59 protein-coding genes (1 of these 59 running past the window's edge) are annotated in these 54,817 nt (G+C 70.1%); 25 read left to right on the forward strand and 34 right to left on the reverse strand.

The features are described from left to right. A protein-coding gene (gene mqnE / locus ACFYQ5_RS25910) for an aminofutalosine synthase MqnE (protein WP_104786756.1) crosses the window boundary here: on the reverse strand, positions 1–187 show its start. The gene continues 977 nt to the left of window position 1, outside the view; 187 of the gene's 1,164 nt are visible here — the first part of the coding sequence; it begins with the start codon at positions 185–187; its stop codon lies beyond the left edge, outside the window. Between the two features lie 92 nt (positions 188–279). Further along, positions 280–735: an Lrp/AsnC family transcriptional regulator gene (locus ACFYQ5_RS25915; RefSeq protein ID WP_389200851.1), complete on the reverse strand. Its 456-nt coding sequence runs from the start codon at positions 733–735 to the stop codon at positions 280–282. A gap of 121 nt (positions 736–856) precedes the next feature. On the opposite strand from ACFYQ5_RS25915, the gene ACFYQ5_RS25920 reads away from it, so the two are divergent. Next, positions 857–1,006 (forward strand): hypothetical protein, encoded by a 150-nt coding sequence (locus ACFYQ5_RS25920; RefSeq protein WP_157841704.1) that lies wholly within the window; start codon positions 857–859, stop codon positions 1,004–1,006. A 10-nt stretch (positions 1,007–1,016) separates the two neighbouring features. Here ACFYQ5_RS25920 and ACFYQ5_RS25925 read toward each other — a convergent pair whose 3' ends face one another. Further along, complete coding sequence (locus ACFYQ5_RS25925) at positions 1,017–1,727, reverse strand: UbiX family flavin prenyltransferase (RefSeq protein WP_389200852.1); 711 nt, start codon at positions 1,725–1,727, stop codon at positions 1,017–1,019. A gap of 113 nt (positions 1,728–1,840) precedes the next feature. On the opposite strand from ACFYQ5_RS25925, the gene ACFYQ5_RS25930 reads away from it, so the two are divergent. Then, complete coding sequence (locus tag ACFYQ5_RS25930; RefSeq protein WP_389200854.1) at positions 1,841–2,446, forward strand: rhomboid family intramembrane serine protease; 606 nt, start codon at positions 1,841–1,843, stop codon at positions 2,444–2,446. Here ACFYQ5_RS25930 and mqnP read toward each other — a convergent pair. Next, positions 2,436–3,341 carry a menaquinone biosynthesis prenyltransferase MqnP gene (gene mqnP, locus ACFYQ5_RS25935; protein ID WP_389200855.1) on the reverse strand — a complete coding sequence of 302 codons (906 nt, stop codon included), beginning with the start codon at positions 3,339–3,341 and terminating at the stop codon, positions 2,436–2,438. The two genes, ACFYQ5_RS25930 and mqnP, sit on opposite strands and share 11 nt — an antisense overlap. Next, positions 3,338–4,795: a menaquinone biosynthesis decarboxylase gene (locus tag ACFYQ5_RS25940; protein WP_389200857.1), complete on the reverse strand. Its 1,458-nt coding sequence runs from the start codon at positions 4,793–4,795 to the stop codon at positions 3,338–3,340. Before ACFYQ5_RS25940 ends, mqnP begins: the two co-directional genes overlap by 4 nt. An 89-nt stretch (positions 4,796–4,884) precedes the next feature. Between ACFYQ5_RS25940 and ACFYQ5_RS25945 the strand changes: the two genes are divergently transcribed. Then, positions 4,885–5,301, forward strand: a complete 417-nt coding sequence (locus tag ACFYQ5_RS25945; protein WP_389200859.1) for a PLD nuclease N-terminal domain-containing protein — start codon at positions 4,885–4,887, stop codon at positions 5,299–5,301. A 23-nt stretch (positions 5,302–5,324) separates the two neighbouring features. Here ACFYQ5_RS25945 and ACFYQ5_RS25950 read toward each other — a convergent pair whose 3' ends face one another. Continuing rightward, positions 5,325–5,765, reverse strand: coding sequence for a MarR family winged helix-turn-helix transcriptional regulator (locus tag ACFYQ5_RS25950; RefSeq protein WP_389200861.1), 441 nt, complete (start codon positions 5,763–5,765; stop codon positions 5,325–5,327). A gap of 175 nt (positions 5,766–5,940) precedes the next feature. Between ACFYQ5_RS25950 and ACFYQ5_RS25955 the strand changes: the two genes are divergently transcribed. Both ACFYQ5_RS25955 and ACFYQ5_RS25960 read left to right on the forward strand, forming a co-directional pair. Then, a complete protein-coding gene (locus ACFYQ5_RS25955) occupies positions 5,941–6,636 on the forward strand; it encodes a type 1 glutamine amidotransferase domain-containing protein (RefSeq protein ID WP_389200862.1) in 696 nt (231 codons plus the stop codon). Continuing rightward, positions 6,633–7,958 (forward strand): aldehyde dehydrogenase family protein, encoded by a 1,326-nt coding sequence (locus ACFYQ5_RS25960; RefSeq protein WP_389200863.1) that lies wholly within the window; start codon positions 6,633–6,635, stop codon positions 7,956–7,958. Before ACFYQ5_RS25955 ends, ACFYQ5_RS25960 begins: the two co-directional genes overlap by 4 nt. Before the next feature lie 63 nt (positions 7,959–8,021). Here the strand turns inward: ACFYQ5_RS25960 and ccsB are convergent, their stop codons facing one another. The 7 genes from ccsB to hemL form a co-directional block, all read right to left on the reverse strand. After that, the gene (gene ccsB, locus ACFYQ5_RS25965) at positions 8,022–9,104 is read right to left on the reverse strand and encodes a c-type cytochrome biogenesis protein CcsB (RefSeq protein WP_389200865.1); all 1,083 of its coding nucleotides are present in this window, start codon (positions 9,102–9,104) and stop codon (positions 8,022–8,024) included. Then, a complete protein-coding gene (locus ACFYQ5_RS25970) occupies positions 9,101–10,795 on the reverse strand; it encodes a cytochrome c biogenesis protein ResB (RefSeq protein WP_389200866.1) in 1,695 nt (564 codons plus the stop codon). The genes ccsB and ACFYQ5_RS25970 overlap by 4 nt, the downstream gene beginning before the upstream one ends. A 5-nt stretch (positions 10,796–10,800) precedes the next feature. Then, entirely contained in the window at positions 10,801–11,565 is a 765-nt protein-coding gene (locus ACFYQ5_RS25975) for a cytochrome c biogenesis CcdA family protein (RefSeq protein WP_389200868.1), read from the reverse strand. 4 nt (positions 11,566–11,569) lie between these two features. Then, on the reverse strand, positions 11,570–12,172 hold the full coding sequence (locus ACFYQ5_RS25980; RefSeq protein ID WP_389200870.1) for a TlpA family protein disulfide reductase: 603 nt from the start codon (positions 12,170–12,172) through the stop codon (positions 11,570–11,572). Positions 12,173–12,239: 67 nt separating this feature from the next. Beyond that, positions 12,240–13,496, reverse strand: coding sequence for a hypothetical protein (locus ACFYQ5_RS25985; protein WP_389200871.1), 1,257 nt, complete (start codon positions 13,494–13,496; stop codon positions 12,240–12,242). 220 nt (positions 13,497–13,716) lie between these two features. Continuing rightward, the gene (locus ACFYQ5_RS25990; RefSeq protein ID WP_389200873.1) at positions 13,717–14,415 is read right to left on the reverse strand and encodes a histidine phosphatase family protein; all 699 of its coding nucleotides are present in this window, start codon (positions 14,413–14,415) and stop codon (positions 13,717–13,719) included. Then, positions 14,412–15,719, reverse strand: a complete 1,308-nt coding sequence (gene hemL / locus ACFYQ5_RS25995) for a glutamate-1-semialdehyde 2,1-aminomutase (RefSeq protein ID WP_389200875.1) — start codon at positions 15,717–15,719, stop codon at positions 14,412–14,414. The genes ACFYQ5_RS25990 and hemL overlap by 4 nt, the downstream gene beginning before the upstream one ends. 293 nt (positions 15,720–16,012) lie before the next feature. Here hemL and ACFYQ5_RS26000 point away from each other — a divergent pair, with 293 nt between their 5' ends. Both ACFYQ5_RS26000 and ACFYQ5_RS26005 read left to right on the forward strand, forming a co-directional pair. Continuing rightward, entirely contained in the window at positions 16,013–16,609 is a 597-nt protein-coding gene (locus ACFYQ5_RS26000; protein WP_389200877.1) for a hypothetical protein, read from the forward strand. A gap of 206 nt (positions 16,610–16,815) precedes the next feature. Next, positions 16,816–17,562: a Mut7-C RNAse domain-containing protein gene (locus tag ACFYQ5_RS26005; protein ID WP_389200878.1), complete on the forward strand. Its 747-nt coding sequence runs from the start codon at positions 16,816–16,818 to the stop codon at positions 17,560–17,562. Positions 17,563–17,675: 113 nt separating this feature from the next. Here ACFYQ5_RS26005 and ACFYQ5_RS26010 read toward each other — a convergent pair whose 3' ends face one another. After that, positions 17,676–18,176 carry a hypothetical protein gene (locus ACFYQ5_RS26010; RefSeq protein WP_389200880.1) on the reverse strand — a complete coding sequence of 167 codons (501 nt, stop codon included), beginning with the start codon at positions 18,174–18,176 and terminating at the stop codon, positions 17,676–17,678. Positions 18,177–18,292: 116 nt separating this feature from the next. Between ACFYQ5_RS26010 and ACFYQ5_RS26015 the strand changes: the two genes are divergently transcribed. Then, positions 18,293–18,628 carry a YnfA family protein gene (locus tag ACFYQ5_RS26015; protein WP_099177679.1) on the forward strand — a complete coding sequence of 112 codons (336 nt, stop codon included), beginning with the start codon at positions 18,293–18,295 and terminating at the stop codon, positions 18,626–18,628. Between the two features lie 62 nt (positions 18,629–18,690). Next, positions 18,691–19,449, forward strand: coding sequence for an SDR family NAD(P)-dependent oxidoreductase (locus ACFYQ5_RS26020; protein ID WP_389200881.1), 759 nt, complete (start codon positions 18,691–18,693; stop codon positions 19,447–19,449). Between the two features lie 48 nt (positions 19,450–19,497). Here ACFYQ5_RS26020 and ACFYQ5_RS26025 read toward each other — a convergent pair whose 3' ends face one another. Continuing rightward, the gene (locus tag ACFYQ5_RS26025; RefSeq protein WP_389200882.1) at positions 19,498–20,691 is read right to left on the reverse strand and encodes an RtcB family protein; all 1,194 of its coding nucleotides are present in this window, start codon (positions 20,689–20,691) and stop codon (positions 19,498–19,500) included. A gap of 171 nt (positions 20,692–20,862) precedes the next feature. On the opposite strand from ACFYQ5_RS26025, the gene ACFYQ5_RS26030 reads away from it, so the two are divergent. From ACFYQ5_RS26030 to ACFYQ5_RS26040, 3 genes are all read left to right on the forward strand, one after another. Next, positions 20,863–21,693: a DUF3558 domain-containing protein gene (locus tag ACFYQ5_RS26030; RefSeq protein ID WP_389200884.1), complete on the forward strand. Its 831-nt coding sequence runs from the start codon at positions 20,863–20,865 to the stop codon at positions 21,691–21,693. Between the two features lie 221 nt (positions 21,694–21,914). Further along, on the forward strand, positions 21,915–22,745 hold the full coding sequence (locus tag ACFYQ5_RS26035; RefSeq protein WP_389200885.1) for a DUF3558 domain-containing protein: 831 nt from the start codon (positions 21,915–21,917) through the stop codon (positions 22,743–22,745). A gap of 180 nt (positions 22,746–22,925) precedes the next feature. Then, complete coding sequence (locus tag ACFYQ5_RS26040; protein ID WP_389200886.1) at positions 22,926–24,272, forward strand: DUF2637 domain-containing protein; 1,347 nt, start codon at positions 22,926–22,928, stop codon at positions 24,270–24,272. 65 nt (positions 24,273–24,337) lie between these two features. Here ACFYQ5_RS26040 and lysS read toward each other — a convergent pair whose 3' ends face one another. Further along, positions 24,338–26,089: a lysine--tRNA ligase gene (gene lysS / locus ACFYQ5_RS26045; protein WP_389200887.1), complete on the reverse strand. Its 1,752-nt coding sequence runs from the start codon at positions 26,087–26,089 to the stop codon at positions 24,338–24,340. 145 nt (positions 26,090–26,234) lie between these two features. On the opposite strand from lysS, the gene argS reads away from it, so the two are divergent. Both argS and ACFYQ5_RS26055 read left to right on the forward strand, forming a co-directional pair. Further along, positions 26,235–28,004 carry an arginine--tRNA ligase gene (argS, locus tag ACFYQ5_RS26050; protein ID WP_389200889.1) on the forward strand — a complete coding sequence of 590 codons (1,770 nt, stop codon included), beginning with the start codon at positions 26,235–26,237 and terminating at the stop codon, positions 28,002–28,004. Positions 28,005–28,195: 191 nt separating this feature from the next. Next, a complete protein-coding gene (locus ACFYQ5_RS26055) occupies positions 28,196–29,422 on the forward strand; it encodes a cytochrome P450 (RefSeq protein WP_389200891.1) in 1,227 nt (408 codons plus the stop codon). 54 nt (positions 29,423–29,476) lie between these two features. On the opposite strand, the gene ACFYQ5_RS26060 is transcribed toward ACFYQ5_RS26055, so the two are convergent. The 6 genes from ACFYQ5_RS26060 to ACFYQ5_RS26085 all read right to left on the reverse strand — a co-directional run bounded on the left by ACFYQ5_RS26060 (position 29,477) and on the right by ACFYQ5_RS26085 (position 35,956). Continuing rightward, the gene (locus ACFYQ5_RS26060; protein ID WP_389200893.1) at positions 29,477–30,745 is read right to left on the reverse strand and encodes a cytochrome P450; all 1,269 of its coding nucleotides are present in this window, start codon (positions 30,743–30,745) and stop codon (positions 29,477–29,479) included. Then, on the reverse strand, positions 30,742–31,359 hold the full coding sequence (locus ACFYQ5_RS26065) for an ATP/GTP-binding protein (RefSeq protein ID WP_389200894.1): 618 nt from the start codon (positions 31,357–31,359) through the stop codon (positions 30,742–30,744). The genes ACFYQ5_RS26060 and ACFYQ5_RS26065 overlap by 4 nt, the downstream gene beginning before the upstream one ends. Further along, entirely contained in the window at positions 31,340–31,696 is a 357-nt protein-coding gene (locus tag ACFYQ5_RS26070) for a DUF742 domain-containing protein (RefSeq protein WP_389200896.1), read from the reverse strand. The genes ACFYQ5_RS26065 and ACFYQ5_RS26070 overlap by 20 nt, the downstream gene beginning before the upstream one ends. Next, complete coding sequence (locus tag ACFYQ5_RS26075) at positions 31,693–32,112, reverse strand: roadblock/LC7 domain-containing protein (RefSeq protein ID WP_389200963.1); 420 nt, start codon at positions 32,110–32,112, stop codon at positions 31,693–31,695. The genes ACFYQ5_RS26070 and ACFYQ5_RS26075 overlap by 4 nt, the downstream gene beginning before the upstream one ends. A 121-nt stretch (positions 32,113–32,233) precedes the next feature. Further along, a complete protein-coding gene (locus tag ACFYQ5_RS26080) occupies positions 32,234–34,036 on the reverse strand; it encodes an ATP-binding protein (RefSeq protein WP_389200898.1) in 1,803 nt (600 codons plus the stop codon). A 459-nt stretch (positions 34,037–34,495) separates the two neighbouring features. After that, positions 34,496–35,956, reverse strand: coding sequence for a helix-turn-helix domain-containing protein (locus ACFYQ5_RS26085; RefSeq protein ID WP_389200900.1), 1,461 nt, complete (start codon positions 35,954–35,956; stop codon positions 34,496–34,498). A 393-nt stretch (positions 35,957–36,349) separates the two neighbouring features. On the opposite strand from ACFYQ5_RS26085, the gene ACFYQ5_RS26090 reads away from it, so the two are divergent. Further along, on the forward strand, positions 36,350–37,054 hold the full coding sequence (locus tag ACFYQ5_RS26090) for a DUF4232 domain-containing protein (protein WP_389200902.1): 705 nt from the start codon (positions 36,350–36,352) through the stop codon (positions 37,052–37,054). Between the two features lie 108 nt (positions 37,055–37,162). Here ACFYQ5_RS26090 and ACFYQ5_RS26095 read toward each other — a convergent pair whose 3' ends face one another. Beyond that, complete coding sequence (locus ACFYQ5_RS26095) at positions 37,163–37,600, reverse strand: glutaredoxin domain-containing protein (RefSeq protein ID WP_389200964.1); 438 nt, start codon at positions 37,598–37,600, stop codon at positions 37,163–37,165. Between the two features lie 105 nt (positions 37,601–37,705). Between ACFYQ5_RS26095 and ACFYQ5_RS26100 the strand changes: the two genes are divergently transcribed. The 4 genes from ACFYQ5_RS26100 (at position 37,706) to ACFYQ5_RS26115 (ending at position 40,094) form a co-directional block, all read left to right on the forward strand. Then, positions 37,706–38,068 carry a multiprotein-bridging factor 1 family protein gene (locus tag ACFYQ5_RS26100; RefSeq protein WP_389200904.1) on the forward strand — a complete coding sequence of 121 codons (363 nt, stop codon included), beginning with the start codon at positions 37,706–37,708 and terminating at the stop codon, positions 38,066–38,068. A gap of 454 nt (positions 38,069–38,522) precedes the next feature. Beyond that, a complete protein-coding gene (locus ACFYQ5_RS26105) occupies positions 38,523–38,873 on the forward strand; it encodes a hypothetical protein (RefSeq protein ID WP_389200905.1) in 351 nt (116 codons plus the stop codon). 57 nt (positions 38,874–38,930) lie between these two features. Next, positions 38,931–39,338: an SRPBCC family protein gene (locus ACFYQ5_RS26110; protein ID WP_389200907.1), complete on the forward strand. Its 408-nt coding sequence runs from the start codon at positions 38,931–38,933 to the stop codon at positions 39,336–39,338. A gap of 144 nt (positions 39,339–39,482) precedes the next feature. Next, a complete protein-coding gene (locus ACFYQ5_RS26115; protein ID WP_389200909.1) occupies positions 39,483–40,094 on the forward strand; it encodes a dihydrofolate reductase family protein in 612 nt (203 codons plus the stop codon). Between the two features lie 48 nt (positions 40,095–40,142). On the opposite strand, the gene ACFYQ5_RS26120 is transcribed toward ACFYQ5_RS26115, so the two are convergent. Beyond that, the gene (locus ACFYQ5_RS26120) at positions 40,143–40,277 is read right to left on the reverse strand and encodes a hypothetical protein (RefSeq protein WP_389200911.1); all 135 of its coding nucleotides are present in this window, start codon (positions 40,275–40,277) and stop codon (positions 40,143–40,145) included. 445 nt (positions 40,278–40,722) lie between these two features. Here ACFYQ5_RS26120 and ACFYQ5_RS26125 point away from each other — a divergent pair, with 445 nt between their 5' ends. The 3 genes from ACFYQ5_RS26125 to ACFYQ5_RS26135 are packed head-to-tail and all read left to right on the forward strand — an operon-like array spanning position 40,723 to position 43,357. Then, positions 40,723–41,556, forward strand: coding sequence for a CPBP family intramembrane glutamic endopeptidase (locus ACFYQ5_RS26125; RefSeq protein ID WP_389200913.1), 834 nt, complete (start codon positions 40,723–40,725; stop codon positions 41,554–41,556). Then, positions 41,553–42,701, forward strand: coding sequence for a histidine kinase (locus ACFYQ5_RS26130; RefSeq protein WP_389200914.1), 1,149 nt, complete (start codon positions 41,553–41,555; stop codon positions 42,699–42,701). Before ACFYQ5_RS26125 ends, ACFYQ5_RS26130 begins: the two co-directional genes overlap by 4 nt. Next, positions 42,698–43,357 (forward strand): response regulator, encoded by a 660-nt coding sequence (locus tag ACFYQ5_RS26135; protein WP_389200916.1) that lies wholly within the window; start codon positions 42,698–42,700, stop codon positions 43,355–43,357. The genes ACFYQ5_RS26130 and ACFYQ5_RS26135 overlap by 4 nt, the downstream gene beginning before the upstream one ends. Positions 43,358–43,361: 4 nt before the next feature. Here ACFYQ5_RS26135 and ACFYQ5_RS26140 read toward each other — a convergent pair whose 3' ends face one another. Then, positions 43,362–43,763: an ATP-binding protein gene (locus ACFYQ5_RS26140; RefSeq protein WP_389200918.1), complete on the reverse strand. Its 402-nt coding sequence runs from the start codon at positions 43,761–43,763 to the stop codon at positions 43,362–43,364. Positions 43,764–43,915: 152 nt separating this feature from the next. Here ACFYQ5_RS26140 and ACFYQ5_RS26145 point away from each other — a divergent pair, with 152 nt between their 5' ends. Then, positions 43,916–44,698 carry a Scr1 family TA system antitoxin-like transcriptional regulator gene (locus tag ACFYQ5_RS26145; RefSeq protein WP_389200920.1) on the forward strand — a complete coding sequence of 261 codons (783 nt, stop codon included), beginning with the start codon at positions 43,916–43,918 and terminating at the stop codon, positions 44,696–44,698. Next, positions 44,698–44,940 carry a DUF397 domain-containing protein gene (locus ACFYQ5_RS26150; protein WP_389200921.1) on the forward strand — a complete coding sequence of 81 codons (243 nt, stop codon included), beginning with the start codon at positions 44,698–44,700 and terminating at the stop codon, positions 44,938–44,940. The genes ACFYQ5_RS26145 and ACFYQ5_RS26150 overlap by 1 nt, the downstream gene beginning before the upstream one ends. A gap of 16 nt (positions 44,941–44,956) precedes the next feature. On the opposite strand, the gene ACFYQ5_RS26155 is transcribed toward ACFYQ5_RS26150, so the two are convergent. The 9 genes from ACFYQ5_RS26155 to ACFYQ5_RS26195 form a co-directional block, all read right to left on the reverse strand. Further along, positions 44,957–45,913, reverse strand: a complete 957-nt coding sequence (locus ACFYQ5_RS26155; RefSeq protein ID WP_389200923.1) for a MarR family transcriptional regulator — start codon at positions 45,911–45,913, stop codon at positions 44,957–44,959. Positions 45,914–46,272: 359 nt separating this feature from the next. After that, positions 46,273–46,407, reverse strand: a complete 135-nt coding sequence (locus ACFYQ5_RS26160; RefSeq protein WP_389200924.1) for a type I restriction enzyme endonuclease domain-containing protein — start codon at positions 46,405–46,407, stop codon at positions 46,273–46,275. Then, on the reverse strand, positions 46,404–46,526 hold the full coding sequence (locus tag ACFYQ5_RS26165) for a restriction endonuclease subunit S (protein WP_389200926.1): 123 nt from the start codon (positions 46,524–46,526) through the stop codon (positions 46,404–46,406). Before ACFYQ5_RS26165 ends, ACFYQ5_RS26160 begins: the two co-directional genes overlap by 4 nt. Positions 46,527–47,007: 481 nt before the next feature. Next, a complete protein-coding gene (gene hemB, locus ACFYQ5_RS26170) occupies positions 47,008–48,003 on the reverse strand; it encodes a porphobilinogen synthase (RefSeq protein WP_389200928.1) in 996 nt (331 codons plus the stop codon). Positions 48,004–48,136: 133 nt separating this feature from the next. Then, entirely contained in the window at positions 48,137–49,804 is a 1,668-nt protein-coding gene (locus ACFYQ5_RS26175) for a uroporphyrinogen-III synthase (protein ID WP_389200929.1), read from the reverse strand. Beyond that, positions 49,801–50,787: a hydroxymethylbilane synthase gene (hemC, locus tag ACFYQ5_RS26180; protein ID WP_389200931.1), complete on the reverse strand. Its 987-nt coding sequence runs from the start codon at positions 50,785–50,787 to the stop codon at positions 49,801–49,803. Before hemC ends, ACFYQ5_RS26175 begins: the two co-directional genes overlap by 4 nt. After that, on the reverse strand, positions 50,784–52,277 hold the full coding sequence (locus ACFYQ5_RS26185; RefSeq protein WP_389200933.1) for a glutamyl-tRNA reductase: 1,494 nt from the start codon (positions 52,275–52,277) through the stop codon (positions 50,784–50,786). Before ACFYQ5_RS26185 ends, hemC begins: the two co-directional genes overlap by 4 nt. Beyond that, the gene (locus ACFYQ5_RS26190; protein ID WP_389200936.1) at positions 52,274–53,065 is read right to left on the reverse strand and encodes a redox-sensing transcriptional repressor Rex; all 792 of its coding nucleotides are present in this window, start codon (positions 53,063–53,065) and stop codon (positions 52,274–52,276) included. Before ACFYQ5_RS26190 ends, ACFYQ5_RS26185 begins: the two co-directional genes overlap by 4 nt. 285 nt (positions 53,066–53,350) lie before the next feature. Continuing rightward, positions 53,351–53,626: a glutaredoxin family protein gene (locus ACFYQ5_RS26195; RefSeq protein ID WP_389200938.1), complete on the reverse strand. Its 276-nt coding sequence runs from the start codon at positions 53,624–53,626 to the stop codon at positions 53,351–53,353. A gap of 135 nt (positions 53,627–53,761) precedes the next feature. On the opposite strand from ACFYQ5_RS26195, the gene ACFYQ5_RS26200 reads away from it, so the two are divergent. Then, positions 53,762–54,703 carry an HAD family hydrolase gene (locus ACFYQ5_RS26200; RefSeq protein WP_389200939.1) on the forward strand — a complete coding sequence of 314 codons (942 nt, stop codon included), beginning with the start codon at positions 53,762–53,764 and terminating at the stop codon, positions 54,701–54,703. Positions 54,704–54,817 lie beyond the last annotated feature (114 nt).

A 54,817-nucleotide genomic window follows, 5' to 3' on the forward strand; every position in this document is an offset into this window, starting at 1 on the left:
TCATGTTGAGGTGGCGGTTGACGTTGAAGTGGACGACGTCGCCGTTCTTCCGCGTACGCACCTCGTGGGCCAGCCCGCCGAGCCATGCCAGGTCGTCGGACTCGTAGAGCGCGATCCCGTCCTCGCGGGTCAGCCGCTCGCCGGCCCGGACCTTCTCCTCCAGCTCGCGCTTGAGTCCCGCGTCCACTACGGCGCCTCCCATATCTCCATGTGACAGATCCGGCAGCCCACGGTACTCCCCCACCCTTCGGGCGGCGGGACCCCCGTCGCCTCTCCGCGTCACGCCTCCTCGGGGAGCTCCCCGACCCGGTTCTCCCACTTGGTGGAGAGCACGACCGTCGTGCGGGTGCGGGAGACCCCCCTGGTGCCGCTGAGCCGGCGGATGGTCTTCTCCAGTCCGTCCACGTCACCGACCCGCACCTTGAGCATGAACGAGTCGGCGCCCGCGATGAACCAGCAGTCCTCGATCTCGGCGAGGTCCTTCAGCCGGTGCGCGACGTCCTCGTGGTCGGCGGCGTCCGAGAGGGAGATGCCGATCAGAGCGGTGACGCCGAGGCCCAGCGAGGCGGCGTCGACGGTCGCGCGGTAACCGGTGATGACCCCGGCGGTTTCCAGCCGGTTGATGCGGTCGGTGACGCTGGGCCCGGAGAGCCCGACGAGCCGCCCCAGCTCGGCGTACGAGGCCCTGCCGTTCTCTCTGAGGGCCTGGATGAGCTGCCTGTCCACCGCGTCCATGTGACTGAAACCTTCCATTGTTCAGCAGTACCACGAGTTTACGTGTAGAATCTAAGGCGCAACAGGGTCAAGCCCTGTGAATCTTTCCCATCATCCAAGAAACGCTTTCGAATCTTCAGGAGTGACCTTCACCGTGTACTCGATCGAGATGGCCTACGCCCGGATGCGTGAGCTGCAGGACCTGGCCAACCGCTCGCGTGCCCACCAGCCCGCCGCCGCCCACCGGGTCGACCGCACCCGCACCCCGCGCGTGAACAGGAAGAAGCGCTGACCCCACCGGTTCAGCCCCGGGAGGCGCCACCGAGCTCCCCTTCCCACCGGCGGTACAGCTGGTGCGGCACTCCCGCCGCGTCGAGCACCCGCCCGGCGACGAAGTCCACCAGATCCTGGATGTGCGTCGCCCCCGCGTAGAACGCCGGAGAGGCGGGCAGCACCACGGCGCCCGCCTCGTCGAGCGCGACCATCTGCTTCAGCGTCTGGCCGCTGAGCGGAGTCTCGCGCACGGCCACGACCAGCTTCCGCCGCTCCTTGAGCGTCACGCTCGCGGCCCGCTGCAGCAGATCCTTCGAGAGCCCGAGCGCCACCCCGGCCACACAGGCCGTCGACGCCGGGACGATGAGCATCCCCTTCGCCGGGTACGACCCCGAGGACGGCCCGGCCGCCAGATCGCCTGCCGCCCAGTGGCGCACGTCACCGGTGCCCGCCGAGAAGGTGTCCGTACCGACGGCGTTCATCCGGAAGGTGTCCGTCCGGAAGGTGTCCGGCTGCCCGTCCGCACCCCGCGCCAGCCAGCTGCGCAGGTCCTCCTGCCAGTGGGCGTCACGGAAGGCGATGCCCGTCTCGTCCAGGAGCGTCAGCCTCGACGCACGGCTGACCACCAGATCGACGCTCTCCCCGGCGGCCAGAAGTCCGCGCAGCACCGAGGCCGCGAAGGGTGTGCCCGATGCGCCCGATACCCCGACAATCCAAGGCCTGCGCTGCTGTTGACTCACTGAAGTCCCGGCTCTCACACCTCCGAGCCTATCCGGCGCCCTGCTCAAGGAACTGAGCCAGGGGCTCCGGGCGTTGCACCGGACGAGGGAACAGCCATGGACAGGAGGTGACCATGCCGAGCACACGCGCGAGCGCCACCGCACGGGCCGTCACGGCCGGCGCGGTCATGCTCACGTGGATCGCCCTGTTGTGGCTGCTGGAAGTCGTCGACACGGCGACGGGCCACGCCCTCGACGCCTACGGCGTCAGTCCGCGCGAGCCCGCCGAGCTGGCGGACATCGTGCCGTCCGCGTTCCTGCACAGCGGCTGGGAGCACCTGGCGTCCAACAGCGTCCCGCTGCTGGTCCTCGGCTTCATCGCCGCCCTCGGCGGGATACGCAGGTTCGCAGCCGTGGTCCTCGTGGTGATCGTGACGGCCGGCCTCGGCGTCTGGCTCACCGCGCCGCCGCACACGGTGACACTCGGCGCGTCCGGTGTGGTCTTCGGCCTCTTCGGCTATCTGCTGGTCCGCGGCTTCGTGGACCGGCGTCCGCTGGACATCGTCGTGGGCGTGATCATCGCCGCGGTCTACGGCTCCCTGCTCTGGGGAGTGCTGCCGACGGACTCCGGCATCAGCTGGCAGGGCCACCTCTTCGGGCTGACAGGCGGGGTCGCGGCGGCGTTCTTCTTCCGCCGCCCCCGCCGCGGCCAGGGACCGAACGGCTACATCACGGTGTGAGGCCTCGCACCAGGAGGTCGAGCAGCGCACAGGCGAAGAGCGCGATCCCGATGAAGCCGTTGACGGAGAAGAAGGCCCGGTTCAGCCGGGACAGGTCGTGCGGCCGCACGACCCGGTGCTCGTACACGAAGGCCACGGCGACTATCACCATGCCGATCCAGTAGAAGATCTCCGCGTCCGTCACCAGCCCGAACCACACCAGCATCGCGGTGGTCACCCCGTGGCATACCCGCGCGCCCCACAGCGCGGCCGGGATCCCGAAGCGCGCGGGGAAGGAGAGCACCCCGTGGGCCCGGTCGGCCCGCACGTCCTGGCAGGCGAAGATCAGGTCGAAGCCGCCGATCCAGATCCCGACGGCCAGCCCCAGGATCACCGCGTCCCACGACCAGCTCCCGGTCACCGCCAGCCAGGCGCCGATCGGCCCGATGGCCTGCGCGAGGCCCAGGATCGCGTGCGGGAAGTTCGTGAACCGCTTGCCGTAGGGGTAGACGACCATCGGCACGACGGCGACCGGCGCCAGCACCAGACAGAGGGGGTTCAGCAGGGCCGCGGCACCCAGGAAGACCACGAGGGCCACGATCGCGCCGGTCCACGCGGACTTCACCGTGACGGCGCCGGTCACGAGCTCCCGGCCCTCCGTCCGCGGGTTACGGGCGTCGATCTCCCGGTCGATGATCCGGTTGGCGGCCATCGCGAACGTACGCAGCCCCACCATCGCGACGGTCACGAGCAGCAGCGTGGTCCAGTGGAAGGTGCCGTCCAGCTGGAACATCGCGGTCAGCGCGGCGATGTAGGCGAAGGGCAGCGCGAAGACCGAGTGCTCGATCATCACCAGCCGCAGGAACGCGCGGGGCTTGCTCCGGGGCTGTGGCACAGCGGCGGCGGAGGCGCTCACAGGCCGTACTCCTTCCAGCGGCGGTCGACCTTCGCCGCCGTCTCCGGGTCGGACTCGACCATCTCCGGCCAGCCCCCGTCCCGGGTGTATCCCTCCTCGGGCAGCTTCCGCGTCGCGTCGATCCCGGCCTTGCCGCCCCAGAACTGCTGGTAGGAGGCGTGGTCCAGGTGGTCGACCGGGCCTTCGGTGAGCAGCAGGTCACGGGCGTAGTCGGTGTTGCCGAGCGCCCGCCAGGCCACCTCATGGAGGTCGTGGACGTCGCAGTCGGCGTCCACGACGACGATCAGCTTGGTCAGCGACATCATGTGCGCCCCCCAGATGGCACTCATCACCTTCTGGGCGTGCTTGGGGTACTTCTTGTCGATCGACACGATCGCGCAGTTGTGGAAACCGCCCGCCTCCGGCAGGTGGTAGTCCACGATGTCCGGAATGATGATCTTGAGCAGCGGCAGGAAGAAGCGCTCGGTCGCCCGCCCCAGCGGGCCGTCCTCGGTGGGCGGCCGGCCCACCACGATCGACTGCAGCAGCGGACGCTTCCGCATCGTCACGCAGTCGATCTTCAGCGCGGGGAACGGTTCCTGCGGGGTGTAGAAGCCGGTGTGGTCGCCGAACGGCCCCTCGGGCAGCATCTCGCCCGGCTCCAGCCAGCCCTCGATGACGACCTCCGCCTGCGCGGGGACCTGGAGCGGGACCGTCTTGCAGTCGACCATCTCGATCCGCTTGCCCTGCACGAAGCCGGCGAAGAGGTACTCGTCGATGTCCCCGGGCAGCGGTGCCGTGGAGGCGTACGTGACCGCGGGCGGCGCCCCGAAGGCGATGGCGACGGGCAGCTTCTCCCCGCGCCGGGCGGCGACCTGGTAGTGGTTGCGGCTGTCCTTGTGGATCTGCCAGTGCATGCCGATGGTGCGCTTGTCGTGGCGTTGCAGCCGGTAGAGCCCGAGGTTGCGGATCCCCGTCTCCGGGTCCTTGGTGTGCGTGAGGCCCAGGTTGAAGAAGGAGCCGCCGTCCTGGGGCCAGGTGAAGAGCGCGGGAAGCTGGTCCAGGTCCACGTCGTCGCCGGTCAGGACGACTTCCTGGACGGGGGCGCTGTCGCCCTTCACCTTCTTCGGCGGCAGATGGGTCACCGCCCCGAGCTTCCCGAACGCCTCACGGATCCCGACGAAGCCCTGCGGCAGTTCCGGCTTGAGGAGGCCGCCGATCTTGTCGCTGATCTCGGCGTAGGACTTCAGCCCGAGTGCCTTGAGCAGCCGCCGGTCGGTCCCGAAGACATTCATGGCCAGGGGCATGGACGCCCCCTTGACGTTCTCGAAGAGCAGCGCGGGGCCGCCCGCCTTGTTCACCCGGTCGACGATCTCGCCGACCTCCAGACAGGGGTCGACCTCAGCCTTGATGCGCTTGAGGTCGCCCTCGCGCTCCAGGGCCCGGAGCAGGGAGCGAAGATCGTCGTAAGCCATACGGTCAAGTATCGGACACCCGCTACCCTGGGCCCGTCACCGGGGGCGGTCCGTGCGCCTCCTCACCTCACCTCGGGGGATCTTGCACGATGCTCAGGGCCCTGATCTTTCTCCTGCCGCTGGCACTGACGATCTTCGCGTTCATCGACTGTCTGAACACCCCGGAGGACGAGGTCAAGCACCTGCCGAAGGTGGCCTGGGTGTTCATCATCCTGCTGTTCTGGATCGTCGGCCCGATCGTCTGGCTGGCCGCGGGCAGGACGCGCACCGCGCCCGCCGGGGGCCGCAGGCACCGCACCGCCTGGGTGGCGCCCGACGACAATCCTGACTTCCTGAAGTCACTGAAGGACGAGAACAAGAACGACGAGAACAAGAAGGACGAGAACAAGAAGGACGAGTCCGTCCTCAAGGACTGGGAGGCGGACCTCCGCCGCCGCGAGGAGGAGATCAAGCGCCGGGAGAGCGGCGCCGGGCCCGAGGACACGACTCCGCCCTCCACGTCATGAGACGGCGGGCCGCCTCACGGTGGTCATGAGGACAGCAACCGCCCCAGCCGGTCGAGCAGGGGCAGCAGGGTCCTGCGCTCCTCGGGGGTGAGGGCCTCCAGCGCACCGTGCACCACGCGCATCTCGGCGCGGATGCGATGCGCCAGCTCGGTGCCTTCCGCTGTGCGGGAGGCCACCTTGGAGCGGCGGTCGCCGGGCGCCGGGGTGCGCGTCACCAGCCCGCGGGCCTCCATGCGGCCGATGAGACCGGTGGCGTTGGACGCGTCACACACCAGGTGAGTGGCCAGCGCGCTCATGGGCATGGGCTCGTTGAGGGCGACCAGCGCCCGGGCCTGCGAGGTACTGAGACCGTGCCGGCCAGCGACGGCGGTGAGGTCGTCGTGGTGGCCACGGACGACGACTGCGAGGGGTTCCAGCAGTTCGTCCGGAGTAGGGACGGCGCGGGGTGCCGGTTCCGTCGTCATGGTCGGTCATCCTTCGATCCGTGAGCGGCGTCCGGAGGCCCGGACGCCGCCCGCCACACACCCGCACTTATTTGACATGCTCAACTTTAACCCGTTACATGAAGGTATTGCTTGAGCATATCAAGCTTCATGTTTCACGCGCCTCACGTCTCGCGTCTCGTAGGGAGCACCCTCCATGCCCTCCGTACTCTTCGTCCTCACCGGTGCCGACCACTGGACCCTCAACGACGGCACCGCCCACCCCACCGGCTTCTGGGCCGAGGAACTCGCCGCCCCGCACCGCGTCTTCACCCAGGCCCGTTTCGACATCACCGTCGCCACGCCCGGCGGGGTCACCCCCACCGTGGACAACGCCAGCCTCGCCGCCGAAGCCAACGGGGGCCAGGAGCAGGCCGACGCCGTGGCCTCGTACCTCGCCTCGATCGACGAGACGCTCCGCATCCCCGCCCGGCTCGAGGACGTCGTGCCCACGTCGTACGACATCGTCTTCTACCCCGGCGGCCACGGCCCCATGGAGGACCTCGCCGTCAGCGAGGTGTCCGGCCGGCTGCTCACCCAGGCCCTGGACTCCGGCACCCAGGTGGCCGTCCTGTGCCACGCTCCCGCCGCCCTGCTGCCCGCCCGCCGTGAGGACGGCAGCTGGCCGTTCGCCGGCTACCGCATGACCGGCTTCAGCAACGCCGAGGAGACCCAGGCCGGCTTCGCCGACAAGGCTCCCTGGCTGTTGGAGAACCGCCTCGTCGAGCTCGGCGCCGACTACACCGCCGCCGACCCGTGGGCGGTGCACACCGTGCACGACCGCACCCTGCACACCGGCCAGAACCCTGCCTCCTCCGAGCAGCTGGCCCGCGAGATCGTGGCGGCCCTGTGAGCGCCGCCGGGACCGTGCGGGAGGCTCCGGCCGAGGTCGTCGCCCGGCTCCGTGCCGCCTTCCGCACCGGCCGCACCAGGGACCTCGCCTGGCGCACCACCCAGCTGACGCAGTTGCGCGCCCTGCTCACCGAGCGCGGCGACGAACTCGCCGAGGCGCTCCGGGCCGACCTGGGCAAGAGCCGCAAGGAGGCCTACCGGACCGAGATCGACTTCACGGTCCGCGAGATCGACCACACCCTGGAACGCCTGGAGGCGTGGCTGCGGCCCGAACCCGCCCCCGTACCTGCGGTCCTCGCGGGGGCCACGGCCCACACCGTGCAGGACCCGCTCGGTGTCGTCCTCGTCATCGCCCCGTGGAACTACCCGGTGCAGCTGCTGCTCGCGCCCGTCGTGGGTGCGCTGGCCGCGGGCAACGCGGTCGTCGCCAAGCCCAGCGAACTGGCGCCCGCGACCTCCGCCGCCGTGGCCCGGCTGCTGCCGCGGTATCTGGACACGGACGCCGTGGCCGTGGTCGAAGGTGCGGTCCCGGAGACCACCGCCCTGCTCGCCGAGCGCTTCGACCACATCTTCTACACCGGCAACGGCACGGTCGGCCGCATCGTGATGGCCGCAGCGGCGAAGCACCTCACGCCGGTGACGCTCGAACTGGGGGGCAAGTCGCCCGCGTTCGTGGACCGCGACACGGACCTGAAGACGGTGGCGGCCCGGCTGGCCTCGGGGAAGTTCCTCAACGCCGGCCAGACGTGCGTCGCCCCCGACTACGTCCTGACCGACCCGGAGACCGCCCCGGCCCTCGCGGACGCGCTCGCGTCGGCCGTCGAGGGGCTGTTCGGGCAGGACCCGTCCACCAGCCCGGAGTACGGCAGGATCGTCAACCAGCGCCACTTCGACCGGCTGGTCGGCCTCCTGGACTCCGGCCGTACGGTGACGGGCGGCGCCCACGACCGGGACGAGAAGTACATCGCTCCGACCGTGCTGACCGATGTCGCCCCGGACTCCCCCGTCATGCGGGAGGAGATCTTCGGCCCCGTCCTGCCGATCCTCACCGTGGACGGACTCGACGAGGCCATCGGCTTCATCAACGACCGTGACAAGCCGCTGGCGCTGTACGCGTTCACCCACGACCCCTCCGTACGGGAGCGGCTGCTGTCCGAGACCTCGTCGGGCGGGGTGGGCATGGGACTGCCGCTGGCCCATCTGACCGTGTCGGACCTGCCGTTCGGCGGCGTCGGCGAGAGCGGCATGGGCAACTACCACGGCCGGTACTCCCTGGAGACGTTCAGCCACCGCAAGGCGGTCCTGGACACCCCGCTGGGCTGACGCCCGGACATGCCGCGAGGGCGCGACCGCACCGAAGCGGTCGCGCCCTCGCGGCTGTGCCGGTCAGACTCCGGCGTAGGAGTGCTTGCCGGTGACGAAGATGTTCACGCCGTAGTAGTTGAAGAGCCAGCAGCCGAAGGCGGCCAGCGCCAGGTAGGCCGCCTTGCGTCCCTTCCAGCCGGCCGTCGCGCGGGCGTGCAGGTAGGCGGCGTACGCGACCCAGGTGATGAAGGACCAGACCTCCTTGGGGTCCCAGCCCCAGTAGCGGCCCCAGGCGTCGCCCGCCCAGATCGCGCCCGCGATGATCGTGAACGTCCACAGCGGGAAGACGGCGGCGTTGATGCGGTACGAGAAGGTGTCCAGGGACTTGGCGGCGGGGAGCCGCTCCAGGACGGAGGTGGCGAACTTCCCGGGGGTGCCGCCGTTCGCGAGCTTGTTCTCGTAGCTGTCGCGGAACAGGTAGAGCAGGGTGCCGACGGCGCCGAGGTAGAAGACCGCACCGCAGAGGATCGCGGTGGAGACGTGGATCCACAGCCAGTAGGAGTGCAGCGCCGGCACCAGCTGGTCGCTGTCGGTGTAGAGCCAGGTGGTGGCGACCCCGAGGTCCAGCAGGACCGTGGTCACCAGGAGCAGACCGATCCAGCGGACGTTCTTCTTCAGGGCCAGCAGGACGAGGTACGCGCCGACGGCCACCGTGGAGAAGGTGATCGAGAACTCGTACATGTTGCCCCAGGGGGCCCGCTGCACCGACAGGGCTCGCGCGACGACTCCGGCCGCCTGGACGGCGAAGGCGACGACGGTCAGGGCGACCGCGATCCGCCCCCACAGGTCGCCCTTGAAGGTGCCGCCCGCGGCGCCGGGTCCGTCCGGGACGTCACGCGTCCCGGCGGCGGACCGGGTGATGACCTCGGGGCGCTCCAGCACGGCGGTACCGCCCTGCTGCGCGACCTGCACCTTCACCGTGGAGCTGCCGACGGTCGAGTCCGCCTTGAGCGCGGCGGCGGTGCGGCCGACCTTGCTGCGGCTGCCGAGCACCCACTCCGCGATGTGCGCGAAGAAGGCCAGCATGTAGACGGCCATCGACGAATAGATCAGCGTGTTGCTGGCATTCGCCAGGTTCTCGTTGGTTGCGGCGGCGAGATTCACTTCTCAGCCCCTTCGGCAGGCTCTTCGGAGGGTTGTTCGGACTCGGGTTCGGGGTGGGACGCGGTGGGCGCCACGGTGTGGAGCGCGACCGCGAGCTCGCCCAGCTCCTCGGGGAGCTTCGTGGACTCGCTGCGGCCCAGGCCGGCCATCTCCACGACGGTGACCCCGTCCGGCCCCTTCACGGCCCGCACCCACACGCGGCGGCGCTGGATGAAGAGCGAACCGGCGAGTCCGACGATGGCGGCGACGGCGCCGGTCAGGGCCCAGCCGCTGGCGGGCTGGCGCGTGATCTGGAAGCTGGCCCACTCCTCGACGCTCTCGAAGGTGATCGAACCCGCGCCGTCGGGGAGCTTCATGGTCTCGCCGGGGCGCAGCCGCTTCTTGAGCTGGTCCCCGTTGCTGTCCTTGAATTCCTTCATCTTGGACGTGTCGAGCTGGTACACGTTCTGCGGCAGCCCGGAGTCGACGCCCAGGCTGCCGTGGTAGCCGTTCAGCGCGAGGACCGGGTAGTCGAGGCCGGGGAACTGCGAGAACATCGTGCCCTGGCCGTCACCGGCGAACGTCGGTACGAAGAAGGCCTGGAAGCCCAGCTGGCTCTTCTTGCCGTTCTCGTCCTTGTAGCCGTCCATCACCTTGATCGCACCGGTCGAGGTGACGTTGTTGTCGATGGGCAGCAGGGGCACGGAGGACCGGTAGACCTCCTTGCCCCTGCCGTCCTTGACGGAGATGACCGGGGCGTAGCCGTGGGCGTTGAGGTAGACCTTCGTGCCGTCGACGACGAGCGGCTTGTTGACCTCGATGACCTTCTTCTTCACCGGCCCGTCCGCGCCCTCGGAGTACGTCACCCGGGCCTCGTAGGTCCGGGCGGTGCCGCGCTGGGAGCCGCTGCGCTCGTACGTGCCGACGAAGTCGTGCAGGTCGAAGCTGAAGGGGGCGAGGTCGTCGTTGTCGAAGAGCGAGCCGGACTTGAAGTCGTCGTACTGGGTGATCGTGTTGGCGAACCCGTCACCCTCGACGATCAGTTTGCCGCCCTCGGACTTGAATAGCTGCCCGCCGGCGAACGCGACCAGCATGACGATCAGCGCGATGTGGAACAGCAGGTTCCCGGTCTCGCGCAGATAGCCCTTCTCCGCGGCCACCGCGTCACCGGCCACGTGCGAGCGGAAGCGCCGCTTGCGCAGGATGCCGAGGGCGGCCTCGCGGACCTGCTCGGGTTCGGCGTCGGTGCGCCAGGTGGTGTAGGCGGGCAGCCGGGTCAGCTTCTTCGGGGCGCCGGGCGGGCGGCCACGCAGCTGTCCGACGAACTGGGCGGTGCGCGGGACGATGCAGCCGATCAGCGAGACGAACAGCAGGATGTAGATCGCGGAGAACCACACCGAGCTGTAGACGTCGAAGAGCTGAAGCTTCTCGTAGATCGGGGTGACGGTGGTGTGGGCTTCCTTGAAGGTCTGCACCTTCAGCTCGTCCACACTGTTCTGCGGGATCAGCGACCCGGGGATGGCGCCGAGCGACAGCAGGAAGAGCAGGATCAGGGCGACCCGCATCGAGGTGAGCTGCCGCCAGAACCAGCGGGCCCAGCCGATGACGCCCATCGCGGGCACGGAGGCGGCGGACTCCTCGCGCGGGGCGGTGGAGAGCTGCTCCCCGGCCTGGCCGAGGTCGCGCTCGTCCGTGGTGTTCGTGTTGCTCATCAGACTCAGATCCCCACAGTGAAACCGTCGGACCAGACTTGCATCTCCTGCAGGAGCGCGTCCCACGCGCCCGTCAGCAGGAGTACTCCGGTCACGATCATCATGCCGCCGCCGATCCGCATGACCCATGCGTAGTGGCGCTTGACCCAGCCGAACGCTCCGAGTGCCTTGCGGAAGGCGACCGCCGCCAGGACGAAGGGGACGCCGAGCCCGATGCAGTACGCCACGGACAGCACCGCTCCGCGGCCGGCGGTCCCCTGGTCGACGGCGAGCATGCTGACGGCGGAGAGCGTCGGACCGAGGCACGGTGTCCAGCCGATCCCGAAGAGCGCGCCGAGCAGCGGCGCACCGGCCAATCCGGTCACCGGCCGCTTGTGTATGCGGAATTCGCGCTGCGTCATCCAGGGCATCAGGCCCATGAAGAAGACGCCCATCAGGACCATCAGCACGCCGAGGACCTTGGACAGGATCCCGCTGTAGTCCTGGAGGGTCTGTCCGAAGTAGCCGAAGAGCGCCCCGCCGGAGACGAAGACGGCGGTGAAACCGAGCACGAAGAGGGAGGCGCCCGCCACGGTCCTGCCGCGCCTGCCCTGAGCGAGGTCGGTGCCGCTGACGCCGGTGACGTAGCTCAGGTATCCCGGTACGAGCGGCAGGACGCACGGCGAGAAGAACGAGACGAGACCGCCGAGCAGTGCGATGGGCAGAGCCACCAACAGGGTGCCGTTGAAGACGGTGTCGTTGAAACCGGGTGCCGCGGCCAGCTGGAGCACGGCGTCACTTCTCCGCGATCAGCGGGTCGATCATCTTCCGCAGCTTCTCCGCGTCGAGGGCGGCGAGTGTGCGTGCGGCGAGCTTCCCGTCCCGGTCGACGACCACGGTCGACGGGATGGCCTGGGGGTTCAGCGTGCCCTTCGGGAAGCGCAGGAGCAGCTTCCCGGTCGGGTCGTAGATGCTCGGGTAGGTGACCCCGAAGTCCTGCTCGAAGTTGACCGCGAGGGACTTCTGGGGGTCCCGGGTGTTGATCCCGACGAACTGGACGCCCTGGTCCGCCGTCTCCTCCGACACCTTCTGGAAGTGCTTGGCCTCGGCGCGGCAGGGGCCGCACCAGGATCCCCAGAAGTTCAGGACGACGACCTTGCCCTTGTAGTCGGTGACGTCGAGCGCCTTGCCCTCCAGGGTCGTGCCGTCGAGCTTCGGCGCGTCCGTGCGGTCGCCCTTGGCCACGGTGGAGATCCCACTGCTGCCGGTGACGAAGTTCGTGTTGCCGCCGCCACCGGCCTTGGTGCCGCCGCCACAGGCGGACAGGACCAGGACACCGGCCACGGCCGTGGCGGCGAGCAGGGTGAAGCGGCGTCGGGGTGCGCGGCCAGAGCTCATGTGAAAAGTTTCGCATGGCAGTTCCACGGATCTTGGGCACCCCCCTGGATGCCCGTAAAGCCCCTTGTCAGGCCTGTTTAAAGAAGGTGTTCCAGCCGCCTTCGGGAGACTGTCCCACCTGGAGCGTACGGAGCTTCGCGAGCACCGCCGGATCCTGTACGTCGAGCCAGTCGACGAACTGCCGGAAGGAGACGAGGCGCACATCGGGCTTGCCCGCGATGTGTTTGAGCGCGTCCTCTACGGCGTCCATATAGATGCCGCCGTTCCACTCCTCGAAGTGGTTGCCGATGTAGAAGGGTGCGCGATTCGTCTCGTAGGCGCGGTCGAATCCGGCGACGTACGCCTCGGTGGCCTGGGTGCGCCATCCCGGATAGCGGGAGGGCATTCCGTTGGTCGAGTTCTTCGACTGGTTGGCGAGGATGTTGTAGTCCATGGAGAGGACTTCGAAGGTGTGGCCGGGGAACGGAATTCCCTGCAGTGGAAGATCCCAGACGTCCTGACGCTTCTCGGGCCACACCTGACTGCCGCCGGGCGAACTCGCGTCGTAGCGCCAGCCCAGCTGCTTCGCGGTGGGCAGGAGATTGTCCTGGCCGAGCAGACAGGGCGTGCGTCCCCCCACCAGTTCCTTCCGGTAGTCGAACGGCAGCGGGTCGAGATCCTCCCAGCCGCTGTTCGTCCGCCATTCGGTGACGAACGAGATCGCCTGATCGATCTCGCTCTGCCATTGCGCGGGCGTCCAGTCGCCGACCGATCCGGAACCGGCGCAGAAGTGCCCGTTGAAATGGGTGCCGATCTCATGCCCGTCGAGCCAGGCCTGGCGTACGTACTTCAGCGTCTGCTTGACGTGGTCATCGGTGAGATAGCCGATGTCGGAGGCACCCCGGGGGTTGTTGGGCGGGCGGTAGAGGGACTTCTTCGACTCGGGCAGCACATAGAGCCCGGAGAGGAAGAAGGTCATCGCCGCGTCGTGTTCCTCGGCGAGTTCGAGAAAGCGCGGGAAGAGCCCGTTGCCGACCTCCCCTGCCCCGTCCCAGGAAAAGATCACGAACTGCGGCGGTGTCTGACCGGGTTCGAGCGGAACGGGGGCGCCGGGCTGTTTCGGCTGCTTTCCGGTGTCCGCCGTGGAGCCGTCGCCGATCAGCCTGACCTGTTTTCCGGTAGTGCCTCCGCCATTCCCGTGCGTCCCCTCCCCGCCCTTGGGGCCCTTCTCCGGATCCGTCCTGCCGCTGTCCGAGGAGCCGAGGGAGCCGCAGCCCGTCATCGACAGCGCGGCTGCGGCTCCGAGTCCGGCCCCGAGCAGCCCCCTTCGGTTCATTTCACGCATAGCGTCCCCATCTGCGGTCGTATTACCTCAAGGCCATACAAACTGGCGATGGCTTAGATGAGGCAATCAACACGACGGTTCCGCTGATAATCATAAAAATTGATGCGTGTGCAAACCCTTACAGCCGCTGCGCACGGCACACAGAACGGCGGGGCCCACGAGGCGCGCTACACCCTCGGGCGGCTACGAGCTGTCCCGCGATCCCTGGCGGGACGAGCCCTCAGGCCCCGAACGCCTTGGACTTCCCCTTGACCGGCTTCGCACCCGCGAGCAGATGCGCCGGCACCAGGTCCCGGGCGGGCTCGGTGTACCCGACGGACACGATCTCGTCACCCTGGTACGTGAAGGTCGTCAGCGAGGCCAGGGTGCACTGCCGCTTGCGCGGGTCGTGCCACAGCCTGCGCCGCTCCACGAAGCTCCGCACGATCCAGATCGGCAGCTGGTGGCTGACGCAGACCGCCTCGTGCCCGCGCGCGGCGTCGCGCGCCGCGTCCAGCGCGCCCATCATCCGTACGACCTGCTCGATGTACGGCTCCCCCCAGGACGGCTTGAAGGGGTTGGTGAGGTGCTTCCAGTTCCCGGGCCTGCGCAGCGCGCCGTCGCCGACCCCGAAGGCCTTGCCCTCGAAGACGTTGGCGGCCTCGATGAGGCGCCCGTCGGTGGCCAGGTCCACGCCGTGCGACGTGGCGATCGGCGCGGCCGTCTCCTGGGCGCGCTCCAGCGGGGAGGCCACGACATACGTGACGTCGCGCTTCTCCAGGTGCTCGGCGACCCGGTCGGCCATGCGGCGGCCGAGGTCGGACAGGCTGTAGCCCGCACGGCGCCCGTAGAGCACGCCGTCCGGGTTGTGCACCTCACCGTGGCGCATCAGGTGGACGACGGTGATGTCCTTCTCCGTGTTCTCGCCGGCCCCGCTCATGCGACGGCCTCCGACGCGGCACGGGCGGCGGCGGGCAGCGCCGCGGCGATCCGCTCCAGAGCCGTCGCGTCATGGGCGGTGGAGACGAACCAGGACTCGAAGGCGGACGGCGGCAGATACACACCCTGCTCCAGCATCGAGTGGAAGAACGCGGTGAAGCGGAAAGCTTCCTGCTTCTTCGCGTCCTCGTAGTTCCGGACGGGCTCGTCGGTGAAGAACACGGAGAACATGTTGCTCGCCGCCGACACCGTGTGCGCGACGCCCGCCTTGGCGAACGCCTCGCCCACCAGGGAACGCAGCTCCGCGGAGACCGCGTCGACCTTCGCGTACGCCGCGTCGTCGAGCAGCCGCAGCTGGGCGAGGCCGGCCGCGGTGGCGACCGGGTTCCCGGAGAGGGTGCCCGCCTGGTAGACGGGACCGGCGGGGGCCAGGTGAGCCATCACGTCGGCCCGGCCGCCGAAGGCCGCGGCGGGGAAGCCGCCGCCCATGACCTTGCCGAAGGTCATCAGGTCGGGCCGTACCCCGTCGATGCCGTACCAGCCGGCCTTCGACGTACGGAATCCGGTCATCACCTCGTCGGAGATGTACAGCGCGCCGTCGGCCGCGCAGATCTCCTTCAGTCCGGCGTTGAAGCCGTCCAGCGGCGGCACGACGCCCATGTTGCCCGGCGACGCCTCGGTGATCACACAGGCGATCTCACCCGGCTGCGCGGCGAACGCGGCGCGCACGGCCTCCAGGTCGTTGTACGGCAGCACGATCGTGTCGCCCGCCTGGGCGCCGGTCACGCCGGGCGTGTCGGGCAGACCGAAGGTGGCGACCCCGGAGCCGGCCGCGGCCAGCAGCGCGTCGACGTGGCCGTGGTAGCACCCGGCGAACTTCACGACCTTGGCGCGACCCGTGAAACCACGGGCGAGCCGGATCGCGGACATGGTCGCCTCGGTGCCGGACGACACCAGCCGCACCTGCTCCACGGGCTCGATCCGGGCCACGATCTCCTCGGCGAGCGCGACCTCGCCCTCACCCGGCGTACCGAACGAGGTACCCCGGGCGACCGCGTCATGGACGGCCGCGGTGACGTCGGGGTGCGCGTGGCCGAGGATCATCGGCCCCCACGAACACACGAGGTCGACATACTCACGGCCGTCGGCATCGGTGAGGTACGGACCCGTACCGGACACCATGAACCGGGGCGTACCGCCCACGGCCCGGAAGGCGCGCACGGGAGAGTTCACGCCGCCGGGCGTCACGAGGGACGCACGGTCGAAAAGCGTCTGCGAAACTGGGGCTTCGTATGAATACGCCACTGTTGGTCCTGATCTGCGATTCGGGGTTCGGGGGGCCTGGCCGGAATTCCCGGCCGCCGGTGAGCAGGGAGCGCGCTCTCCCCGTATGAGGCTCGTACAACGAAAGGGCGTCAGTCTCCTCGCGTCTGCAAAACTAGGGCGTCATAGGGAAAGCTCACACATGCCATGGTGTCAGAGGCATCGGCGGTCTTGCGGACAGGTGTTTCACCGCACGCCCGTGGGGGAGGTCACTGACGATGATCGGGTTGCGCGGCGGGGCTGTGTCTCCTAAGAAGTAGTCGGGTGGATGAGATATGCATCGCGGTGGCGGAGTGGGCGAAGGGACCGACGACCTGGGGCCCGAGCCTGCCCGGCGAGGACGGCACCGGCGCAAGGCGGAGCGCGAGGCCGAGCGTGCACGTGACGCGGCGGCCGGTGGTGCCGACGGTTCGGGGAGCAGGAGCAGTGGACGGGTGGGGGTGACCTACAAGTACTTCGGTGCGCCCGACGGGGCCACCGCCGCACGTGTGCCCATTTCCATGCGTCCCGAGGAGCTGGGCGGCGACGAGCTGGGCATGGGCGGCATGTTCAGCAAGATCAAGCCCGAGACGGTGGCGGCCATGGTCCTCACCGGAATACAGGGCATACCCCTGAACAAGGTCCCTCCGCTGGAGCTGGTCGTGCTCCACCCCGACTACGCGGTGGTCAAGCTGCCGATGACAGTGGTCGACCCGCTCCGGGACGTCGGCGAGGAATCGGTCGGCGCGGCGGCCTTCATCTGGTCCACGGTCCCCGACCGCGGCGGCCCGCGCGACGCGTACAACGTCTACCAGCTGCTCCACGAGTGGCAGGACTTCTCCCACCGGCTGCACGACGCGGGACACCAGGCGTACTGCCTGGTGTGGCCCTGACTGCGCGGCAACGCGTTCCTCCGGGCGGGGGGCCTCCACGCCGCACCCGCGCCGTTCGTACGCCGTGGCGGTGGCCGAGGGCACTCTTCGGCCATTCATCGGCCGAAGAGCGTGCTCCAGCCGCGCCGCCGAACGCCTCGGCGGCCCTGACCGCCACAGTGGGAAACCTCTCGCCGCCGCATCCCGCACGGTGGCATCCTGACCAGGTGAACGGACCTGAGATCACCCTCGAAGTAGCCCCTGAACTGCGGCTCTTCGTCGCCCATGACCGCCGGCTCGGACGCACTGCCGTCACGACGGACGGCTCCTCGACCCTCGGGCACGTCGTGGAGTCCCTCGGCGTCCCGCTCACCGAGGCCGGACAGCTTCTCGTCGACGGCCACCCCGTACCCGTGTCGCACATCCCCGGCGCGGGCGAACTGGTCGAGGTACGGGCGGTACGACGCCCCCAGCAGGTCCCGGGCGCACCGCTGCGTTTCCTTCTCGATGTCCATCTGGGCACGCTCGCCCGGCGGTTGCGGCTCCTGGGTGTGGACGCCGCGTACGAGAGCGAGGACATCGGCGACCCGGCGCTCGCCGCCCTCTCGGCGGAGCAGCGACGCGTCATGCTCTCCCGCGACCGGGGGCTGCTCAGGCGCAGGGAGATCTGGGCGGGGGCGTACGTCTACAGCGACCAGCCGGAGGAGCAACTCCGCGACGTCCTGGGCCGCTTCGCCCCCGCGCTCGCGCCGTGGACCCGCTGCACCGCCTGCAACGGGGAGCTCACGGAGGCGGACAAGGACTCCGTGAGCTCCCGCCTGGAGCAGGGCACGCAGGCGGCCTACGATGTGTTCGCGCAGTGCACGGCCTGCGACCGGGTGTACTGGCGGGGCGCCCACCACGCCCGTCTGGAAGCCGTCGTGGCGGAGGCCGTACGCGAATTCGGCGGGGCGGGGAGCCAGGGCGTGGCATGACGGGGCGGCACCTCAAGATCACCCTGCACGTCGTCGCGCGCCGCTGCACCGCGCGCGGCTGACGCCGTCGGCCGGCCGGCGGAACCCCGTCGCAGCCGCATGCCGCCCCGCGCTCAGAAGACGTACGTGTCCCCCGTGGACAGGGCCAGCACCTCATGCGTGTCGTTCCGCCGGTTCCGGTCGCTCGCACCGCCGTTCCACACGGTGTCCACCCGCACCACGACCTCGGCCGGCCTGCCCACGAGGCGCAGGCCGAGGGTGGTGCGCCGCGCCTCCCCGGCCACGCGCAGCGGGCCGGTCCCGCACAGCACCGTCCGGCTTCCGCCGCGCAGACAGCCTTCGGGCAGCCGCTGTCCGGCCGCGAGGGGGACGGAGAAGCGCAGCCGGACGGTGGCGTCCGCGAGCGGCGACGGCCCCCGGTTCCCGGTGTGCAGCTGGACCCTGATCCGCTCCTCGCCGAGCGAGACGCGTCCGTGGTGGGACACGTCCGCCTCGGGCGCGAACCCTCGGGACGCCGGTTCGGCCACGGCGGACAGCCCCGGGCCGCACACGACAGCCGCCACCATCGCCGCGACGGCGGGCACCTTCAGCACTGCTCCACGCATCACTCGCATGCGCCGAACATACCGATCACCCACTAATTATCCCTGGATAAAGGCTGGTTCGCGCGCCTCCCCCACCCGCACGGCCCACCGCACCGCCCTCCGCACCCGCATGGCACCCTGGCTCCATGCTCGTCGCCCGTTCCGTCGCCCTCTTCGTCGTCGCCGCGCTCTTCGAGATCGGGGGTGCCTGGCTCGTCTGGCAGGGGGTGCGCGAGCACCGCGGCTGGATCTGGATCGGCGCGGGCGTCATCGCCCTCGGCGCGTACGGCTTCGTGGCCACGCTCCAGCCGGACGGTGACTTCGGCCGCATCCTCGCGGCGTACGGCGGAGTGTTCGTCGCCGGTTCGATCGCCTGGGGCATGGTCGCCGACGGCTACCGCCCGGACCGCTGGGACGTGACGGGCGCGCTGATCTGCCTGGCCGGCATGGCGTTGATCATGTACGCGCCCCGCAACCACTGACCCACCGGCCGGAGCGCCCGCCTATCCTGGCCCCGTACCGATCAGCTGTCCGAGGAGTCCGCATGGCCGCCACCCCCATCGCCGTCATCACCGGTGCGAGCAGCGGCATCGGCGCCGCGACCGCCAGGCAGCTGGCCGCCGCCGGGTACCGCGTGGTGCTCACCGCACGCCGGAAGGACCGCATCGAGGCGCTGGCCACCGAGCTCACCGAAGCGGGCCACCAGGCGACGGCCTACGCCCTGGACGTCACCGACCGCGCGGCGGTCGACGAGTTCGCCACCGCGTTCCGGTCGCTGGCCGTCCTGGTCAACAACGCCGGCGGCGCGCTGGGCGCCGACCCCGTCGCCACGGGCGACCCGGCCGACTGGCGCCAGATGTACGAGACCAACGTCATCGGCACGCTCAACGTCACCCAGGCCCTGCTCCCCGCTCTCACCGGGAGCGGGGACGGCACGATCGTGATCCTCTCCTCCACGGCCGGTCACTCCACCTATGAGGGCGGGGGCGGTTACGTCGCCGCCAAGCACGGCGAGCACGTGCTGGCGGAGACCCTCCGGCTGGAGATCGTCGGCACGCCGGTGCGCGTGATCGAGGTCGCCCCCGGCATGGTCAGGACCGAGGAGTTCGCCACCACCCGCTTCCGCGGCGACACCGAGAAGGCCGCCAAGGTCTACGCGGGCGTCGACGCGCCGCTCTCCGCCGACGACGTGGCCGACACGATCACCTGGGCCGTCACCCGCCCCAGCCACGTCAACATCGACCTCCTGGTCGTCCGCCCCCGTGCCCAGGCCTCCAACTCCAAGGTCCACCGCACCCTCTGAGACGCCCGGCGGACCGGGGCCGGCGGGACGACCGGCACCGGCCCCGTCTCAGCCCTTCACGCACACGATCTGCTTGATCTTCGCGACGACCTCCACCAGATCCCGCTGCTGCTCCATGACCTGCTCGATCGGCTTGTATGCCGCCGGGATCTCATCCAGGACGCCGGAGTCCTTGCGGCACTCCACGCCCCGGGTCTGCTCCTCCAGGTCGCGCGTCGTGAAACGGCGCTTGGCCGCGTTGCGGCTCATCCTCCGACCGGCGCCGTGGGAGGCCGAGTTGAACGCCTTCTCGTTGCCGAGGCCCTTCACGATGTAGGAACTCGTTCCCATGGAACCCGGGATGATCCCGAACTCGCCGGTCCCTGCCCGGATCGCGCCCTTTCGGGTGACCAGCAGGTCCATGCCCCCGTACCGCTCCTCCGCGACGTAGTTGTGGTGGCAGGAGATCTCGCGCTCGAAGACCGGCTTCGACTTCTTGAACTCCTTGCGGACCACGTCCTTGAAGAGCGCCATCATGATCGCTCGGTTGTACTTGGCGTACTCCTGGGCCCAGTACAGGTCGTTCCGGTACTCGGCCATCTGCGGAGTGTCCGAGATGAAGACCGCCAGGTCTCGATCGACCAGTCCCTGGTTGTGTGCCAGCCCCTGAGCGATTCCGATGTGATGTTCGGCCAGCTCCTTGCCGATGTTCCGGGATCCGGAATGGAGCATCAACCAGACCACCCCTGCCTCATCGAGACAGAACTCGATCATGTGATTTCCCGATCCGAGCGTTCCCATCTGCTTGGTGGCACGCTCCTGACGGAATTTGACCGCATCGGCAATCCCGTCGAACCGCGACCAGAAATCGTCCCAGCCGCTGGTCGGGAAGCCGTGGAGCTTTCCCGGGTCGACGATGTCGTCGTGCATCCCCCGGCCCACCGGAATCGCCTGCTCGATCTTCGACCGGAGCCGCGAGAGGTCGCCCGGCAGGTCGTTGGCCGTGAGCGACGTCTTCACCGCCGACATCCCGCAGCCGATGTCGACGCCCACCGCGGCCGGGCAGACCGCTCCGTGCATCGCGATCACCGAGCCCACGGTCGCGCCCTTGCCGAAGTGGACGTCCGGCATGACGGCGAGGCCCTTGATCCAGGGCAGCGTGGACACGTTCCGCAGCTGCTGCATCGCGACGTCCTCGACCGACGCCGGATCCGCCCACATACGAATGGGAACCTGCGCACCCGGTACCTCTACATACGACATAACCCCTCGATTCCCCCGAAAAGACTGAAAGCGCAAAACTGGTGCCGAGGTCGGCATAAAGGTCGGCCGACCGGCATTCACAGCGGCGCGTGCGATAGACATTGTGTCCATCGGCCGCTATCGAGCGGCAACCTGTTTTCGTACCGAAGGGAGCCTGGGACCGTGCGACACATGGCGTACGTACCCGGCGTCGCGCTTCTCGTGGCGCTCGTCGCCGGCTGCAGCGCCGGCTCCGAAGCCGACGACCCCGCCGCCGACAGCAAGCCCGGCAGCCCGACGGTCACGGCCGCGCCTCCCGGGAAGTACCGGACGCTGCCCGAATCCTGCCGTGCCGTACCGCGTTCCACCCTCAAGGACCTGCTGCCGGGCACCGCCGACATGCCGGAGGAGCAGCAGGAGAAGGTGTACGAGGGCACGGCCACCGTCACCTACGACACCGACCGCAAGGTCGGCTGCCGCTGGAAGTCGGATGCCCCGGACGCCTCCCGGAACCTGTCCATCGACTTCGAGCGCGTCGTCTCGTACGACCCCTCGGTGAGCGATGACAACGCCGCCCGGGAGGTGTACGCGACGAAGGAGGACGCCGCCGCCCTCCCCGCGTCGGCCGGTACCACCCCCCGTGAGAAGCCCAGCGGGTCGGCCTCCGCGTCGCCCGGTGCCACGCCGTCCGGTTCCCCGAGCGGCACGGCCTCCGCCACGCCGTCCGGCGGCTCCTCCGCCGACCCGTCCGGCAGCACCACCGGCGCCGACCCCGACCAGGACCTCCGGCCACGTCTGCTCGACGAGCTCGGGGACGCCGCGTTCCTGGACGATGCGCTCACCCGGGCCGGTTCCACCGCACAGCACCGCACCGTGAGCGTGGTATTCCGCACATCGAACGTCATCGTGACCGTCCAGTACACCGAGCAGCCGGCCCGCGTCACCGAGGTTCCCGACAGCAGGGAACTGCAGGAGAAGGCCCAGGCCCTGGCGCGGAAACTGGCCGAGACCCTCAGCGACTGACCGGCCTCCCGGAGGGCCCCGGCCGGGGCCCTCCGCCCACGTCGGGGATTCCGGCCGAAGGCGGCATCCGGGCGCGGTCCGTCGTACCGTGGCCCCCGACCGACTACGACCGGCCGACTGCGGCCGGCCGCCGTACCGCCCGACCGTTGCAACCGCCCGACCGCCGTACCGCCCGACCGTCCGCACGACCGAGACCGCCGTGCCGTCCGAGTGAAGGAACCATGCACCGATCAGCCCCGCGACTGTCCCGCATACTCGCCTGCGCCGCCGTTCCGGTGATGCTCGTCGTCGCCGGCTGCTCGTCGGACTCCGGCGACGCGAAGGCCTCGGCCTCCCCGAGCGCGACGAAGACCGAGCCGGTCGTCGAGCCCGCGAAGTTCGCCACGCTGCCCGACGCCTGTACGGCGATCGCCAAGAAGACGATCGAGGACCTGGTCCCGAAGACCAAGAACAAGGGCGGTACCCCGGGCAAGTCCAGCGACACCGCGAGCCGCGGCGGCTGCTCCTGGAACGGCCTGGACGACAACGGCGTCAAGGGCTCGCAGTACCGCTGGCTCGACGTCGGCTTCACCCGCTTCGACTCCGACCAGTCCCTGGGCAGCGGTGCCGAGCGCGCGACCGCCGAGTACACGAAGCAGGTCTCCAAGGCACAGGCGACCGACGGCGCCGAGAAGCCCGTGGCCAAGCCCGCCACCGGTCTCGGTGAGCAGGCCACGTCCGTCACGTACGCCCTCTCCAAGTCGAGCGAGGACTTCGAGTACGCGACGATCGTGGCCCGCACGGAGAACGTCGTCGTCAGCGTCACCTACAACGGGGCCGGGTTCGCGGGCGCCAAGACACCCTCCGCCGCCGACATCCTCAAGGGCGCCCAGAAGGCCGCCGAGGAAGCCGTCGCAGCGGTCGGGGCCGACAAGAGCGCGGACAAGCCCTCGGCCTCCCCCTCCGACAAGGCGTCCGACAAGGCGTCCGACGAGGACTCGGACAAGGCGTCGGACAAGGCGTCCGCCAAGACGTCGGCCAAGTCGTCCGCGAAGGCCGTCAGCAAGTCCTGATCCGCCCCGGCAGGAGCGCGAACACCCCTGCCCGGAGGTGCCTTTCCGAAGCCCGGTGCTCCCACGAGTACCGGGCTTCGGCCCCTCCCCACGCAACACGCCCGCCCGGCATGTGCCAGGCTGTGCCCGCGCCGGGTGCCGAAGTGGAGCCGGTTCATCGAAGTGGGGAGGGGATCGCGGGTGGCCGCAATGCAGCTGACACGCACACACCGCGTACTCATCGGGGTCGTCGTCGCGGGCGCCGTACTCATCGCGGCGATCGGTTTCGCGGGCTCGTACTCCGCCGTGCGCGAACTCGCGGAGGAGAAGGGCTTCGGCGAGTTCTCGGTCGTCTTCCCGATCGGCATCGACGCGGGCATCTGTGTCCTGCTCGCGCTGGACCTGCTGCTGACGTGGATGCGGATACCCTTCCCGCTGCTGCGTCAGACCGCCTGGCTGCTGACCGCGGCGACGATCGCCTTCAACGGCGCCGCCGCCTGGCCCGACCCGCTGGGCACCGGCATGCACGCGGTGATCCCCATCCTGTTCGTCGTCGCCGTCGAGGCCGCGCGGCACGCCGTCGGCCGGATCGCGGACATCACCGCCGACAAGCACATGGAGGGCGTCCGCCTCACCCGCTGGCTGCTCTCCCCGGTCCCCACGTTCAAGCTGTGGCGCCGGATGAAGCTGTGGGAGCTGCGCAGTTACGAGCAGGTCATCAAGCTCGAACAGGACCGGCTGATCTACCAGGCCCGTCTCCAGGCGCGCTTCGGCCGCAACTGGCGCCGTAAGGCGCCTGTCGAGTCGATGATGCCGCTGCGTCTGGCGAAGTACGGTGTCCCGCTCGCCGAGACCGCCCCGGCCGGCCTCGCCGCCGCGGGCATCGAGCCGGCCCTGCTGCCGCCGGCCCCGGCAGCCGTGGAGGCCGAGCAGCACCCTCAACTCTCGTACGTCCCGCAGGAGCAGGAGCAGGAGCAGGGCCAGGGGCAGCGTCAGCCGTACCCGCAGCGGGAACAGTACGACCCGGCCGACCAGCAGCAGTACCCCCATGAGGACCCCGGCTCGCACGACAGCCCCTGGTTCGCGGCCTCCAGGGTCCTGGACGAGACGTACGAGGGCGCGTACGACCCGGATTACGACGAGGGCATGGAGCCCGCCCCGGTGATGATCCCCTCGGGGGCCGGCAACCGGACCCGCCCGCTCGGCAACGTGGGCACGATCGGCGCGTTCCCGCATCCCCGCTCGGCGGAACCGGAACCGGAACGCCCCGAGCACCCGCAGGAGCCGGAACAGGGGCAGGACGTGGCGCAGGAGGCCGATCCTGCCGAATGGGCCGAGGCCGAGGCCCAGTTCAGCAAGCTCGCCTACGAGGCGTACGCCGAGTACACCCACCAGCACCAGACCCACCCGAGCGCCGAGGCGCTCGACATAACCCTCTCGGACGTCCATGACGTCCATCACCCGCGCAGCGCCGCCCTGCTCCGTCGGCTGCTGCCCGGCTTCAAGCAGCGCTTCGACAACGAGATGGCCGCCGACCACATCGCGTAGAGGCGGGAGCGGACAGAGAAACGGGCGGGCCGCTGAGCGGCCCGCCCGTCCTCACTTCACCGGTGTCACGCCCCGAGCAGCGTCCGTACCCGGTCCGCCCCGACCGCCAGGAGCAGCGTGGGCAGGCGCGGCCCGGTGTCCCGGCCGACGAGCAGCCGGTACAGCAGCGCGAAGAAGGAGCGCTGGGCCACCTTCAGCTCGGGCGTCGGCTTGGCGTCGGGCTCCAGGCCCTCCAGCACCTTCGGTACGCCGTAGACGAGCGTGGTCAGCCCGTCCAGCGACCAGTGCGAGTCGAGCCCTTCGAGCAGGAGCCGCAGCGACTCGCGGCCCTGCTCGTCCAGGGAGCCGAGCAGTTCCTTGTCCGGCTCGTCGCGGACGATGGTGCGGGCCTCGGCCGGGACCTGGGTGGTGATCCAGTTCTCGGCGCGGTCCAGCCGGGGCCGGGCCTCGTCGAGCGAGGTCAGCGGGTTCTCCGGGTCCAGCTCGCTGAGGATGCGCAGCGTCTGGTCCTCCGCACCGGCGGTGATGTCGGCGACCGAGGCGAGCGTGCGGTACGGCAGCGGGCGCGGGGTGCTGGGCAGCTCCCCGGCGGCGGTGCCGACGGCACGGGAGTACGCGGCGGCGTCGGCGGGCAGCACCGTGCCGTCGGCGACCTTGCGGGCCAGCGAGTCCCACTCGTCGTAGAGCCGCTGGATCTCCTGGTCGAAGGCGATCTTGAAGGACTGGTTCGGCTTGCGGCGCGCGTACAGCCAGCGCAGCAGCGGCGCCTCCATGATCTTCAGCGCGTCGGCGGGGGTCGGCACGCCGCCCTTGCTGGAGGACATCTTCGCCATGCCGGAGATCCCGACGAAGGCGTACATCGGGCCGATGGGCTGCACCCCGTCGAAGATCTCGCGGACGATCTGCCCGCCGACGACGAAGGAGGAGCCCGGCGACGAGTGGTCGACGCCGCTGGGCTCGAAGATCACGCCTTCGTAGGCCCAGCGCATGGGCCAGTCGACCTTCCAGACCAGCTTGCCGCGGTTGAACTCGTTGAGCCGGACCGTCTCGGCGAAGTCGCAGGCCGAGCAGGTGTAGTTCAGCTCGGTCGTGGCGTCGTCGTAGGAGGTGACGACGGTGAGGTCCTTCGCGCAGTTGCCGCAGTAGGGCTTGTACGGGAAGTAGCCGGCCGCGTTGGAGCTGCCGTCGTCCTCGCTCGCCGCGCCGGAGCCCTCGGCGGCCTCCAGCTCGGCCTCGTCGACCTTCTTCTGCTGCGGCTTCCTGCCGCCCGCCGCACCGTCCTTCTTGGTGCGGTAGCGGTCCAGGACGGCGTCGATGTCGGCCCGGTGCCTCATCGCGTGCAGGATCTGCTCGCGATAGGTGCCCGCCAGATACTGCTCCGTCTGGCTGATGCCGTCGTACTCGACGCCGAGCTCGTCCAGGGCCTGGGTCATCGCGGCCTTGAAGTGCTCGGCCCAGCTCGGGTACGCCGACCCGGCCGGGGCGGGCACCGAGGTCAGCGGCTTGCCGATGTGCTCCTGCCAGGTGTCGTCGACGCCCTCGACGCCGTTCGGCACCTTGCGGTAGCGGTCGTAGTCGTCCCAGGAGATCAGGTGCCGCACGGTGTACCCGCGGCGGCGGATCTCGTCGGCGACCAGGTGCGGGGTCATGACCTCGCGGAGGTTGCCCAGGTGGATCGGGCCCGACGGGGAGAGGCCGGAGGCGACGACGACCGGTTTGCCAGGCGCACGTCGCTCCGATTCGGCGATGACATCGTCCGCGAAGCGGGAGACCCAGTCGGTCTCGGTGCTGCTCTGACTCGAAGCCACGGTCGGCACGTCCTTCTCTCGTGTAGGACTCGTAGGGGACGCCCACGAGGGGCGCACCCATTCTCCCAGGTACCACCCGCAGCGCGAAAACGGCTTTACGCCCCGTGGGATACTGGGGTGATCCCTCGTCCTCTACCGAAACGGCAGCCGGCTCATGGCCTCGGTCCCTTCCCTCGCTTCCACGCTCCAGCAGCAGCTGGCGGACGCCCTGACGGCAGCTCTGCCGGAGGCCGGCACCGCGGACCCGCTGCTGCGCCGAAGCGACCGGGCCGACTTCCAGGCCAACGGCATCCTGGCCCTCGCCAAGAAGCTCAAGGGCAACCCGCGTGAGCTGGCCTCCAAGGTCACGGCGGCCCTTCCTGCGGGTGACCTGATCAAGGACATCGAGGTGTCCGGACCCGGCTTCCTCAACGTCACGCTCACCGACCGGGCGATCATCAGCACGCTCGCCGCGCGGGCCGCCGACGTCGACCGGCTCGGTGTCCCGCCGAAGGCCGCCCCCGGCACGACCGTGATCGACTACGCCCAGCCGAACGTGGCCAAGGAGATGCACGTCGGCCATCTGCGGTCGGCGGTCATCGGTGACGCGATGGTCCAGATCCTCGAGTTCACCGGCGAGAACGTCGTCCGGCGCCACCACATCGGCGACTGGGGCACCCAGTTCGGCATGCTCATCCAGTACCTCTTCGAGCACCCGGACGAGCTGAAGCACGAGGGTGGCGACGCGGACGGCGAGGCGGCGATGTCGTCGCTGAACCGCGTCTACAAGGCGTCGCGGGTCCTGTTCGACTCCGACGAGGAGTTCAAGGCACGCTCCCGCGACCGGGTGGTGGCTCTCCAGGCCGGTGACCCGGAGACGCTGGCGCACTGGCAGCGCTTCGTCGACGAGTCGAAGATCTACTTCTACTCCGTCTTCGACAAGCTCGACATGGAGATCGACGACCCCGACATCGTCGGCGAGTCCGGATACAACGACATGCTCGAGGAGACCTGCCGGATCCTGGAGGAGACGGGCGTCGCCGTCCGCTCCGAGGGCGCGCTGTGCGTGTTCTTCGACGACGTGAAGGGGCCGGACGGCAACCCGGTCCCGCTGATCGTCAAGAAGACGAACGGCGGCTACGGCTACGCGGCGACCGACCTCTCCGCGATCCGGGACCGTGTCCAGAGCCTCAAGGCCGACACCCTGCTGTACGTCGTGGACGCCCGGCAGTCCCTGCACTTCAAGATGGTCTTCGAGACGGCCCGCCGCGCCGGATGGCTGAACGAGGACGTCAAGGCGCACCAGCTGGCCTTCGGCACGGTCCTCGGCAAGGACGGCAAGCCGTTCAAGACCCGTGAGGGCACCACGGTCCGGCTGGAGGACCTCCTCGACGAGGCGGTCGCCCGGGCGACCGCTGTGGTCCGGGGGAAGGCCGAGAAGGTGGGCCTGTCCGAGGACGAGATCGTCGAGAACGGCCGGTACGTCGGTGTCGGTGCCGTGAAGTACGCGGACCTGTCGACCTCCGCCGTGCGGGACTACAAGTTCGACCTGGACCAGATGGTGGCGCTGCACGGCGACACGTCGGTCTACCTCCAGTACGCGTACGCCCGGATCCGGTCGATCATGCGCAACGCGGGCGACGCGAAGCCCGCCGCGCACCCGGAGCTGGAGCTGGCCCCGGCCGAGCGCGCGATGGGACTGCACCTGGACCAGTTCGGCGAGGTCCTGGCCGAGGTCGCCGAGGGGTACGAGCCGCACAAGCTGGCCGCGTACCTCTACCAGCTGGCCTCGCACCTCACCACGTTCTACGACCAGTGTCAGGTGCTCAGCGACGAGAATGCGCCGGAGGTGGTCGAGAATCGGCTGTTCCTCGTCGAGCTCACCGCCCGCACCCTGCACCAGGGCATGAAGCTGCTCGGCATCAGGACGCCCGAGCGTCTCTGACCCCCTCTCCACGTACGGCGGACGGCCCCGCATCGCACCTCACCGGTGGGATGCGGGGCCGTCCGCGACTCGGTCGTGTGGTGAGACGAAACGGCGGTTTTCGGCCAATCGGCGTTTCGGCGGGGCTGTTCTGTCCGGGGGTTGATCAATAGCCTGGTGCGGTAGGTCAGCTGTTGATCCGAGGGAGACCCATGTCCACCGCGCAGCACGTGCCCGATATTCTTTCGCCCGAGTTCGCAGCGGATCCCTATGCGGCCTACCGTGCGATGCGCGACACCACGCCCCTTGCGTGGCACGAAGCCACCCAGAGCTACATCATCTCGCGTTACGAGGACGTCGAGCGCGTCTTCAAGGACAAGGGCAGCGAGTTCACCACCGACAACTACGACTGGCAGCTCGAACCCGTCCACGGAAAAACGATTCTCCAGCTCAGTGGCCGCGATCACGCCGTGCGCCGCGCCCTCGTCGCCCCCGCCTTCCGCGGCAGCGACCTGCAGGAGAAGTTCATGCCGGTCATCGAGCGCAACTCGCGCGAGCTCGTCGACACCTTCCGGCACACCGGCTCCGCCGAACTGGTCGCCGACTACGCCACCCGCTTCCCGGTCAACGTGATCGCCGACATGCTCGGCCTCGACAAGGCCGACCACACCCGCTTCCACCACTGGTACACGGCCGTCATCGCCTTCCTCGGCAATCTCTCGGGCGACGCCGCGGTGGCTTCGGCGGGAGAGCGGACCCGCGTCGAGTTCGCCGAGTACATGCTGCCGATCATCCGCGCACGCCGTGAGAACCCGGGCGACGACCTGCTGTCCGCTCTGTGTGCCGCCGAGGTCGACGGCGTACGGATGAGCGACGAGGACATCAAGGCGTTCTGCAGCCTGCTGCTCGCCGCCGGCGGCGAGACCACCGACAAGGCGATCGCCGGCATCTTCACGAACCTGCTGCTCAACCCCGACCAGCTCGCCGCCGTCCGCGCGGACCGCAGCCTGGTCCCGCGCGCCTTCGCCGAGACCCTGCGCTACACCCCGCCCGTCCACATGATCATGCGGCAGTCCGCGACCGAGGTGACGCTCAGCAGCGGCACCATCCCCGCCGGCGCCACCGTCACCTGCCTGATCGGCGCGGCCAACCGGGACGAGAACCGCTACCTCGACCCCGACCGGTTCGACATCTTCCGCGACGACCTCACCACCACGACCGCCTTCTCGGCCGCCGCCGACCACCTCGCGTTCGCGCTGGGCCGCCATTTCTGCGTCGGCGCCCTGCTCGCCAAGGCCGAGGTCGAGACCGGCGTCAACCATCTGCTCGACGCCATGCCCGACATGCGTCTCGCCGACGGCTTCGACCCCGTCGAGCAGGGCGTCTTCACCCGTGGGCCCCAGTCCCTGCCGGTGCGGTTCACCCCCGTGGCCGCCTGACCCGCGCCGTGGCCCGAGGCACGTGAGACCCCGCCCGGGGCCCACGTGCCCGGCCTACTGCGCCACCGGCGTGAACTGCACAGGGAGTGCTGTCAGCCCTCGCATCCAGATCGACGGACGCCAGGCCAGCTCCTCCGGCTCCACCGCCAGCACCAGGTCCGGCAGCCGCTCCAGCAGCGTCTCGACCGCCGTCCGCGCCATCACGTCCGCCAGCAGCGGGGCCGGATAGGGGCAGCGGTGCTCGCCGTTGCTGAACGACAGGTGCGCGGCGTTCTCCGCACCCACGTGCGATTCGGGCCAGATCTGCGGATCCGTGTTGGCTCCGGCCAGCCCCAGCACCAGGCAGTCACCGGCCCGGATCTGCCGCCCGCCGAGCTGGGTGTCCCGCGCGGCCCAGCGCCCGATGAAGTTCTGTGTCGGCGTGTCCAGCCACAGCGTCTCGTTGAGCGCCTCGCCCACGCTGAGCCGGCCGCCCGACACGTTCAGGGCGAACCGCTCGTCCGTCAGCAGCAGCCGCAGCGAGTTGCATATCCAGTTCGCCGTGGGCTGCTGTGCGGCGGCGATCACCGAGGTCAGGTCCTGGATGACCTCCTCGTCCGTCAGCCCCGCGGGATGCAGCAGCATGTGTGAGGTGATGTCCGGGCCGGGGTTGGCCCGCTTGTCCTCCACCAGCTGCCGCAGCCGCTCGCCCACACGCGCGTACGCCGCCACCGGGTCGTCGCCCTCCGCCGCGTCCAGCGAGATCCGCAGGTCATCGACGAGCTGCTGGGTGTCGGCGCCCGACGAGGGCATCCCGCACATCTGCACCACGGCCCGCATCGGCAGGGCGTGCGCGAACCCGGACATCAGCTCCGCCCTGCCGCTGCCCGCGAAGTCGGCGATCAGCCCGTCGGCGATCAGCTGGCAGTCACGGGCCAGCTCGAACTGGTCGACGTGCTCCAGCGCCTCGGTGATCACTTCGGCCCGCCGCCGGTGCTCGGCGCCCTCGGTGAACAGCACCGACGGCTGATATCCGACGAACGGCATCAGCGGCCAGTCCGCCGGGATGTTCTCCCACTGGTGCCAGCGCCGGGAGTCCCGGGCGAACAGCTCGTCGTGGTCGGTCACGTACATGACCTCGGCGTAGCCGAGCACCAGCCAGGCCGGGATGTCCCCGTCGAGCAGCACCGGTGCGACCGGGCCGTGCTCACGGCGCAGCGCGCGGTACAGCTGAGACGGGGTCTGCTGGTACTCGAGCCCTCCCAGGCGCACCACGTCGGAGGCGTGGGCGGGGCAGCCCGGCGGCGGAGCCGGGTGCGCGTCAGAGGATCCGGGGTCGGTCACGGTGTCGCCTCCTGGGCCATGGCCAGTTGGTAGAGGTGGTCCACGAGAGTGATCAGCACGTCCTTGCCGGAGTCCCTGACCCGCGCGTCGCAGTCGACCATCGGCACGTGCGCGGGGAGCGCGAGTGCCTGTCGGATCTCGTCGAGGGAGTGCCGGGTGGTGTCGCCGTCGAAGCGGTTGACCGCGACCACGAACGGCGTCCGGTGGTACTCCAGCCGGTCGATGGCGTACCAGGAGTCGTCCATCCGGCGCGTGTCCACGAGGACGACCGCGCCCAGGGTTCCGTCGAAGAGCCGGTCCCACAGGAACCAGAAGCGTTCCTGGCCCGGTGCGCCGAACAAGTACAGCACCATGCGTTCGTTGAGGCTGATCCGCCCGAAGTCGAACGCCACCGTCGTGGTCGTCTTCGTCTCGACGCCGCCGGTCTCGTCGACGCCGACGCCTGCCTGCGTCATCACCTCCTCGGTGTTCAGCGGCCGGATCTCGCTCACCGAACGGACCAGGGTGGTCTTGCCGACGCCGAATCCGCCGACGACGACGATCTTCAGGCCGGTCTCCGCCGCGTCGGCCAGGGGCGTGCGGTGGGAGGGCAGTTCAGAGGTTGCGGAGCCCATGGAGCACCTCCTTGAGAAGGTCGGTATCGGGGAGCGAGGCGGCGGACCGGGTCGCAGGAGGGTGGCGGGCGGTGATGCGGCCCATGTCGAGGAGGTCGCCGAGCAGGATCCGCACCACGGTGATCGGCAGTTTCAGTTCCGCGGCGATCTCGACCACGGCCGTCGGGTGCTGGCACAGCTCCAGCGTCCGGGCGTGCTCCGACTGCATGCCGGGCGTGGGGCGGCACTCGCTGACGACGAGGGTGACCAGGTCGAAGAAGTCGTCGGAGCGACTCCGCCCGCCCGTGACCGTGTAGAGCCGGTCGGGGGCGCCGGTGTCCACGGGCTTGCGCATCACGAGGCGGGACTTTCCCGGACGAACTTCCGGGGCTCGGCCCGCAGGTGCTCGCCGATCTGCTCGATCAGCTCCGTCATCTGGTGCCCCACCACTCCGGGGTCGGCGTCCTCCTCCGCGATGACCGCGAGATGCGCCCCTTCACCGGCGCCCACGATGAACAGCAGGCCGCCGTGGAACTCCGTCATCGAGTGACGGACGCCGCCGGTGCCGTCGCCGAATTCCATGGACGCGCCCTGGGCGAGGGCCTGGATGCCGGAGCAGATCGCCGCCAGCTGGTCGGCCCGGTCGAGTGTCAGGTGCTCGGTCCAGCACAGCTTCAACCCGTCCCGCGACAGGACCAGGGCGTGCCGGGTGCCGGGTGTGCGCTCCACGAGGCTCCGCAGAAGCCAGGTGAGGGTGTTGTCGGTGGTCTGCATGCTGGGTGACGGGACGGTGGTGCCCGGCTGTCCGGTCACCGGCCCGTTCCTCCAATCTCACGAACTCGAGCAGGGAAGTGCGCGTCCGGGACCCCGGACGCACCGCGTAAGCAGGTCGGGCCTACGGGGCGGCCGGCGGTTCGGCCCCGGGCAGGACACCGGAGCCGTTGGTGCCGCTCCCGGACTGGCGTCCGCGGTGGAAGGCGCCGAACCGCGAACCCGCGTCGCGTGCCTGGCGCTGCTGCGACGTGCCGGAATCCGCCGCCTCGGACGCCAGCCGGCGCTGCTCACGCTCACGCTCGGCCTCGGCCATGGTGCGCCCCGGAGGACGGACGGGCAGTCCGTTCGGCGTGGAGGAGGCGGGTTTCCGTACCTGTCCCTGGACGGGCAGTTCCGGCATGACGGCGGGACGCTCCTCGACGGCGGGGTAGAGGTCGCCGCCGGTCGCGGGCACCGGAGCGGCGGGGGTCGCAGGTGCGGGGGGCACCGCGGGGATGGGGGGCGCCGCGGGGACGGGGCCCGGCGTGGCCACGGCCACGGCGGGCTGACGGCGGGTGGCCTCGCGCGGTGCCGGGTCACGCTGCTGCGCGAGCAGTTGCGGGGGCAGCAGGACGACGACACCGGTACCGCCGTGCGAAGAGGGGCGGTAGTTGACGCTGATGCCGTGCTTCAACGCGAGCCGGCCGACCACGCTGAGGCCCAGCCGGGTGCCCTGCAGTGACGCGAGGTCGGTCATGCGGCCGGCGACGGCGTCCTCGGCGCGGCGCATCGCCGCACCGGCCATCTTCAGTCCGCTGTCCTCGATGGTGACGACGATGCCGGCGCTGCGCTGGTCGACGTAGACGTTCACCACGTCGATGGGCGGGGAGAAGTTCGCGGCGTTGTCCATCAGTTCGGCGAGCAGGTGCATGACGCCTTCGGCGGCGAACCCGGCGATCGCGGCGGTGGTGGAGCAGTGCAGCCGCACTCGCTGGTAGGCGGCGATGCGGCCGACGGCGCCGCGGAGGATGCTCTCCATCACGATCGGCTTGTTCCAGGCACGGCTGGACCGGCCGCCCATGAGCAGCGCCAGCCGGTCGGTCATCAGGCCGAGCTGGGAGGTGCTGTGGTCCAGCTTCAGCAGGTCACCGAAGACCTCCTCGCCGTGACGTTCCTGCATCTCCCGCAGGTCGGCGAGCATGCTGACGGCCTTGGCCTGCACACGGCCGAGCGCCTTGGCCGAGGCGCCCTGCGCCGCGGCGGCCCGCCGCTCGCTGAGGGCGAGTTCGCGGACGAACGTCTCGACCGGGGTGTGGATCACGGGCAGCCGCGGCAGGTCGAGTCCGGCCAGCACCGTGGCGGCGGACCTGCCCTCACGCAGTTGGGCGACCGCGGCGGGCAGCGTCTCCTGCCCGAGCCGTTCCAGGTCGGCCGTCAGCCGGTCCAGCTCGTGCTGGACCTGCCGGCGCTCACCCTCCAGGGCTGCGGCCTGCTGCGCGCCCTCCTCGAGGGCGGTGGCGAAGGTGTACGCGAGCCGGCGCAGCTGCGGGTCCGCCGGCACCGGGGCGCTGCCGAGCGCGTCGGTGGCGCTCGTGCCGTCCTGCAGCCGCTTGGCCACGGCCGGAAGCGTCACGTTGATCAGGTGCGCGCACTCGGCCGACAGCCGCGCCGCCTGCGTCTTGAGCCCGGCGTTCTCCGTCTCCTGCGCGGCGACCGCGCGCGCCGCACGCTGGACGAGCCGGCGGGCGGCAAGGACGGCGACCGCGATGCACACCCAGGCGGCAGCGGCCACGACCAGCGCCCAGGTACGGGCGTCGGAGGGTGCCAGCGCGATCGCCACGCCGGCGGCCACGGCACTCACCGCCAACGCGGCCCAGGGGACGGCCGACGAGGTGTGCGGCACTCTCGGCGATCGGTGCTGGCTGGGCGGTGCAGGCACTGGCATTCCGCGGTCCCTCGGTCTGTGTCAAACAGGAGAAACAGGACGGCCGACACACGACGGCCGCAGGTCGTGAAGGCCGTCGCCGAAGGGGACGGTGATCTTCCAACCGAGTACTGGCTCATGCTAACCATCAAGCCAGGCAAGAAAATATGACTGACTGCGCAGTCAGCTCATGACCCGAATTTGGCGCGAATCCCGTACTCGCGGAAACCGTCGTGGTAGATGGTGCGCCATTCACCGCCCATCACAGCCGAATGCGCAGATTTGGAAAAGATGGGGCATCAATATGGCGGAGACGCTCACCCTTTAACGCATCAACACTTCACGCCGTCCAGCATTTTTCGGCCAGCTCAACCACCGGCGACCTGTGGGTGAGACACCCAAAAGTCCGATACCGGACGGCTCGAAGCAGCACGCCGCGTGTGCCCGGCGAACGGACGGGCCGCCGCGTCGTCCCCTCCGTCACTGCTCCCGCAGCTCCCACTGCGCCGTGTCCCACTGATAGGAGTACGACGGCCGGGCGGAGAGGCTGCTCGTACGGAACGGCCGGCCCCCGTCGTCGATGCGCAGCACCCCGCTCTGCCCGCCGCTGGTCCACTGCAGTTCCAGGTACCAGGCCACGTCGTGTTCCTCCACGTGAGCGTCGATGCGGAACACCTCCACGTCCGTGGAACTCACCTGGTACGGGAATGAAGTCGCCGGGATCACCGTGTCGCCCTGCTTCCCGGCGACGGGCTTCGCCAGGGGCAAGCCGTCGTCGAGGTCGATCGCGAAGGACTGCGGGGTGATTCCGCTCCCGCACCCCTCACCCATCGAGTACGCGCTCCAGTCGAGGGCCGGGTTCCGGCCTACGATCCGGACGTTCAGTTCCTTCAGCACGACGGCCTCCGACGAAAGGCCCTGGACGGTGACTTCCAGCTTCAGGTCTCCGCCGTCCACCCCGCCGCGCGCCCGCGCCCAGCTCCGCGAGTCCTGCGGGTCCGGGGGCTTCGGGACGTCGTCCGGGTCCTGGTGGAGCAGGTAGTACTGCCCGCAGGGCGATTCCCAGTTGTATGAACTGATGGTCGCGCTCACGGGCACGGCGCTGCCGCTCACCGGCCCCTTGGCGGACGGCGAGGGCTTGGCGGTGGAGCCGCTCCCCGCCGACGCCGAAGCCCCGGCCGACGCCGATGCCGAAGCACTGGCACTGGCCCTCCTGTTCGGCTTCACGGTGTCGTGCCCGCTCACACGGCCGCTGGGAACAGCCTGCGCGTGACTGGGTGCCGCGTCCGTCCGCCCGTCGCCGTCAGCCGGCCCGTCGTCGCCGAGGACATGTACGGCGAGGGCCGCGGGCACGGTGAGGGTTACCACGGCCACGGCGGTGAGCAGGACGCGCAGCCGCCTGGTGATACGGCGGCGGGGAGGCGGAACGACACCTGACCGGGACTCCTCGGGAGTCACGTCCTCCGTGACGGGCCCCGTCGCAGGGCCCGTCGCCGAGTCCGCTCCATTCCCTTCCGGGGGCTCCGCTTCTGCTCGTGCAGGCGCTTCCGCTTCGGTCTGCTCGGGCGCGGGGGGCAGGGCAGGGGTTTCAGGGGCGCCCGGCGCTTCCGGTGCGGCCGGCGCTTCGGGCGCTTCAGGCGCGGCTGGATCAGGGGCGGCGACCGCCTGACCCGCCTCCGGCTTCCGCGCCGCCCGCCTCTTCGCCTCGTCGGCCAGAATCCACTTGCGGTGCAGGGCCATCAACTCGTCGGACGACGCCCGGCACACCCGCGCGAAACGCTCGACGGGTGCGTAGTCGTGGGGAACGGCCTCACCGTTGCAGTAGCGGTGCACGGTCGAGGTGCTCATGTGCAGCTTCTGGGCGAGCGCCCCGTAGCTGAGACCGGATCGCTCCTTCAGCCCCCTCAACAGCGCCGCGAAGTCCTGGATCTCTGTACCCACCCCGACCGTTCCCTTCTGTTCCTTCCCGGAACGGCGTCCCAGGCAGGTGATATTCGTGCAGGTCAGAGGGCATATGAGCGTTCCAGCGTCCCGCATGCCCCGGCAGCCGTTGCCACGGAAATCCAGGTCCGGAAAGGTTGTGAACACACCGCGGCGATTCCCCGCGACTCGTACATCCCACTCTTACCCGTCCCGGGAGCCGCCGTGCCTACTCGACCTGAACTCAGCCTGACCGACGCGGTCGCCACGGGAGTGCTGATCGTCTGCATCGCAGTCGTCATCACCCTCCTGTAGCACCTCTGATCACACGTCAGCGACCAGTACACCCGCCCGCACCGCAGGGCGCCAAACGGCGCCCCGGGCACCGACCACTTCTCACGGGGAGAACCTCTCATGCGTAACCTTCGCTTCCGCCGCGCCGCCCGCACCTCCGTCCTCGGCACCGCCGCGCTGATCGCCGCCCTGTCCCTCACCGCCTGCCAGAGCGGTGAGCCGGCCCCGGCGGCGTTCGACGCGGAGGCCGCGGCCGCCCAGGCGCCGGCCTCCGACACGGGCAAGGAGACGGCCGAAGACACCGGCACCGCTGGTACCGCCGGTTCCGGAGCGGACACCGCCAAGGATTCCGGTTCCACCACTGCGAAGCCTGCATCGAAGCAGCAGAAGCAGCAGAAGCAGGTCAGCGACGCCTGCACCGACACGAACACCGAGCTCGCGATCACGAGCGTCCCGCGCCCCGTCAACCACATGCTGCTCACGGTGACCAACACCGGTTCGACGGCCTGCAACGCGTACTACTACCCGACCCTGCGCTTCGGCGAGGCGCAGTCCGTCCCGCCGGTCATCGAGGAGAGCCAGCCCCAGGCCGTCGTCACCCTGTCCCCCGGCCAGTCCGCCTACGCCGGCATCGTGACCTCGTCGGCCGACGGCAGCGGCACCGACGGCTACTCCACCACCGACCTGGAGGTCGGCTTCCAGAACGTGGACGCGGGCTCGGCGGGCGGCACCGTGAGCGTGCCGCTGGGCGAGGAGGTCTACGTCGACAGCACGCTGGCCGTCACGTACTGGCAGACCGAGATGGATGACGCTCTCATGTACTGACGGTTCGTGTACTGACCCACGCGTCGGGCGTGGCACCGGAAGGCCGGTGCCACGCCCGATCGTCCGTGCGTCTACCGACGGGAGGGGCCTCTTCGTGTGCCGCCCGTCCTACCTGCTGGAGGAGAGCTGTTCGCGCACCCACGCATGCCCGGGGTTGACATGCGGCCGGCCCGCCACGAAGACGGTCGGCACGGTCTCGTTGCCGTCGTTGACCTCTCTCACCGCCGCCGCACCGGCCGGGTCCCGCCAGATGTCGACCCAGTGCGCCTGCCGAGCCCTGCGGCCCAGCCGGAAACGCAACCGCATGCAGTACGTGCAGCCCGCCCGCCAGTAGACGACCGGCTTGCCATCGACCGCGCTACGTCGCTGAGCCTCCAGCGCGCCGATGGACTTCGGGAAGAACAGAGGTGAGTTCACACCCGCGAGAAGCACGAACCCCACCAGGAATGCCGTGGCTCGACCGGGGCTTCCCTGAGCGAACAGCCCGCTCGCCACGGACGATCCGCAGAGCACCAGCACGATCGGCAGTATCCACGCACGCATCATGAGCACGCAGGCTACCTCCGCGTCCGCGGTGAGCGAGCACGTACACCTGACCTGTACGGGTCGCGCATGCGTGAAGCACGTACGAAGGCGGGGAGTTCCGAGCCTATGCACCCCAAGAAGCGGCAGCGCAAGAACGCGTCCGCCATGAAGCTCGTCGGCAAGTTGGCCGGCCTGTTCCGCAACGCGGCAGGCCTGACCCAGGTCCAGTTGACGGAACGAGCCTCCGTCCAGGCGGAGACGATCGCCTCCATCGAACAGGGCCGCCGCTTTCTCCTGCCCGACCTGGCCCGCAGCGTGGACGAGATCCTGGACACGAAGGCCCCGCCTTCGCCGTCACCCCCACCACCTGGTCGGCCTTCGCCGCCTACGCCGCCCGGAGCTGACTCCCGGCCCCCGGGACAGCGCGTGCGCAGCTCCCCGAACCAGCGGACGATCGCCGATGTGGCCGCGACGTCGGCCCCCAGGTGACGGGCCCCCTGCTGGTCGACCGCGCCGAGGTCGACCACCGGGGCGTCCACGCCGTTCCGCCGCAGGGCCGCCCGGCAGTGCTCGGTGTTGGCGGTGACGGCCTGCTTGCCCCAGCCGGCCGTGTACAGCCGGACCGGGGCTTCCGGCACCCAGTCGGTACGCGACCACGCCGTGCCGGAGGGTTTCGCCGTCGCACCCGGCCGCCGTGCCAGCTCGTCGGCGACGTCCCCAGGAGTGGCGAGGGTGTACAGCTTGTCGGCGGGACCGAGGCCGGACGGCCGGAGGGGTGCTCCCGGGTGGGTACGGATACCTGCCCGTTCAGCCTCACAAGAGGTACGCGGATCCACAGTGCGGCGGGCCCCCGGGCTCCCCCTGGGGCTGCCCCCCGAACCGGTGCCTCTTCTGAGTACGCCCACTCATGTGCCGCCGTGCGAACCGGAGTTGACTCTGCCGCATGTCGGACGACCTCCTGAATCCCCGCGCCCCGCACGCCTGGTCCGGGCCGCTGATCTCCACGCTCGTCACGGTGCCCGCAGCGGTACTCGCCCTGTTCTTCGGCGGCCTCTCACCCATGGCGTGCGACTCCTGCAACGGCGCGCGGGCGGACCTCTTCACCGACTCGTGGAACGTGGGATGGGCCGTCCTCTGCACCGGACTCGTCCTGGCCCTGGCCCTCCTCGTGGCGAGCTGGGCCCTGCCCTGGCAGCAGCGTCACGCGGCGACCCGGGTACTGCTGTGCATGGCCGCTCCCGGCGTCGTCGCCGTCGCCGTCGTGGCGTTCATGGCCCTGGTCGACTGGCCGTGACGCGGCTGACCGATTCGTTCAAGTCGATGACACCGGTGGTCGGCTAGCGTCGCCGCCATGATCCCTTCCGATACCGAATCCCGCCACCTCGGCATCCGTATCGACCGCCCCGCCGGGGAGGTCTACGCCTACACGTCGGACCCCTCCCACCTGCCGGAGTGGGCGGCGGGCCTGGGCAGGTCGATCGAGGAGATCGACGGACGGTGGATCGCCGACTCACCTATGGGGCGGGTCGTGGTCGCCTTCGCACCCAGGAACGACTTCGGCGTACTCGACCACGACGTGACCCTGCCGTCGGGCGAGACCGTCCACAACCCGGTCCGGGTGATCGCCGACGGCCCCGGGTGCGAGGTGGTGTTCACCCTGCGCCGCCGACAGGGCGTGAGCACCGAGGAGTTCGAGCGCGACGCCGCCGCCGTATCGGCCGACCTCGCGACGCTGAAGCGCCTCGCGGAAGAGCGCTGACGATCCGGGCCGCCCCAGGCGGTACCCCGCTTCCGGGACGGCACTCCGTGAACCCGCCGCGGGGTGACCGATGAGTCCCGGCACCACACGGAGTCTGACGGGGGCGGGAAGATGTCTCCCCGCCCGAGAGAGAAACGGTGCGCGATGAGATTGGTACTGCAGGAGTTCCTGTCACTGGACGGCGTCTCCCAGGGACCTGGTTCCCCGGACGAGGACACCAGCGACGGGTTCACCCGGGGCGGCTGGTTCGTACCGCACCTGGACGAGGCCTTCGACCGGGTGGCCACCGGCTGGCTCAGCGAGGCGGACGCGTTCCTGTTCGGCCGTCGTACGTACGAGAACTTCGCCCGCGACTGGCCCACGATGACCGACCACCCGAATGCCGCCCTCCTGAACGGCTCGCCGAAGTACGTCGCCTCCCGGAGCCTGACCGAGGCGGGCTGGGAGCCGACGACGATCCTGTCCGGCGACGTCCCCGCCCAGGTCTCCGAGCTGAAGCGGCTCCCCGGCCGCGAGCTCCAGATCCACGGCAGCGCCCGGCTCGGCCAGTCCCTGCTGGCGGCCGGCCTGGTCGACGAGCTGCGTCTCGCGATCGCTCCGGTGGTCGTGGGCAGCGGACGCCGCCTGTTCCCGGACGGCGGCACCCCGGCCGGCCTGCGCCTGCTGCGCAGCGAGACGACACCCGGCGGGATCACGGTGCTCGTCTACGAGTCGACGGGCCTCCCGCGGTACGGAACGTACGGGGCCGACGCGTAGGCGCCCACCCCGGTGCCCGGACCACCGGGCGCCGGACTCCCGGCCGCGTCAGAGGAAACGTGAACTCGCCACCGGTCCCGACGACGTCAGCCGGTCCCGGTCGCCCCGGAGCCAGGTGCCCCGTGCGGCCGAGACGGAGTCCGTGAGCTTGTCGACGGGGTCGGCGGGCGTCTCCCCGTCCACCGGCGTCCGGTGTCGGGTCGGCGCCCACGATCTCGGCGGCAATCTCCGCCTCCGGCCTCGCGTCGGCCTCCCCACGCACCGCCGAGCCGTCGTCGCCCAGCCGGAGGACCTCCCCCACGGAGCCACGACCGCCACCTCCCCCAGCGGCGCCGCGGAGACCTGCCGCAGCGCGCGCAGCGCTCCCGGGACGTCGCCTCCGTCGAGGCACTCCCAGGCCGGAGCCAGTTCGGGGGACGTCGGACGGAGCTTCCCGCGCGAGGACATCCCGGTGATCACCTCCGTAACCGGAGCCACCCACAACCGAATTGAACCGGCCCACCGGCCATCTGTCCCCCACGCGAGCTACGGCCAGGTGTCCACCGTGAGGTGACGATTCCCGGACGCCGCCTCCGTAGCGTTCGAGGCGTCGCGGCACCCCTGCCGCGGACCCGGAGAAGGAGCGTTCATGAGGTTCGTCTGGCAGTTGTTGGCCGTCGTGGTGGTCACCATGATCGGCGGTTTGACTGTCGCCGCCCTGGAGGGCAACCCCTGGATCCAGCTCGTCCTGGGACTCCTGACCTCCGTGCTCGCCGTATTCGTCTACGGATGGGTGGTGCGGAAGACCGAGCACCGCCCGTCCACCGAAGTGGCCCGCAAGGGGGCCGGGTCCGCGGTCGGCCGGGGCATGCTGATCGGCGTCGCCATGTTCGGCGCCGTCATCACGAACATCTACGTCAACGCGCACTACGAGATCAACGGTCTGGGCTCGGTCACCGGCGCCCTGGGGCTGGTCGGCTTCATGTCGGCCGCCGCCGTGACGGAGGAACTGCTCTTCCGCGGCGTCCTGTTCCGCATCATCGAGGAGTACACCGGCACCTGGATCGCGCTGACGCTGACCGCGGTCGTGTTCGGCGCCTCGCACCTGCTGAACCCCCACGCCAGCCTGTGGGGCGCCCTCGCCATCGCGATCGAGGCCGGTGGCATGCTCGCCGCCGCCTACGCCGCGACCCGCACCCTGTGGTTGCCGATCGGCCTGCACTTCGGCTGGAACTTCGCGGCAGCCGGCATCTTCAGCACCGAGGTCTCCGGCAACGACACCCCGCAAGGGCTGCTGGACACCATGACGTCGGGCCCGACGTGGGTCACCGGCGGCGACTTCGGGCCGGAAGGCAGCGTGTACGCGGTGCTGTTCGGCGTGCTGGCGACGATCGGATTCATGTGGCTGGCCCGCAAGCGCGGCAACCTGGTGCCCCGTCGGCGCGCCGACCGGGTCGCCGCCACCACTACACTTCCCCGATGATCGGACGTTCGCGGATCCAGGAACTGTGGCGCCGGTCAGGTGCCACAGTCTGGTACGCCCCACTCGCGACGGTCCTGTTCGCCGCCTCGCTGGTGTACCACGACAACGGGACGGAGCTCGGCGGCCTGCCGACCCGCCCCTTCGACTCCCTGGCCCTCGCGGCGATCGCCCTCCAGTGCCTCCCGCTCGCCGGTCGCCGCCGGTGGCCCGTCCTCTGCTTCGCCCTGGTGGCGGCCGGCTTCGCCGTCGACCAGCTCCGCGGCTACCACTCGCTCGCGGGCATCGCACTGCCCATCGCGCTGATGGGCGTGGCTTCCCACCTGGAACACCACAGGCGTACCACCGCGATCGCCGTCTCCGTGGCGTACGTACCACTGGCGGTCGCGCTCCACCGGATCGGACCGGGCGAACCACCGAGCGAGTTCGTGACGTTCTACCTTGCCGTGGCGCTCACCTGGGGTGTCGGGGCATGGGTCCGTCACACCCGGGCCCTGGAGGCCGAGTACCGCCGCCGCGTCGCCGAGGACACCCGCGCCGCCGAACGCGCCCGCATCGCCCGCGAACTCCACGACGTGGTGACCCACCACGTGACGGCGATGGTCGTACAGGCCGAGGCCGCCCGCTATCTGACCGCCGTACCCGACCGCCTCGACCAGAGCCTGACCGCCGTCACCGACACCGGGCGCCGGGCCATCACGGACCTGCGGCACCTGCTCGACCTGCTCAACCCCGATCACGGCACCGAGCCCAGGACACCGCCCGCCGACCGGCTCCTCACACTCGTCGAACAGACCCGGCAGGCCGGACAGCCCGTGGAGTTCACCGAAGAGGGCACACCGGCGGAGTCGGCCGGCAGCGCCGACCTCGTGGCCTACCGGGTGGTGCAGGAATCCCTGACGAACGCCCTCAAGTACGCTCATGGCAGCCGCACTTCGGTCAGGGTGCGCCATGGCGAGAGGGAGATCACCGTGGAGGTCGGCACGGACGGCTCCGGCTCGCGGTCGGCCGGACTCTCCGGGAGCGGGCGCGGCCTGGCCGGTCTCCGCGAACGGGTCGAGGTCCTCGGCGGCGACTTCAGCGCGGAGAAGCAGAAGGACGGCGGCTTCACCGTCCAGGTCCGCATACCCTCCGGGAGCCCCTCGTGACCGCGCCGATCCGTGTCCTGATCTGCGACGACCAGGTGCTGATCCGCACCGGGCTGTCGACGATCATCGACGCGCAGCCCGACCTCGAGGTCGCGGGCGAGTGCGGGGACGGACAGACCGCGGTCGACCTCGCCGCGAAGGTCCGCCCGGACGTCGTGGTGATGGACATCCGCATGCCGGTGCTCGACGGCATCGCGGCCACCCGTCTGCTGGCCGGCGCCGGAGTGGCCCACCCCGTCAAGGTGCTCGTGGTGACCACGTTCAACCTCGACGAGTACGTCTACGAGGCGCTGCGCGCCGGCGCCAGCGGCTTCCTCCTCAAGGACGCCCCGCCGGACCGGCTTCTCCACGGCATCAGGACCGTCGCCGCCGGCGCGGCGCTCCTGGACCCCGAGGTGACCCGCCAGCTGGTCGGCCGGTACGCCGCCCGGATCCGGCCCACCGAGGACAAGAGCCCCGGCATCCCTCTGACCCCCCGTGAGCTGGAGGTCCTGCGCCTCATCGCGGACGGCCTCTCCAACAACGAGATCGCCGCGTCCCTCGTGATCAGCCGGGAGACGGTCAAGACCTTCGTCTCGCGCATCCTCACCAAGCTCGGGCTCCGCGACCGCGTCCAGGCCGTCGTCTACGCCTACCGCCAGGGCCTGGTGTCCTGAACCGTCAGGCCTGCGTGAACGCACACCACACAAACTTTCCCGGGTCCCGCTCTCCCACGCCCCACCGATCGGCGAGCGCGTCGACGAGCAGCAGCCCACGCCCCGACTCACCGTCCGGCCGCCGCACCGCAGGCACCCCACCCCCGCTGTCGTGCACCTCCACGGACAGCGCGCATCCCTCCGCCTCCAGCCTCAGCCGGACCAGATAGCCGCGCCCCGGCGGCACACCGTGCAGCAGCGCGTTGGTCGCCAGCTCACTCACACACACCAGCACGTCGTCGAGCCGCGCCCCGAAATTCCAGTCGGTCACGGCCTCGCGCGTGAACTCCCGTACCGCAGCGACCGAGCGGCGTTCACGCCGGCAGAAGCGCTCACGGAGCAGCGAGGGTTGCATCGTCTCGTTCATGAGACGAGCATCACTCTCTGTGCCTATTGTTCAGCAGTGGGTGAGCACGTACAGATCCCTTGTACGGGCCGCCGAAGCATGAAGTACGCACCAGGGCGGGGAGGCCGCACCATATGCACCCCAGGAATCGGCAGCGCAGGAACGCGTCCGCCATGAAGCTCGTCGGCAAGCTGGTCGGCCTGTTCCGCGTCACGGCGGACCTGACCCAGGCCCAGCTCGCGGACCGGGCAGCAGTACAGGTGGAGACGATCGCCTCCATCGAACAGGGCCGCCGCGCGCTGCTCCCCGACCTCGCCCGGCGCCTGGACGTGCTGCTGGACACGAAGGGGGCGCTGGAGACGGCGGTGGCCAACATGCCGGAGGTGGACCTGATCCCGGCGTGGGCGGAGACGTTCATCGACCTGGAGCGTGAAGCCCTCGCTCTTTCCTTCTACGAGAACCAAGTCCTGCCCGGCCTGCTCCAGAGGGAGGACTATGCCCGCGCGGTCTTCGGCAGCCGAGTCCCCGCGTTCTCCGAGGACGAGATCGACACCCAGGTAGCCACGCGATTGGCACGGCAGAGCATCCTCCGCAGCAGCATTCCACCGTCTGTCAGCTTCATCATTGCCGAGGCGGTATTGCTGGACAGGCTCGGTGGCAGCGAGGTCAGGAGGAACGCGGTGCACCATCTTCGGCAGTGCTCGACCCTGCCTGGCATCACTATTCAGGTCATGCCCGTCGGGCGGCAGTCGCACGCCGCGCTTGACGGCCCATTCGTGCTTCTCGAGACGCCGGATCACCAGCACCTCGGGTACGCCGAGACCCAGCGTGGCAGTCAGCTCATTTCCGATCCTGACGAGGTCAGTATCCTGTCTCAGAGATATGCGATGCTGCGGACGCAAGCCCTGAACGCTGAGGACACCACGGGCCTGCTGGATCGGATGCTAGGAGACTGATGAGCACCGCACTGACGTGGTTCAAGTCCAGTTACAGCGGCAGCGACGGCGGTAATTGCCTTGAAGTCGCCTACAACTGGCGCAAGTCCAGCTACAGCGGCAGCGAAGGCGGCGAGTGCCTCGAAGTCTCCACGCACCCCACCGCCATCCACGTCCGCGACTCCAAGGACCCCGAGGGCCCCACCTTCACCGTCGCCCCCACCGCCTGGTCGGCCTTCGCCGCGTTCGCGGCCGGGCGCTGACCGGACGAGCAGGCGTTCAGGGGGCCTTGAGCAGATCGCGCAGCCCGGCGACGTACGTACGCACGTCCCGTTCGGCGGGCAGTTCAGCTGCGTCATCCGTCGCACCCTGACCGGGCTCCCGACAGGCGCGGCAGAGGCCGTCAGGAAGGGCCTCGGCGCGGCCGGGTACACCACACTTGGTGCACTCCATCATCACCCGCCGGACCGGCGCACCGGGTGCGGGCGGCACCGGCGCGGTGGGCACCTGGGGCGGGATCTTGTCCGTGAGGCGGCGGCGGACGAGGCCGACCGGTGAGCCGACCCCGGCGGGAAGCCCGGCGACAAGCGCACGGACGAGGTAGTCGGCGTCCACTCCACGCGTGAACCACTCGGCGGCCAACGGCTCCAGGACCGCACAGTCGGCGGCGGAGAGCGCCAGCCGGGCATCAACGCGGCCGAGCTGCGCCAAGGCCGCGTACGCGGGTGAGTGCCCTTCTGCGACCGGCTCCGGTTCCTGCGCCCTCTGCTCGGGCACGACCGGGGCGGCAGGGGCAGCGACCGGCACAGGCTCGGGCACGGCTGCCCGCCGAACCTCCGCAGCCATCAGCGCACCCCACCACTCGTTGTCGCGCGCGGTGCGGGACCAGAACGTACGGAAGACCCAGCGCACTTGCCCGCCCTCGCCGGTCACCAGGCACCGCACACGGCGCAGATACCCGGCGACGGACAGGGCTTTGAGGGCCGAGCCGACCGCCTGCTGACCGTAGAGCGGCAGCTGCTTGGCCAGCCCCTTGACGTCCATGGCCGCGCCGTCGGGCAGCTGGTCGATGAACCCGGCGATGTTCCGCTCGCGCAGAGGCAGCAGCATGAAGTCAGCGCTGCAGCGAGGCTGTTGGTCCGGAGCGGATCGCTTGCCGTAGCCGGGATTGGCCATCGGGTACGGGCGCGAGGATGCGGGGGCGCGCAGGGCAGGGCTAAGGTGCTGAACAGCCACGAGATCGTCTCCTAACGATCTTGGGGTGAGACCCCGGCCTGGTGTTGTCTGCACCGCGTCGGGGTCGTTCTGGTTTCCGCACCGTAAGCAGTCACGACACTCCGCTGCAAGTCGGTCACTATTAGTCATACTTGCTGATCGTGACGGGTCAGGGAGGTCGGGGAGGTTTACCCAAACCCTTTTCTACCTACCGGGTAAAGAAGGCGCTCGGATCCCGAACCCCGCATCTCGCCGCCCGAATCCCGAAGCTCAAGCATCGGACCCGCGCTCCGCAGACGCCCCCCGGAAGAGTGACAGCGCCCCTCCCGAAGCTCGCCCCTCGAACCCCGGCACCCGAAGCCCGAGCTTCGAGCGCCGGTTCACGCCATCACCTCCGCCAGGTCCTCCGCCTGCTTCAGCACCCGCTCGATCGCCGCGGGCTGCTTGTCCGGCGGATACCCGTGCTTGCGCAAAAGCCGGAGCACCCGGGCCATGATGCGGTCCGGGGTGGTCATACGTCGTCCTCCACGATGCGGGCTGCGTCCTTGACGCGGAGCTTGCCGGTGACGAGCTGGGGGAGGAGGGTGTCGCGAAGGTCGGCGAGCTCCTCCACCGGTAGCTGCGGCAGGTCCATGCCCCTCACGCTCACGTGCCGTACGAGCGACCCGCTGCCGCGCTGCTGGTTTCGGGGAGCGGCCAGCAAGGCTGCCAACGCGTGGGGGCGCATCCAGAGGTTCTCCGGAGACGAAGTCCTGTCCTCATCGTCCGCACTACCTTCCGACCGGCCACCGCGTTACGATTCCCGGGTACGCCTTGGAGTCCTGTCACCGCTTGCTTCGCCGCATAGCACACAGCCCAGGGCAGAGCCTCGTGATACGCCCTGTACTGCCCACCGCAATGAGGCAGTGCAGGGCGTCACTGTTCCTGCTGCGCGAGTCGAGCTGACGCTCCCTCACCGCGATGAGTTGAACCTGGCGCCTCTCCCCTGGATGGGAAGCCTCAGCTCCACACCACTCGCGAGAAGCAGAATTCTCACTAACCCGCAGCAAGTTTTCAATGTCATGAAAAGCGGGCCACGACCTGTCGTGACCCGCTCCAGGGTCCTGCGCAGGGCCTCAGCGCCCCAGCTTCCGCGCGACCTCCGTCGCCCAGTACGTCAGGATCATCCGCGCACCCGCGCGCCGGATGCCCGTCAGGCTCTCCAGGATCGCCGCGTCCCGGTCGATCCAGCCCTTCTCCGCGGCGGCCTCGATCATGGCGTACTCACCACTGATCTGGTACGCCGCGACCGGCACGTCCACCGCGTCGGCGACCTTGGCCAGGATGTCCAGGTAGGGTCCGGCCGGCTTGACCATCACCATGTCGGCGCCCTCCTCCAGGTCCAGCGCCAGTTCCCGCAGCGACTCCCGGACGTTCGCCGGGTCCTGCTGGTACGTCTTGCGGTCGCCCTTGAGCGAGGAGCCCACCGCCTCGCGGAACGGGCCGTAGAAGGCCGAGGAGTACTTCGCGGTGTAGGCGAGGATCGACACGTCCTCGTGGCCCGTCTGGTCCAGCGCGTCCCGGACCACACCCACCTGGCCGTCCATCATGCCGCTGGGGCCCACCACATGGGCGCCCGCGTCCGCCTGGACCTGGGCCATCTCGGCGTACCGCTCCAGCGTGGCGTCGTTGTCGACGCGGCCGTCCCCGGTCAGCACCCCGCAGTGGCCGTGATCGGTGTACTCGTCCAGACAGAGGTCGGACATGACCACGAGGTCGCCCCCGACCTCTTCGCGTACCGCCCGCAGCCCGACCTGGAGAATCCCGTCCGGGTCGGTCCCCGCCGTGCCCCGCGCGTCCTTCTTCTCGTCCAGCGGGACGCCGAAGAGCATGATCCCCGAGACACCCGCCGCGACCGCGTCGACAGCGGCCTTTCGCAGCGTGTCCAGGGTGTGCTGCTGGACGCCGGGCATCGCCGAGATGGCGACCGGGGCGTCGATGCCCTCGCGTACGAACGCGGGCAGGATCAGATTCGCCGGGTCGAGCCGGGTCTCGGCGACCATGCGCCGCATGACGGGGGTCGTCCGCAGTCGGCGGGGGCGCGAACCGGGGAAGTTTCCGTAATCGGTCATCCTTCGAGCGTAGACCCGTACACATCACCGGTTTACCGACACCCGAGCCGGAAAAACAGCCCGGAAAACGGGCCGGGCCCGGCCGCTCCGCGAGGAGACAGCCGGGCCCGGCCCGTACATCCGTTTCCGGCCCTCAGGTCGTCGACCTGCGACGCCGCGCACCCGGACGCCGCTCGCTCGGCCGGGTCACCGGGTCACCGGCCTCCTTCGCCGCGTCCCGGCGCTGCGCGCCGAAGTCCGCCAGCGCCTGGGCCAGCTTGTGGACCGACGGCTCCGGGGACAGCACGTCGACCCGCAGACCGTGCTCCTCGGCGGTCTTCGCCGTGGCGGGACCGATGCACGCGATCACCGTCACGTTGTGCGGCTTGCCCGCGATACCGACCAGGTTGCGGACGGTCGAGGACGAGGTGAACAGCACCGCGTCGAAGCCACCGCCCTTGATCGCCTCCCGGGTCTCGGCCGGCGGCGGCGAAGCACGGACCGTGCGGTAGGCGGTGACGTCGTCGACCTCCCAGCCCAGCTCGATGAGCCCGGCCACCAGGGTCTCCGTGGCGATGTCCGCACGGGGCAGAAACACCCGGTCGATCGGGTCGAAGACCGGGTCGTACGGCGGCCAGTCCTCCAGCAGACCGGCGGCGGACTGCTCACCGGACGGCACGAGATCCGGCTTCACACCGAAATCGATCAGCGCGGCGGCGGTCTGCTCGCCGACGGCCGCGACCTTGATCCCCGCGAAGGCGCGGGCGTCGAGCCCGTACTCCTCGAACTTCTCCCGCACAGCCTTCACCGCGTTCACCGAGGTGAACGCGATCCACTCGTAACGGCCCGTGACCAGGCCCTTGACCGCGCGCTCCATCTGCTGGGGCGTACGCGGCGGCTCGACGGCGATCGTCGGGACCTCGTGCGGCACGGCACCGTACGAACGCAGTTGGTCGGAGAGCGACGCCGCCTGCTCCTTCGTCCGCGGTACGAGCACCTTCCAGCCGAACATCGGCTTCGACTCGAACCACGCGAGCTGGTCGCGCTGGGCGGCGGAGCTGCGCTCCCCGACCACGGCTATCACGGGCAGGTGCCCGTCCGGCGACGGGAGGACCTTGGCCTGCTTCAGGACCTGGGCGATCGTCCCGAGCGTCGCCGTCCACGTGCGCTGACGCGTCGTCGTCCCGGCGATCGTGACCGTGAGCGGGGTGTCGGGCTTACGGCCCGCCGAGACCAGCTCACCGGCGGCCGCGGCCACCGAGTCGAGCGACGCGGACACGACGGCCGTCGCGTCGCTCGCGCCGACCTCGGACCAGCAGCGGTCCGACGCCGTACGCGCGTCGACGAAGCGCACGTCGACGCCCTGCGCGTCACGCAGCGGCACACCGGCGTACGCGGGCACACCGACCGCGTTCGCGATGCCGGGCACGACCTCGAAAGGCACACCCGCGGCAGCGCAGGCGAGCATCTCGGCGCCGGTGTCGCCGTCCAGGCCGGGGTCACCCGTGACGGCACGGACCACCCGCCTCCCGCCCTTCGCTGCCTCCATGACAAGATTGGCGGCATCCCTGAGGACGGGTACCCCGGCGGGTGCTGACGCCATGTCAACAACCGTCATCTCAGGCGTGCTTACCCCTGCCCGCGCATGGCAGCGGACGACGTCGAGAACGTCGGGTTCGGCGACAAGGACGTCCGCGCTCGCGAGCGCCTCGACAGCGCGCAGCGTCAGCAGCCCCGGGTCGCCGGGGCCGGCGCCGAGGAAGGTGACATGCCCTGCGGACAGGACAGGGAAGTCGGATACGACAGGGCCGGTGGGGCTCAAAGTGCTCGCTCCCCCATAAGACCGGCCGCACCCTTGGCAAGCATCTCGGACGCGAGCTCGCGACCGAGGGCCGCCGCGTCGTCGTGCGACGTGGGGACGGGACCGGTGATGGACAGCTGCACCAGGGAAGTACCGTCGGTTGAACCGACGACACCGCGCAGGCGCAGTTCGTTGACAACCTGCCCGTCGGCCAGGAAGTCGGCCAGCGCACCCACAGGTGCGGAACAGCCGGCCTCCAGGGCGTTGAGCAGGGCGCGCTCGGCGGTCACGGCGACCCGGGTGTACGGGTCGTCGAGCTCGGCGAGAGCTGCGGCGAGGTCCGCGCTGCTTTCAGCGCATTCGATCGCCAGTGCTCCCTGGCCGGGAGCGGGCAGGACGGTGTCGACCGGCAGGAAGCCGGTGACCTCGTCCGTGCGTCCGAGGCGGCTGAGCCCGGCGGCGGCGAGTACCACCGCGTCCAGCTCCCCGCTTCGTACAAAACCAATGCGCGTATCGACGTTCCCACGGATCGCCACGATCTCTATCTCGAGGCGGTGCGAGCGGGCGTACGCGTTGAGCTGCGCCATACGGCGCGGCGAACCGGTGCCGACGCGGGCACCGGGCGGCAGCTGCTCGAAGGTCAGCCCGTCCCGCGCCACCAGTGCGTCGCGCGGGTCCTCGCGCGGCGGCACGGCGGCCAGGACGAGCCCCTCGGGCTGCGTGGTCGGCAGGTCCTTGAGCGAGTGGACGGCGAAGTCCACCTCGCCGCTCAGCAGCGCCTCGCGCAGGGCCGCGACGAACACGCCCGTCCCGCCGATCTGCGCCAGCTGCTCCCGGGAGACGTCCCCGTACGTGGTGATCTCGACGAGCTCGACGGCACGCCCGGTCACCTCACGGACCGCGTCGGCGACCAGGCCGGACTGCGCCATGGCGAGCTTGCTGCGCCGGGTGCCTAGCCGGAGCGGCCTGGTGGTCTCCCCGCCCAGGGGTGAGTTGTCGGTCATGACCGCCCTCTATTCGGGTCGTTCAGGTCTGCCCGGGAGACGGCGGCCACCGTCTGCGGGTCGAGGTCGAAGAGTTCCCGCAGCGCATCGGCGTACCCGGCGCCGCCGGGCTCGCTGGCGAGCTGCTTGACCCGCACGGTGGGCGCGTGCAGGAGCTTGTCGACGACGCGGCGCACGGTCTGCGTGATCTCGGCGCGCTGCTTCTCGTCCAGGTCGGGGAGGCGTCCGTCGAGCCGCGCGATCTCACCGGCCACCACATCGGCGGCCATGGCGCGCAGGGCGACGACGGTCGGGGTGATGTGGGCGGCGCGCTGCGCGGCTCCGAAGGCGGCGACCTCGTCGGCGACGATGGTGCGCACCTGGTCCACATCGGCGGCCATCGGGGCGTCCGCGGACGCCTCCGCGAGCGACTCGATGTCGACGAGGCGCACACCGGCGACGCGGTGCGCCGCCCCGTCGATGTCGCGCGGCATCGCGAGGTCGAGCAGGTGGAGCCGGGCGGGGCCGGTGACAGCCTGCCGCACGGGCACCCGGCGCACGGCCCGGTCCTGCGCGGCAGCGGTGGCTGAACCGTTCTCCACCCACGCGGCGTGCTGGTCCAGCGCGTCGGGCGCGGCGGCGGCCGGGGCCTCGGACGCCTGACCTGCGGTGTGGAATGCGACGCCGAGCGCACGGGCGACGGCCTCCGCCGTCAGCACGAGACCGGTCGCGCCGGTACAGGACACGACGACATCGGCACGTGTCAGTTCGTCCCCGACCGCGGCCATCTCCACGGCGCGCGCCGTCGGGACCCCGGCCTGGCCGAGGATCTCGACGAGCCGGTCGGCACGGGCCCGGGTGCGGTTGGCGACGACGATCTCCTCGACGCCGGCACGGGCCAGGGTGGCGGCGGCGAGCGAGGACATCGAGCCCGCGCCGATCACCAGGGCGCGCTTGCCGGCCGCCCACGCGGTGACCTCGGTGCCATCGGCCAGCTGCTCCAGACCGAAGGTGACGAGCGACTGCCCGGCCCGGTCGATCCCGGTCTCACTGTGGGCGCGCTTACCGACCCGCAGGGCCTGCTGGAAGAGGTCGTTCAGCAGACGTCCGGCGGTGTGGAGCTCCTGCCCCAGCGCCAGCGCGTCCTTGATCTGGCCGAGGATCTGGCCCTCGCCGACGACCATCGAGTCCAGCCCGCACGCCACCGAGAAGAGGTGGTGGACGGCACGGTCCTCGTAGTGCACATAAAGATAAGGAGTGAGCTCGTCCAGCCCGACCCCGCTGTGCTGCGCGAGGAGGGTGGACAGCTCGGCGACACCCGCGTGGAACTTGTCCACGTCCGCGTACAGCTCGATGCGGTTGCAGGTGGCCAGTACCGCGGCCTCGGTCGCGGGCTCCGCGGCGAGGGTGTCCTGAAGCAGCTTCGTCCGGGCGTCGACCGCCAGGGACGCCCGCTCCAGTACGGAGACGGGGGCACTGCGGTGGCTCAGACCTACGACCAGGAGACTCATGCCGGCATCACGGCGGGCATGTCCCCGTCAGGTCCCTTCCGGCCGGCGGGAGCGGCGCGCATCGGCGGCGCCTCCTCGGCGTCACCGTCACCGCCCACACCCGCCCTGCCGTCGGCAGCGGCCTCCTCGCCGGCCTTGCGCTGCTCGTGGAAGGCGAGGATCTGGAGCTCGATCGAGAGATCGACCTTGCGCACGTCGACGCCGTCGGGCACGGACAGCACCGTCGGCGCGAAGTTCAGGATGGAGGTCACACCCGCGGCGACGAGCCGGTCGCAGACCTGCTGGGCCGCGCCGGGCGGGGTGGTGATGACACCGATGGACACACCGTTGTCGCTGATGATCCGGTCCAGGTCATCGGTGTGCTGGACAGCGATCCCGGCCACGGGCGTACCCGCCATGGCGGGGTCGGCGTCGATCAGCGCGGCGACCCGGAAACCACGGGAGGCGAAACCGCCGTAATTGGCGAGCGCGGCGCCGAGGTTACCGATACCGACGATCGCGACCGGCCAGTCCTGGGTGAGACCCAGCTCGCGGGAGATCTGATAGACGAGGTACTCGACGTCGTACCCGACACCGCGTGTGCCGTAGGAGCCCAGGTAGCTGAAGTCCTTGCGCAGCTTCGCGGAATTGACTCCCGCCGCCGCGGCGAGTTCCTCGGAGGACACCGTGGGAACCGAGCGCTCGGAGAGCGCCGTCAGTGCGCGGAGATACAGCGGAAGCCGGGCGACGGTGGCCTCGGGAATTCCTCGGCTACGGGTCGCCGGTCGGTGAGTTCGGCCAGTTGCCACGGTGCTCCTGCGGGATGAGCGGGGCTGCAGGCGGCCGTATGTCCTATGACCGCCCCGTCGACAGCAGGCTATGTCTTTGTGAACGCGTGCACAAAGATAGTGTCCGTTTTGTCTGGTCAAAGTGACCGGGGTCACGCATATTTCCCGCACGATCCCGGAACCCGGGACACCATCAGCCCGTTGCGGGCCCGAAGGGGGCAAGACGGTACACACTCCTCATGTCCACGCCCCCGAGACCACTCAAAACGCCCATGATGTTATCCGGGTTCCACACGGAAAGCCCCCTCACGTACGCAGTGCCGTGCGCAGCCTCGCCGGGTCCACCCGCCAGAAGGTGTGCTGTTCGCCATCGATCAGGACCACCGGGATCTGCTCCCAGTACTCCTTGTACAGCGCCTCGTCCTGCGTGATGTCCTTCTCCACCCAGGAAGCACCCACCTCCTCGCAGACCGCGCTCACCACCATCCGCGCGTCCTCACAGAGGTGACACCCCGGCTTCCCCACGAGGGTCACCACCCGGTCCGCGGGCTTCTTCTTCGCACGACGCAGCAAAGCACTCATGTCTACTATTCTGCGCCCTGCGCCGGGCCCCGCGGGTGCGCGGAATCACCCGTTTAACGCCCCGTCCCCAGAGAGTTCACACCCTCGCATCCCGCCGGGTCGGGAAGAGCCGAACGGAATGGCTATGCTCACGACATGGCCGCTCTTGGATGGCTCACCCCCCGCAGGCGCCCCGCCACGGCACGCAGCGTGCTCGCAGGCGAGGCCGCAGCCGAGGCCGCACAGAAGTCGGCGCGCATCGCCGAGGCCGAAGAGCTTCCGGCCACCCTGGAAGAAGAGCGGGAACCGGCGTTCCCGGTGGCCGGGGACACCAGGGCCGCCGCCTTCTTCGACCTCGACAACACCGTGATGCAGGGCGCCGCGATCTTCCACTTCGGCCGCGGCCTGTACAAGCGGAAGTTCTTCCAGCGCCGCGAACTGACCAGGTTCGCCTGGCAGCAGGCCTGGTTCAGGCTGGCCGGCGTCGAGGACCCGGAGCACATGCAGGACGCCCGCGACAGCGCCCTGTCCATCGTCAAGGGCCACCGCGTCTCCGAGCTGATGTCCATCGGCGAGGAGATCTACGACGAGTACATGGCCGACCGCATCTGGCCCGGCACCCGCGCCCTGGCCCAGGCCCACCTCGACGCGGGCCAGAAGGTCTGGCTGGTCACCGCCGCCCCGGTCGAGACCGCCACGATCATCGCCCGCCGCCTGGGCCTCACCGGCGCCCTCGGCACGGTCGCCGAGTCGGTCGACGGCGTCTACACCGGCCGACTGGTCGGCGAACCCCTGCACGGCCCGGCGAAGGCCGAGGCGGTACGCGCGCTGGCAGCGGCCGAGGGCCTGGACCTGGAGCGCTGCGCCGCCTACAGCGACTCGCACAACGACATCCCCATGCTGTCCCTGGTCGGCCACCCGTACGCGATCAACCCCGACTCCAAGCTGCGCAAGCACGCCCGCTCCCTGGACTGGCGGCTGCGCGACTACCGCACCGGCCGCAAGGCCGCCAAGGTCGGCATCCCGGCCGCGGCGGGCGTCGGCGCCCTCGCCGGGGGCACGGCCGCCGCAGTGGCGCTCCACCGTCGCCGCCGCTGACCCCTCCTCACCCCGCGACTCCCTTCACACCCCTCCACGAGGGGCGGAGGCGGCACGCCCGGGGACGTACGCCCGATCGGGACCGGAACAGCGGGCATCGCCCCCATCGCTCCG

Origin of the sequence: Streptomyces sp. NPDC005794, from assembly GCF_042871445.1 — a bacterium.
Classification (GTDB): Bacteria; Actinomycetota; Actinomycetes; order Streptomycetales; family Streptomycetaceae; genus Streptomyces.

Coding starts and splice junctions, on each gene's coding strand:
- ACFYQ5_RS25915 (WP_389200851.1), bottom strand. CDS start 735: ATGGACGCGGTGGACAGGCAGCTCATCCAGGCCCTCAGAGAGAACGGC.
- ACFYQ5_RS25930 (WP_389200854.1), top strand. CDS start 1,841: ATGCCGAGCACACGCGCGAGCGCCACCGCACGGGCCGTCACGGCCGGC.
- ACFYQ5_RS25940 (WP_389200857.1), bottom strand. CDS start 4,795: ATGGCTTACGACGATCTTCGCTCCCTGCTCCGGGCCCTGGAGCGCGAG.
- ACFYQ5_RS25945 (WP_389200859.1), top strand. CDS start 4,885: ATGCTCAGGGCCCTGATCTTTCTCCTGCCGCTGGCACTGACGATCTTC.
- ACFYQ5_RS25950 (WP_389200861.1), bottom strand. CDS start 5,765: ATGACGACGGAACCGGCACCCCGCGCCGTCCCTACTCCGGACGAACTG.
- ACFYQ5_RS25955 (WP_389200862.1), top strand. CDS start 5,941: ATGCCCTCCGTACTCTTCGTCCTCACCGGTGCCGACCACTGGACCCTC.
- ACFYQ5_RS25970 (WP_389200866.1), bottom strand. CDS start 10,795: ATGAGCAACACGAACACCACGGACGAGCGCGACCTCGGCCAGGCCGGG.
- ACFYQ5_RS25980 (WP_389200870.1), bottom strand. CDS start 12,172: ATGAGCTCTGGCCGCGCACCCCGACGCCGCTTCACCCTGCTCGCCGCC.
- ACFYQ5_RS25985 (WP_389200871.1), bottom strand. CDS start 13,496: ATGCGTGAAATGAACCGAAGGGGGCTGCTCGGGGCCGGACTCGGAGCC.
- ACFYQ5_RS25990 (WP_389200873.1), bottom strand. CDS start 14,415: ATGAGCGGGGCCGGCGAGAACACGGAGAAGGACATCACCGTCGTCCAC.
- ACFYQ5_RS26000 (WP_389200877.1), top strand. CDS start 16,013: ATGCATCGCGGTGGCGGAGTGGGCGAAGGGACCGACGACCTGGGGCCC.
- ACFYQ5_RS26010 (WP_389200880.1), bottom strand. CDS start 18,176: ATGCGAGTGATGCGTGGAGCAGTGCTGAAGGTGCCCGCCGTCGCGGCG.
- ACFYQ5_RS26015 (WP_099177679.1), top strand. CDS start 18,293: ATGCTCGTCGCCCGTTCCGTCGCCCTCTTCGTCGTCGCCGCGCTCTTC.
- ACFYQ5_RS26020 (WP_389200881.1), top strand. CDS start 18,691: ATGGCCGCCACCCCCATCGCCGTCATCACCGGTGCGAGCAGCGGCATC.
- ACFYQ5_RS26025 (WP_389200882.1), bottom strand. CDS start 20,691: ATGTCGTATGTAGAGGTACCGGGTGCGCAGGTTCCCATTCGTATGTGG.
- ACFYQ5_RS26030 (WP_389200884.1), top strand. CDS start 20,863: ATGGCGTACGTACCCGGCGTCGCGCTTCTCGTGGCGCTCGTCGCCGGC.
- ACFYQ5_RS26035 (WP_389200885.1), top strand. CDS start 21,915: ATGCACCGATCAGCCCCGCGACTGTCCCGCATACTCGCCTGCGCCGCC.
- argS (WP_389200889.1), top strand. CDS start 26,235: ATGGCCTCGGTCCCTTCCCTCGCTTCCACGCTCCAGCAGCAGCTGGCG.
- ACFYQ5_RS26055 (WP_389200891.1), top strand. CDS start 28,196: ATGTCCACCGCGCAGCACGTGCCCGATATTCTTTCGCCCGAGTTCGCA.
- ACFYQ5_RS26065 (WP_389200894.1), bottom strand. CDS start 31,359: ATGGGCTCCGCAACCTCTGAACTGCCCTCCCACCGCACGCCCCTGGCC.
- ACFYQ5_RS26075 (WP_389200963.1), bottom strand. CDS start 32,112: ATGCAGACCACCGACAACACCCTCACCTGGCTTCTGCGGAGCCTCGTG.
- ACFYQ5_RS26080 (WP_389200898.1), bottom strand. CDS start 34,036: ATGCCAGTGCCTGCACCGCCCAGCCAGCACCGATCGCCGAGAGTGCCG.
- ACFYQ5_RS26090 (WP_389200902.1), top strand. CDS start 36,350: ATGCGTAACCTTCGCTTCCGCCGCGCCGCCCGCACCTCCGTCCTCGGC.
- ACFYQ5_RS26095 (WP_389200964.1), bottom strand. CDS start 37,600: ATGATGCGTGCGTGGATACTGCCGATCGTGCTGGTGCTCTGCGGATCG.
- ACFYQ5_RS26100 (WP_389200904.1), top strand. CDS start 37,706: ATGCACCCCAAGAAGCGGCAGCGCAAGAACGCGTCCGCCATGAAGCTC.
- ACFYQ5_RS26105 (WP_389200905.1), top strand. CDS start 38,523: ATGTCGGACGACCTCCTGAATCCCCGCGCCCCGCACGCCTGGTCCGGG.
- ACFYQ5_RS26110 (WP_389200907.1), top strand. CDS start 38,931: ATGATCCCTTCCGATACCGAATCCCGCCACCTCGGCATCCGTATCGAC.
- ACFYQ5_RS26115 (WP_389200909.1), top strand. CDS start 39,483: ATGAGATTGGTACTGCAGGAGTTCCTGTCACTGGACGGCGTCTCCCAG.
- ACFYQ5_RS26125 (WP_389200913.1), top strand. CDS start 40,723: ATGAGGTTCGTCTGGCAGTTGTTGGCCGTCGTGGTGGTCACCATGATC.
- ACFYQ5_RS26130 (WP_389200914.1), top strand. CDS start 41,553: ATGATCGGACGTTCGCGGATCCAGGAACTGTGGCGCCGGTCAGGTGCC.
- ACFYQ5_RS26140 (WP_389200918.1), bottom strand. CDS start 43,763: ATGAACGAGACGATGCAACCCTCGCTGCTCCGTGAGCGCTTCTGCCGG.
- ACFYQ5_RS26145 (WP_389200920.1), top strand. CDS start 43,916: ATGAAGCTCGTCGGCAAGCTGGTCGGCCTGTTCCGCGTCACGGCGGAC.
- ACFYQ5_RS26150 (WP_389200921.1), top strand. CDS start 44,698: ATGAGCACCGCACTGACGTGGTTCAAGTCCAGTTACAGCGGCAGCGAC.
- ACFYQ5_RS26160 (WP_389200924.1), bottom strand. CDS start 46,407: ATGACCACCCCGGACCGCATCATGGCCCGGGTGCTCCGGCTTTTGCGC.
- ACFYQ5_RS26165 (WP_389200926.1), bottom strand. CDS start 46,526: ATGGACCTGCCGCAGCTACCGGTGGAGGAGCTCGCCGACCTTCGCGAC.
- hemB (WP_389200928.1), bottom strand. CDS start 48,003: ATGACCGATTACGGAAACTTCCCCGGTTCGCGCCCCCGCCGACTGCGG.
- hemC (WP_389200931.1), bottom strand. CDS start 50,787: ATGACCGACAACTCACCCCTGGGCGGGGAGACCACCAGGCCGCTCCGG.
- ACFYQ5_RS26185 (WP_389200933.1), bottom strand. CDS start 52,277: ATGAGTCTCCTGGTCGTAGGTCTGAGCCACCGCAGTGCCCCCGTCTCC.
- ACFYQ5_RS26195 (WP_389200938.1), bottom strand. CDS start 53,626: ATGAGTGCTTTGCTGCGTCGTGCGAAGAAGAAGCCCGCGGACCGGGTG.
- ACFYQ5_RS26200 (WP_389200939.1), top strand. CDS start 53,762: ATGGCCGCTCTTGGATGGCTCACCCCCCGCAGGCGCCCCGCCACGGCA.